This is a genomic window from Allostella sp. (assembly GCF_041913585.1).
In the GTDB taxonomy this organism is placed as follows: domain Bacteria; phylum Pseudomonadota; class Alphaproteobacteria; order ATCC43930; family Allostellaceae; genus Allostella.
The window spans coordinates 1-42,741 of record NZ_JAYSFE010000002.1 but is presented as its reverse complement, the minus strand read 5'-3'; the positions used below and the strand labels follow the sequence as shown (position 1 = coordinate 42,741).

Sequence of the window (42,741 nt, the reverse complement as noted above, 5' to 3'; positions counted from 1 at the left end):
GACATCAAGGCGACGCTGGACGATATCGCGGCCGAGGTCGACCGCGCCCCCGCGGCGTCCACGCGGGGCTTACCCCGGGACGGCCGGGGGGGGCCCCGCCCCCCCGCGGCGACCGCCGGCGAGGAACGATGACGGACAGTGTGGGACATGGCGGCCTGGCGGGGGCCGGCGCCTATCCGCGGCCGGCGCGCCGACGGTTCTGGCGGCTGCATTTCCAGCGCCGGATCACCCTCTGGGGCATCGCCTTCGTGGCGCCGACGCTGCTCTTCTTCCTCGTCTTCAAGTTCGGGCCGATGGTCTGGGCGATCGAGCTCAGCTTCACGTCCTACGACATGGTGTCGACGCCGACCTTCGTCGGCCTCGACAACTACCGCAAGCTGGCGGGCGACCCCGTGTTCCTCGCCAGCCTCGCCAACACGCTCGTCTACATCGCCGGATCGACCGCGCTCATCACGGTGGTCAGCCTCGCCCTCGCCATGGCGATCAACAGCCGGGTCCCGGGTGCGCGCTACTGCATGATGGCGATGTTCCTGACGAACCTGATGCCGATCATCGCCGTCTGCCTCGTCTGGCGTTTCCTGCTGCATCCGTTCGGCCTGATGACCCAGCTCCTGGCGCCCTTCGGCGTCGACCGCGTCGACTGGCTGACGGACAGCCGGACCGCGATGCCGGCCATCATCGCCGTCACCACCTGGCGCTTCGCGCCCTATTTCATGGTCGTCTTCCTGGCCGGGCTGCTGGCGATCCCCCGGGACTACTACGAGGCGGCCGAGATCGACGGGGCGACCGTGCGCCACCGCTTCGTCCACGTCACCCTGCCGCTGCTGATGCCGACCATCTTCTTCGTCGTCGTCATCTCGGCGCTCCTGTCGGCGCGCATCTTCCTCATGCCCTACATCATGACCGGCGGCGGCCCGGGCAACGCCACCCGCGTGCTCTCGATGCTGATCTACGAGACCGGCTTCTCCTACCTGAAGATGGGGGAGGCGGCGGCGATCTCGGTCGTGCTCTTCGCCATCATGCTGGTCTTCACCATGGGCCAGATGCGGCTCTTCATGCGCGGCGAGCGGGTCCACGGATGACGGCGGCGTCCCTTCCGGCGCTGCGGCGCCGTCCCTGGCCGGCCTGGATGCGGCGCACGAAGCCGTGGGTCGGCCTCGCGCTGCTGCTGGCCCTGACCCTGGCCTTTCTGCTGCCGATCCTGTGGATGACGACGACGTCGTTCCAGGCCGGCGAAAAGATGTTCCAGCTGACGACGGAATGGATCCCGTCGGTCTGGCATCCGGAGAACTACCCGAATGCGCTCGGCCGGGCGCCCTTCCCGACCTTCTTCCTCAACTCGACGGTGGTCTCCGTCATCGTCATGGTCGGCAACGTCGTCTTCTGCACGCTGGCCGGCTACGGCCTCGCCAAGTTCCGCTTCCCGGGCGATCGCTGGGTGCTGCTCGCGATCCTCTGCACCCTGATGCTGCCGCTCGAGGTGACGCTCGTCCCGACCTTCCTCGTCGTCTACAAGTTCGGCTGGCTCAACAGCTACCAGGGCATCGCCGGGCCGCTGGTCATCGAGGCGTTCGGAATCTTCCTGATGCGCCAGTCGATCCTGTCGATCCCGTCCGACTACATCGAGGCGGCGCGCATCGACGGGGCGGGCGAACTGCGCATCCTGTGGAAGATCATCGTGCCGCAGTGCCGGCCGGCGCTGGCCGTGCTGGCGGTCTTCGCCTTCCGCGACAGCTGGGACCAGTTCCTGTGGCCGCTGACCGTCGTCTCGGTCAACGAGTACCGCACGTTCCCGCTCGGCCTCGTCGCCTTCGGCGAGGACTACGGCACGCCGCCGACCGAGCAGATGTCGATCGCCGTGCTGGCGACGATCCCGGTCTTCCTGCTGTTCGCGGTGCTGCAGCGCTGGGTCAACCGCGGCTTCGGCCTGAGCGGCCTCAAATAGGAGCTTCCGTCCGTCATGGAGAAGGTCAGGATCGCCATCGCCCACTGGGGCGCCGGCATCGCCCCGGTGTTCGCCGGCGTCGAGGGCGGCTATTTCCGCGCCGAGGGGCTGGATGCCGAACTGGTGCCGATCCTGGGGCACCCCAGCGCCATGCGGGCGCTGATCGCGGGCGAGGTCGAGTTCACCAACTCGGTCGGGCCGGAACTGATCCTGGCCAACCGGAGGCACGGTGGCGACGGCGTCGTCATCGCCTCGGCCATCGGCCGCTCGGCGCAGCAGGTTTCGGCGCGGCCCGGCCTCCGGACGCGCGACGACCTCCGCGGCAGGCGCTGGGGGGTGGTCGCCCGCAACGACGCCGACGAGGGCTCGATCGTCATGGCGTTCGAGCGCTGGGGCTGGGACCCGGCGAAGGATGCCGAGATCGTCGTCGTCGGCACCGACGGCCCGCGCCTCGACAGGCTTCTGGATGCCGCCCGGGTCGACGTCGCGATCATGCACGCGCCGGAACCCTTCCAGGCCGCCAAGCGCGGCTGGCAGGTGGTCGAGGACCTGGGCCGGCTCGACGTCGCCTTCCAGAACAGCTGTGCGGCCACCACCCGCCGCGTCGCCGCCGCCCGGCCGGAGACGGTGCAGCGCTACGTCCGCGCCTACGCCCGCGCCGTCTACCGCTTCCGCACCGACGCCGAGTTCGGCATCGCGACGCTGGCGAAATACACGGGCGAGCCCGACCGCGGCGTGCTCGCCGACACCTGGGTGCTGTTCGCCCGGCTGATGGGCGGCATGATGTTCCCGAGCCTCGAGGGAATGCGCAACGCCAGCCACGTCCTGCACCGGCTGGGCGCCATCCCGGAACCGGTCGCGCCCGAATCCGTCGTCGACCTCGGCCCCGTCGCCGCCCTGGAGCGCGACGGCTTCTTCGCCACCTTCATGGGGAAGCCGGCGTAGGAGCGCCGGGAGCTACCGCCGCCGCACCTGGTGGGCCAGCGTGAACTCGTCGGTGCGGCCGGGGAATGCGAGGTCGGGGCGCATCGCCCAGCTGTGCAGGTTGTGGAGCAGCGGCACGAAGCCGACATCCTCCACCGCCTCACGGGTCGCCTGACGCAGCAGCGCCTCGGCCCGGGCCGGGTCGACCGTCGCCAGCGCCTCGTCGTAGAGCGCGTCGAGGCGGGGGTTGGAGTAGCGGCCGCGGTTGCCGGCGCCGCGCCCGCGCTCCTTGTCCCAGGTCAGCAGGCTGAAGGTCATGAACGACGACGGCTCGCCGGTGACGATGCCGTAGCCGGTCAGCAGGAAGCTGTATTCGAGCCGGCCCGAGGCCGGGAAGAAGGCCGCCGGCGGCACCGCCACGACGCTGGTCTGGATGCCGACGCGCGCCAGCATCTGGCCGACCGCCTGGGCGAGCTGGGCATCGTTGGGGTAGCGGTTGCGCGGGGCGTGCAGGGTGACGCCGAAACCGTCCGGATAGCCCGCCTCGGCGAGCAGCCGGCGAGCGGCGGCAGGGTCGTGGCGGTCGGTCGGCAGGTCCGGATCGAAGCCGGGGAAGCCGGCCGGCATGATCTGGCCGGTCGCGGCGGCATGGCCCTCCATCACCCGCTCGACCAGGGCGCGGCGGTCGATCGCGAGGGCGATCGCCCGGCGCACCCGGATGTCGTGAAAGGGGTTGCGGTCGAGCGGCTGGCCGTTGCGGTCGACGACGAGCGGCGCCCGGTCGCGGTGCCGGTCCATGGCGAGGAAGATGATGCGCGTCGTCACCGCGTCCTGCACGGCGACCCGCGGATTGCGCTTCAGCCCGGCCACGTCCGACAGCGGGACATAGTCGATGATGTCGACATGGCCGGACAGCAGTGCCGCCACCCGGGCGGCGTTGTTGGCGATGGGCACGACGACGACGCGCCGCCATTCCGGCCTCTCGCCCCAATAGCCGTCGAACCGCTCCAGCACCAGGTGCTCGCCGCGCTTCCACTCGACGACGCGGTAGGGCCCGGTCCCGGCCGCGCCCTGGCCGGCGTTGATCTGCTCGGAGGTGGCGAAGAGCGGCCCCTCGCGCCCCTCGCCCGCCGCGGCGGCGAGGGCCTGGTGCGACATGATCGAGATGCCGGAGAGGTAGAGGGGCAGCGCCGTGAAGAGGCCCTCGGTGTGGAGGCGCACCGTGTGGGGATCGACAATCTCGACCCTGCGGATGCGCCTGGTGTAGCCGGTCAGCGGCGAGGGGCTGTTGGGGACCGCCGCCACCCGTTCGATCGAGGCCTTGACGTCGGCGGCCGTCATCTCGCCGCCGTCATGGAAGCGGACGCCGCGGCGCAGCCGGAACTCCCACACGTCATCGGCGACGAGCGACCAGGAGGTGGCGAGGCCCGGCTTCAGACGCAGCGCCTCGTCGCGCTCCACCAGGGCCGAGTAGACGTGCATGGCCAGGGCGAGGTTGGCGCTGAGGCTGGCGAAGTGCGGGTCGAGCGACGTCGTCTCGACCTGGGTCCCGATCCGGAGGTCCTGGGCCTGCCCCGGCGGTGCGGCGAGGAGGGCAGCAATCAGCACCAGGGCGAGCCGGAGCGGACGGAATGGCATGGAGGTCTTTCCCGAAGGGTGGTTCACGGGCGGTCGCGGCACGCGTAAACGGTTCGCACCGCCCTGTCCACGAGGCCCCGCATGACGCCCGCCCATACGATCGTCCGCAACGGCCTGCTGGTCGACGCGCAGCGTCATCGCGTCGAGCCGCGGGACATCCGGATCGCCGGCGGCCGCATCGTCGAGATCGGGCCCTGGGGACTGCCGGCGCCCGGCGACGCCGCCGTCGTCGACGCGTCCGGCCGGCTGATGATGCCGGGCCTCGTCAACGCCCACACCCACAGCCACGGCAACCTGCCGCGGAGCCCCGGCGACAAGTGGACGCTCGAACTGGCGCTCCATCTCAACCCCTCGATCCGCGGCAACCAGACGCTGGAGGACAAGTACCTGTCGGCGCTCCTCGGCGCGGTCGAGATGCTGAGCAAGGGCTGTACCGCCTGCTACGATCTCTTCTACGAATTTCCCGCGCCGTCGCAGGAGGGCCTCGACGCGGTCGCCCGCGCCTACCGGGACGCCGGCATCCGCGCCGTGGTGGCGCCGCTGATGGCCTCGCAGTCCTTCTACCGGGCGATCCCCGGGCTGCTCGAGGCGCTGCCGGCCGAGGCGCGCGAGGCGCTGGCGCGCGGGCCGGGCGGCGACGACGACGGGGCCGCGGCGCTGGCGACGGCGCGGCGCACGCTGGACGGCTGGGCCTTCGACCGCGACCGGGTGCGCATGGCGCTGGCGCCGACCATCCCGCTGCACTGCTCGGACGAGTTCTGGCGGCGGGCGGCGGGGCTGGCCCGCGACCACGGCGTCGGCCTGCACACCCACCTCGCGGAGTCGAAGGTCCAGGCGGTCGCCGGCATGCGCCGCTACGGGCGGACCCTGACGGCCCATCTCGACGGCCTCGGCGTCCTCGGGCCGGACTTCACGGGTGCCCACGGCGTCTGGCTCGACGACGAGGACATGCGCCGCATGGCCGGGGCGGGGGCGACGGTGGCGCACAATCCGGCCAGCAACATGCGCTACGGCTCGGGACTCGCCGCGGTGCGACGGATGCGCGACCACGGCGTCACGGTCGGCATCGGCACCGATTCGCGCACCTGCTCGGACAATCTCAACATGTTCGAGGCGATGCGGCTCGCCTCCTTCACCTCGCGGGTGCGCGGGCCGGACTACCGGCGCTGGCTCGCGGCCGACGAGGTCTTCGCCATGGCGACCGAGGGCAGCGCCCGGGCGCTCGGCTTCGGCGACATCGGGCGCATCGCCCCGGGGGCGCTGGCCGACATCGTCTTCCTCGACCGGCGCTCGCTCAACTACGTCCCGCTCAACGATCCGACGCTGCAGATCGTCAACGCCGAGGACGGCACCGGCATCCATTCGGTGATGGTGGGCGGGCGGATGGTGGTCGAGGCCGGGCGGGTGACGACGGTCGACATCGACCGGCTGATCGACCGCTGCGAGGCGGCGATGGAGCGGCTGCGCGCGGCCAACGACGGCGCCCACCGCATGGCCAAGGCGCTGGAGCCGGTCGTCGGCTCGTTCTGCGCCGCCATGGGCGCCGAGCCCTATCACGTCCACCGGTTCGTCGACGACGGCGAGCGGCCGCGGCCCGAGGGCTGCGGCCACCGCCACGGCTGAGCTACGCCGCGCTGCGCTCGATGTGGCGGGCGAGGTCGCCCAGCGTCGCATAGGCGGCGAGGTCGTCGGGAGTCAGCGAGACCCCGGTCTCGACCTCGATGGCGATGCACAGCTCCATCCGGGCGAGGCTGTCCATCTCCAGCCGCTCCAATTGGACGTCGGCCGCGCCGGCGAGAAAGGGCCCCCGCACCGAAGGCTCGTAGATCAGGGCGACGCTGCCGATCTCCAGCCCGTCCACCAGCACCTGCCGAATTCTCGCCGCCTCGTCCATCGTCGCGATCCCTCGCCTGGATTGGCCGCGCCTAGGCCGCGGCGGGATAGAAGCCGCGGACCCGCCCCGGCCGGCAGTCGCCGAAGGTCGCGGCGCGCTCCGGGGCGAGGGGGCGGCTGCCGGCGACCGAGAGCCAGGCGCGCAGCAGTTCGCGCCGCGCGTCCGCATCGCCGCCGTCGGCATAGGCGGTGCGGGCATGGAGGACGACGTGGTTGTTGACGAGCTGGACGTCGCCCGGCTCCAGCCGCACCGAGAACGCGAACCGCTCGCTCTCTGCCAGCGCCTCGAACCGGTCGAGCGCCTCGGCCTGTTGCGGCGTCAGCGCGCCGGCGCCGGGATAGCGGTGCCCCGCCTCGATCTGGAAGCGGTTGTAGCAGCAGGACAGCCGGCCCTCGGCGAAGGTCACCACGGGCTGGCGGAAGAAGGGCGGCGCGCCCGCCACCGGCCGTTCCGGCACCCGCCAGCAGAAGTCCTGCATCAGCAGCGCCAGCAGGTCCGGCCGCTCGCGGGCGAGTTCGGCGACGATCGCGGCCGAACTCGCAATCCGGGTCACGCCCCCCGCGGCGGCGGCGCGGACGACGAGCAGCACCAGCACGTCGCAGCGGTCGGTGTGGAAGGTGAGGCGCTCGCGGCTGCCGTACCAGCGTCCGATCTGCCGTGCCGCCGTCTCCGGATCGTGGGCGACGCGGACCAGGCGGTCGCCGTCCCGGGTCTGCGGCAGCGGTGCCCCGAGGCTGCGGCAGAAGCCCCAGAAACGGCGGTCGAGTTCGTCCGGCAGGGCGTCGGCGACGGGAAAGCCGCGCAGCACGACGAAGCCCGGCCCGCGCTCCAGCCGGTCGAGGATCGCCTGCATGGCGGCGCCGGACGGCGCCGGAACCACGCTCGACGGCGGGGCGCGGTAGCTGTCCGGCGTATCGGGAGGCACGCAACCGGCCAGATCCGCCGGGTCGAGCCGCATCGACCAGAAATCCGGGTCGGCAGCCGCCGCGGCCAGCCAGCCGCGATCGCCTGCCGCCGTGATCGGGTCGCTGCCGGTCGTCGTCTCGCTCGCCATGTCGGCGGCGAACGTAGCGTCGCCGGTCCTCCCCACGCAATCGGCAACAGCGGGTATGGCGGCCGCTTGCCAAGGAGGCGGCGGGCGGGCTCATATCGCCCGCGGTCCGGGCGGCGGGATGAGGCAGGGCGGAATGTTTCTCGATCGTCTGGATCGACTCGCGGGCGAGCGCCCCGGAGCGGCCGCCCTCGTCCGCGGCACCGAGATCGTCCCCTATGGCGGGCTGATGGAACGCGTCGCCGACACGGCCCGCGCCCTCGCCCATATCGGCGTCGGTCCGGGCGATGTCGCGGGCCTGACCATCGGCGACGAGATTGAACATCTCGTCGTCTGTCTCGCCTTGATGCGCGCGGGCGCGGCGCAGATCACGCTCGGAACCCAGGACCCGCCGGGACTGCGCGAACGGCTCGCGGCGCGCGTCGGCGTCACCTGCCATGTCACGGCGGGCGGGACGGTCGCCCGGCTGGCTCGGCCCCGCACCGTCGAAGCGGCGGCGTCCGGCCCGGACGACCGGCCGGCGATCGTCCTGCCGGGGTCGGGCACCACCGGCGACGTCAAGCTGGTGTCGCTGAGCGGCGCGCAGATCGCGACCCAGGCGTCCATCGCCTATGCCGACTACGGCGCCGACCGCATCCTCCAGCTCGCGCCGGTCGAGTTCAACAACGGCAAGCGCCTGCGCCTCTACTGTCTGTGGCACGGCGGTGCCTGCGTTTTCCGGGCGGGCGGCGAGGCATCGCTGCAGCAGCTCTGTCGCGACCAGGACGTCACCTGGTTCGACATGAGCGCCTATCACGCGCGCGACCTCGTCCGCGCCAGCGCCGCCCACGGTCGCCTGCCCGAGGGGACGGCCGTCCGCATCGGCGGCTCGCGCGTCTCCAACGGCCTGCGCGCCGACTTCCGCGAGTGGGTGACGAGCCGGCTCTTCATCTCCTACGGCGCGACCGAGATCGGCGGCATGCCGGGCATCTGCATGGCGGCGCCGGAGGAGCAGTCGCCCGACGCCGAACGGGTCGGCAGGCCGCTTGCCGGCATGGAGGTGGTGATCGTCGACGCGTCCGGCCGCCCGGCCGGCCCCGACGCGGTGGGCGAGGTGCGCATCCGCGCTCCCGGCATGGTGACGGCCTATATCGGCGATCCGGTGGCGACGGCGCGCTGTTTCCGCGATGGCTGGTTCCAGCCGGGCGACCTCATGTCGATGGCGGCAGACGGCATGCTCACCTTCCACGGCCGGTCCGACGACATGATCGTCCTGAACAGCATCAACATCTTCCCCGGCGAGATCGAGCGCGCGCTGGAGGCCCATCCCGCGGTCCGCGAAGCGGCCGCCTATCCGGTGGCGTCGGGCGTCCACGGCCAGATTCCGGTCGCCGCGGTCGAACTGCGCCCGGAGGCGACGGCGAGCGAGCGCGACCTGATGGCGTTCGCGCGCGAGCGCCTCGGCCTGCGGGCGCCGCGCAAGGTGACGATCCTGGCGCAGTTGCCGCGCAGCGGTCAGGGCAAGGTCCTGAAGCGGGTGCTGCCGGGCGCGGCGGAGCGGCCCGCCCCGGCCTAGCCGGGCCTAATCGTCCCGCACCACGAACTGCTTGCCGTTGGGATTGTCGACCTGCACCCGCCGCGGGGCGGGCTCGGAAAAGCCGCGGAGCAGCGCGTCGGCACGGCCGAAGAGATGGGCTTCGGCATAGTCGTAGAGCGTCCGGTCATAGGCGTTGCGGCGCGCGATCTCGTCGCCGAACATCTCGATCAGCTGCGCCTTGCGGGGGTCGCGCTGCTGCTTGGCGGGCCTCGTCCGCACCGAGGGCCCGCCATAGAGGCTGAGGATCGCGGACAGGAACGGCGCGAGCCGCTCGGTGCGGCCGACGAGGAAGCAGGACCCGAGATGGGCGATGGCCCGGTCGACCGACCGCCAGTCGATCTCGCTCTCGCCGGCGAGCAGGCGCGTCGCGAGGTTGGAGAGCGCGAGGTTGTCGAGATAGTGGCGGAAATCGTCGGCCGAGGCGGCGCGGTTGCGGTTGGCGTTGCGCCACAGATACTCCGACACGACGCGCTCGACGGGCTCGCGCAGCACCGTGCAGGCATGGACCGGGCGGCCGACCCAGCGATGGGCGCCGAACCAGCAATGCCCGGCGTAGGCGAGCGGGCGTTCGTCCTCGAAGAACCCGGCCGGCGGGGGCCGCTCCCGCATCCCCACCGCCCTCGGGACGAGGCGCAAGGTGCGGCCGCGCTCGGTCGCGAGCGCATGCAACACCGCCTCCACCGTCGTGCCGGCGGTCTTGGGCACATGATAGAAGAAGAGCGCCGTGTCGAGCGGCGCGTCGCAGCGGAAGGCGGCAAACTCGTCGAGCGACAACCGCGGCGTCCGGAGATCTCGCGCTCAGGCCGCGGGGATGCCGAGCGCGCTGCGGTAGGACGGATGGACGACATCGTGGGCCTCGGCGTGCTTCTTCAGCCACAGCGCGAAGACCGGGCAGACCGGCATCACGGTCTCGCCGCGCTCGCGCAGCCGGGCGACGACGAAGCGGAAGATCGCCGAGGCGAAGCCGCGCCCTTCGAGCTCGGGCGGAACCTCGGTGTGGGTCAGCACGATGCCGCTGCTGAGGCGGTTGTATTCGGCGAACGCGATCCGTCCCTCGGCCGCGAGCTCGAAGCGCCGCGCCTCCGCATTGTCGCGGACGGCGGGCTCTTCGGGCTGGCTCCCGGTGCTCATGCGCGTGGCAGGTCGCCGACGGCGGCCGACGTCTCCTCCGCCTCGGCCTCCTCCTCCAGCCGCTCCATGTCCTCGTCGCTCAAGCCGAAATGATGGCCGATCTCGTGGATCAGGACATGGCGGACGATGTGCAGCAGATCGTCGCCGGTCTCGCACCACAGGTCGAGGATCGGGCGGCGGTAGAGGAAGATCATGTCCATGTGCGGCACCGGGTCGGAGACGCTCTTGTGCAGCATGGACACGCCGCGATAGAGGCCGAGGAGGTCGAAGGGGCTCTCCAGCTCCATTTCGTCCTCGGTCTCCTCGTCGGGGAAGTCCTCGACCCGGATGACCACGTCGCGCGCGTGCTGGCGCAGCTCCCAGGGGATCGACTGGAGGCCGATCCGGCCCAGGCCCTCGATGTCGGCCAAGGTGGGTGCGGTGCTCGGAAATCCGCTCATCGGGACCAGTAGGGGGCGAATTCCTCGAGGATCGCGGCGTAGATGTCGCGCTTGAACGGCACGATCAGCTGCGGCACTTCGACCGGCTCGACCCATTTCCAGGCGAGAAACTCGGGTGTCTCGGTTTCCAGGTTGATCTCCGAATCGTCGCCCGCGAACCGGAAGGCGAACCATTTCTGGGTCTGGCCGCGGAAGCGCCCGCGCCACAGCCTGCCGGCGAGTTCCGCCGGCAGGTCGTACTTGTACCAGTCCCGGCTCTCGCCGAGAAAATCGCCGTTGCAGGTGCCGATCTCCTCGCAGAGTTCCCGCCGGGCGGCTTCGATCGGGCTCTCGCCCTTGTCGATTCCGCCCTGCGGCATCTGCCAGGCCTCGCTCGGCATGTCGATGCGCTGCGCCACCAGCACCCGGCCGTCGCGGTTCAGCACCATGATGCCGACGCCGCGGCGATACGGCAGGCTCGTTCGGGCGTCCGGGGTCAGGCTGACCAATTGCGCGCGCTCCCGGCCGGTCAGTTGGCGGCGCGCGCCTGGAACAGGGCGATGCCGCGGATCATGTCGAGCGCCCGCTGGAGCTGATAGTCCTCCTCGGGGCTGACCGGCCCCTGCGGACCGGAGTCGGGCGTCGGCGTCGTCGTCGGCGCGCGGTTGGCCGGCGCCACCGGCCGGGCGCCGGGCGGCGGCTGGTCGGGGTTGGCGAGCGCGCCGCGCAGGTCGGCCTCGCGCCGCGACGGGCCCTGCGCCACCTTCTCGATACGCGCCGCCTCGACGACGATGTCCGGATCGATGCCCTTGGCCTGGATCGAGCGGCCCGACGGGGTGAAGTAGCGCGCCGTCGTCAGGCGCATCGCCCCGTGGCCGGCGAGCGGGATGATCGACTGCACCGAACCCTTGCCGAAGCTGCGGGTGCCGAGGACGACCGCGCGGCGGTGATCCTGCAGCGCGCCGGCGACGATCTCGGACGCCGAGGCCGAGCCGCCGTTGATGATGACCACCACCGGCTTGCCGTCGGCGAGGTCGCCCGGCCGCGCGTTGTAGCGCTGCCCGTCGTCGGTCTTGCGGGCGCGGGTCGAGACGATCTCCCCCTTCTCGAGGAAGGCGTCCGAGACCGCGACCGCCTGGTCGAGCAGGCCGCCCGGATTGTTGCGCAGGTCGAGGACGTAGCCCTTCAGCTTGCCGCCGGCCTGCTCCTTGATCCGCTGGACCGCGTTCTTCAGGCCGCTGTCGGTCTGCTCGGTGAAGCTGGTGATGCGCACGTAGCCGATGTCGTCCTCGACGCGCGAGCGCACCGACTGCACCTTGATGACGGCGCGGGTCAGGGTCAGCTCGAACGGCTCGCCGGTGCCGCGCCGGACCGTCAGCTTGATGTCGCTGTCGGCGGGTCCGCGCATCTTCTCGACCGCCTCGGGCAGGCTGAGGCCGAGCACCGGCTCGCCGTCGAGATGGGTGATGAGGTCGTTGGGCCGCAGGCCGGCGCGTGCCGCCGGCGTGTCGTCGATCGGCGACACCACCTTGACGACCCCGTTCTCCATCGTGACCTCGATGCCGAGCCCGCCGAACTGGCCGCGGGTCTGCACCTGCATGTCGCTGTAGTTCTTGGCGTTGAGGAAGCTCGAATGCGGGTCGAGCGAGGACAGCATGCCGTTGATCGCGGCCTCGACGAGCTGTTCGTCGCTGACCTTCTCGACATAGTCCGCCCGCACCCGCTCGAACACCTCGCCGAAGAGGTTGAGCTGCCGGTAGGTGTCGTTGCCGTTGCCGCGGTTCTGGGAACCGGCCGGCATCACGGTCCAGACGAGGGCCATGCCAGCGATGGCCCAGGGGAGGGTCTTGCGCATCATCCGCTTTCCTTGCCTTCGCCGGCCGCGAGCCAGGGCTGGGGGTCGATCGGGGTTCCGTTTCGACGCAGCTCTATATAGAGCCTCGGCCGCTCTTCGCCATCCGTCGACATGATTCCGACCGGCTCGCCGGACAGCACGGTCTGGCCGACGCTCCCGTCGGTGCGGCCCAGGCCCGCGACCAGGGAATGGAAGCCGCCGGTGTGTTCGATGATGAGGATCTCGCCATAGGCCCGGAACGGCCCGATGAAGAGGATGCGGCCGTCGAACGGCGCCACCACGCGGGCGCCCGCCCGGGTCCGGAGCGTGATGCCGCGGCTGTGCTGGCCGTAGCCGAGATCGTCGCCGAAGTTGCGCTGGACCGCGCCGGCGGCCGGCAGCAGGTACTGCCCGCGGGCGCGATCGAAGGCGCGGATCGTCGGCGCGCGCAGGGCGGCGGCGGTCGCCACCTGGCGGTCCTCGTCGCGGCGGCGGTCGGCGGCCCGCCGCTGGTCGGCGACCAGTCGCTCGGCCTCCAGGCGCAGCGTCTCCGACGAATGCAGTGTCGCCTGCTGCCGCGTCGCCTGCTGGCGCGCGATCTCGCGCTGGCGCTCCTCCTCGGCCGCCATGTCCTCGCGCCGGCGCTGCGCGTCGGCCGCCTGCCGCTGCCGCTCCTGCTCCTGGCGCAGGCGCTGCGCCTCGGCCTCGGCCTGCACGATCAGCTCCTTGAGGTCGCTCGCGCGGGCGGCCATCTGCTGGAGTTCCTGGGCCCGCTGCCGGGCCTCGGCCTCGGCCTCGCCGCGGGCCGCGGTCCGCTGCGCGATCAGGCCGTCGAGCGCCTTGCGCCGCCGCTCGACCGCCGCCCGGCCGGTCGCCGCCTGGCGCCGCTTGGCCTCGGTCTCGAGCCGGAGCTCGCGCAGGTCGGCCAGCGCCAGGCGCAGGCGGGCGGTCTCCTGGGCGATCATCGGCACGACGCGGCCGAGCAGGCTCGCCGTGCGCGCCGTCTCCACCGGGCTCGTCGGCAGGGCGAGCAGCGCCTCCGGCGGATGCCGGGTCAGCCGCGCGAGCGCGGTCACCAGCGCTTCGATGTTGTGCCGCCGCTCCGACAGGAGCCGCTCCTGGCGCTCGATCTCGTCGTCGAGGGCGGTCAGCGTCTCCTCGACGCCCGACAGGTTGCCCTCCTCGCTCTGCAGCGCCCGGGCGGCGGCGATCGACTCCGCCCGCAGGCGCTCGATCTCGCGCCGCAGCGTCTCGGCCCGCCGTTCGATCTCGGCCTGTCGCGCCCGCTCCGCCTCGATCGAGCGCTGCACGTCGCGCAGCTCCCGTCGCGGGTCCTGCGCCGCCGCCGGGACGGCGACCAGCGTCCCCAGCAGCAGGGCGGTCGCGAACCGGCGGGCGCGGATGGCGGGCACGGGGGGGGGGGGAGGGGGCGGGCCGGCGCGGCGGTCAGGCGCTGGCCCGCCGCCGCTCCGCCATCGCGGCGAGCAGCGAGCGACCGGTCATGGCGGCCGGTCGGGGCAGGCCCATCAGGGCGAGGATCGTCGGCGCGATGTCGGCGAGCCGGCCGCGGCCGCCCCCCGGCGGCGCCAGGGCCGCCACGGCCGGGCCGCCCGTCATGACGATCGGTACCGGGTTCATGGAATGCGCCGTGTGCGGTCCCCCGGTCTCCGGATCCAGCATCTGCTCGGCGTTGCCGTGGTCGGCGGTGACCAGCAGCACGCCGCCCGCCGCCCGGACGGCGGCCTCGAGCCGGCCGAGGCAGGCGTCGACCGCCTCCACCGCCTTCACCGCGGCGGCGAGGATGCCCGAGTGCCCGACCATGTCCGGATTGGCGTAGTTGACGACGACGAGGTCGAAGCGGCCGCTGGCGATCGCGTCGACCAGCCGGTCGGTGACCTCGCCCGCCGACATCTCCGGCTGCAGGTCGTAGGTCGCGACCTTGGGCGAGGGAACGAGGATCCGCTCCTCGCCCGCGAACTCGCGCTCCTCGCCGCCGTTGAGGAAGAAGGTCACGTGCGCGTACTTCTCGGTCTCGGCGATGCGGAGCTGGCGCAGTCCCGCCTTCGCCACCACCTCGCCCAGCGTGTCGCGCAGTTCCTCGGGCTCAAGCAGGGCGGCGAGAAAACGGGCGAGGTCGGACGAATACTCGACCATGCCGAGGGCGGCCGCGAACTTCGGGACGCGGGGCCGTACGAAGCCGGCGAAGGCGGGATCGAGCAGGGACGCCAGGATCTCGCGCGCGCGGTCGGCGCGGAAATTGGCCATCAGGAGGCCGTCGCCGTCCGTCATCCCGGCGTAGTCGCCGAGGACGACCGGCAGCACGAACTCGTCGGTCTTGCCGTCGGCGTAGCTGGCGCGGACGGCGTCTCCGGCATCGGCGGCGCGCGCGCCTTCGGCGAGGACCAGGGCGCGCCAAGCCCGTTCGACCCGGTCCCAGCGCCGGTCGCGATCCATGGCGTAGTAGCGGCCGGCGACGCTGGCGATGCGGATGTGGGCACAGTCCGCGACCGCGGCCCGGAAGGCCGCCAGCGCCTCGACGGCGCTCTCGGGCGGGGTGTCGCGGCCGTCGAGGAAGGCGTGGACGGCGACCGGCACGCCGGCCCGGTCGAGCAGGCGGGCGAGACCGGCGATGTGGTCCTGATGCGAATGGACGCCGCCCGGCGACAGGAGGCCGATCAGGTGCGCGGTGCCGCCCGATGCCTTCAGCCGGTCGACGAAGGCCGTGAAGCGCGGGTTGCGGGCGACCGTGCCGTCGGCGAGCGCCCGGGTGATGCGCGGCAGTTCCTGCATGACGACGCGGCCGGCGCCGATGTTCATGTGGCCGACCTCGGAATTGCCCATCTGGCCGCCGGGCAGCCCGACCTCCTCTTCCGAGGCGTCGAGCAGCCCGTGCGGGCAGGTGGCGATCAGGCGGCGCCAGTTCGGCAGCCGGGCCTGGGCGAGCGCGTTGTCGGCACCGCCGTCGCGATGGCCCCAGCCGTCCAGGATGCACAGGACGACGGGCTTCGGGCGTTTCGGAGTCATCCCCGGAATATAGGGGATGGCCGGTCCGCCCGGTAGGGCCGGCCGCTCAGGCGGCGGCGCGGCCGGCGGCGGCGGCCCAGGCGAAGCCTTCCGCCAGCGCCTCGGCGACGGCGTCGACCTCGGCCTCGGTCATCGGCGTCGACAGGGCGCCGGAGAGGTTGGGGGTCAGCAGGAAGCCCTGCTCGACCAGCCACGGGTGCAGCCGCCCCATCAGCGCCTTCTCGGCGTCGGTCGGGTAGGCGGTGCGGTAGTCGTGCACCGGCCGCCGGTGCGGATGGATGCGGAACAGCGAGCCCATGCCGGTGACCTGGGCCGGGAGACCGGTGCCGGCGATCGCCGCCGTCACCCGCTGGCGGAAATGGTCGCCGAGGCGGTTCAGGTGGTCGTAGGCCGGCTGGTCGAGCTGGCGCAGGCTGGCGAGCCCGGCCGCCATCGTCACCGGGTTGGCGGTGAAGGTGCCGCCGTGCGGCACCGCCGGCTTGCCGGGGCGCACGTCGAACATCTCCATGATGTCGCGGCGGCCGGTGACGGCGCCGATCGGCAGGCCGCCGCCGATGATCTTGCCCAGCGTCACGAGGTCGGGTTTCAGGTCCCACAGCGGATGGGCGCCGCCGTGCGAGAGGCGGAAGCAGACGATCTCGTCGACGATGAGGACGATGCCGAGGCGCTGGGTCGCCTCGCGGATGGCCGCGACGAACCCCGGCGTCGCCGGGATCAGGCCGACCCTGGAGGGCAGCGGGTCGAACAGCAGGGCCGCCAGCCGCGAGCCGTGCGCCTCGAGCAGACGCACCGCGGCGTCGGCGTCGTTGAAGGGCAGGATCACGGTGTCGCCGACGACCGCGTCGGGCGTGCCGCGGGCATACTTGGTGCCGGCGGGCGCCGCCTCTCCCCAGTTCCCGGGCTTCGAGTCGAGGCTGACCTCCACATGATCGTAGCTGCCGTGGTAGGCGCCCTCGATCTTGGCGATCGCCGGCCGGCCGGTGAAGGCGCGCGCCGCCTTGATCGCGCTCAGCACCGCCTCGCTGCCGCTGTTCGAGAAGCGGATCGTCTCGAAGACCGGCGAACGGGCGCAGATATGCTCGGCCAGGTCGACCTCGACCTCCGTCGGAAGGCCGAAGCTGATGCCCCGGGCCGCCGCCTCGGTGACCGCCGCGACGATCCTGGGGTTCGCATGCCCGTGGATTGCCGAAAAGAAATTGTTGGTGAAATCCAGGATGACGTTGCCGTCGACGTCGACGATGCGCGATCCTTGTCCATGGGCGGCGTACGGGGGATGGGGATGGAAGAAGATCGTGGCCCGGGTGCTGCCGCCCGGCATCACCTGGAGCGCGCGCTCGAACAGCGCCTGCGACCGCGCGGTCGAGTTGCGCCGGTCCGACGCGGGGTGGGTGGCATCGAACTTGCTGTTCATCGGCGTCTCCGGCAGGAGGCAATCATTCGATCAACTCTCATAGCAGATGTCGGCCGCGACCGGCCATGCGGCCGGCATCCTTCCGGAGGGATTGTTGGGCGCGATCGAGTTTGACGGCGTCGCCAAGCGCTACGGGCCGGTCCACGCGGTGCGCGACCTGTCGATCCGTGTCGCCGAAGGCGAGTTCCTGACCATCCTCGGCCCCTCGGGCTCGGGCAAGACCACGATCCTGTCCCTGGTCGCGGGCCTGGTGCCGCCGACGGCCGGCCGCATCCTGATCGCCGGCCGGGACGTCACCAATCTCGAGCCGCAGCAGCGCCGGATCGGGCTGGTCTTCCAGTCCTACGCGCTCTTCCCGCATCTCGACGTGTTCGCCAACGTCGCCTTCCCGCTCGCCGTCCGCGGCCGCCCCAAGGCGGAGATCGAGACCAAGGTGACGGCGGCACTGGCCCGGGTTCGGCTCGACGGGCTGGCGCGGCGCAAGCCGCAGCAGCTCTCGGGCGGCCAGCAGCAGCGGGTGGCGCTGGCCCGCGCCTTCGTCTTCGAGCCGGACATCCTGCTCCTCGACGAGCCGCTGGGCGCGCTCGACCGCAAGCTGCGCGAGGAGGTCCAGGTCGAGCTCAAGGCGCTGCAGCGCGATCTCGGCATCACCACGCTGCTCGTCACCCACGACCAGGAGGAGGCGCTCTCGCTCTCCGACCGGATCATCGTCCTCGACCATGGCGCGACGCAGCAGGTCGGCACCCCCGACGAGGTCTACCGCCGTCCCGCCAACCGCTTCGTCGCCGGCTTCCTCGGGCTCGCCAACCTGCTGGAGGGCAAGGTCGAGGCGGGCCGGGGCCTGCGGCTGGGCACCGGCGAACTCGTCGCCTGCGCGACCGGCGGCCGGTCCGACGGCGCCGCCGCCGTGGCGGTGGTGCGGCCGGAGCGGGTGCGGCTCCTGCCCGAGAACGGCGGCGGCGGCGACGGCATTGCGGCCAGGGTCCGGCAGGACGTCTATCTCGGCCATCTCCGCCGCTGGCATCTCGATTCCGACGCCGGGCCGGAACTGATCGCGGCGGCGGCCGACGGCGACCAGCGGGCGACGACGGGCGACCGGGTGCGCGTCACCTGGGCGCCCGAGGACGTCTGGCTCCTGCCCGAGGGCGGCCCGGGCTGAGGCAACGCGACGGATTTACCCCTGCGGCGCTCCGGAGCCCCCGGGTGCCGCCCTTCGCAGAGGAGAGATGCGATGCGCCTGACGAGACGAGAACTGCTGGCGACCGGCAGCGCCCTGGCGGCGGGCCTCGCCGCTCCTGGAATCCTCCGCGCCCAGGGCGTGAAGGAGATCCGCATGATCGAGGCCGGCGGCAAGTCCGGCGATTCGATGGAGCCCTACATCAAGCCCTTCACCGAGGCGACCGGCATCAAGGTGGTGCGCGAGAGCCCGAACACCTTCGGCAAGCTGCGCAGCCTGGTCCAGGCGGGCCAGACCAACATCTGCCTCTTCGAGCTCGGCAGCACCGGGATGGAGCAGGCCAAGGCCCTCAACCTGATCGAGCCCCTCGACTGGGATGCCATCCAGCCCGAGGCGATGTATCCCGAGGCCAAGGACCCGATGGGCTTCGGCTGGCAGTACTACTCGACCCTCATGGCCTGGCGCAGCGACGCCAAGACGCCGAAGAACTGGGCCGACTTCTTCAACACCAAGGACTTCCCCGGCAAGCGCACCATGCAGGACCGGCCGTACGGCCTCGTCTACGCGCTGCTCGCCGACGGGGTGCCGGCCGACAAGCTCTACCCGCTCGACGTCGACCGCGCCTTCAAGGCGATGGACCGGATCAAGAAGGACGTCGCGGTCTGGTGGAGTGCGGGCGCCCAGCCGCCGCAGCTCCTCCAGGACAACGAAGTGCAGTACGCGGCCTCCTATTCCGGCCGCGTCGCCGGCATCAAGGGCATCTCCTACACCTACGAGCAGGCGGTGCTCGACCTCGCCTATCTCGTCGTGCCCAAGGGCGCCAACAAGGCCGACAAGGCGGCCGCGATGCGGCTCCTGCGCGAGTTCAGCCGGCCCAAGGCCCAGCTCGAGGCGGCGAAGATCATCTCCTACACCGGTCCCAGCCCCGAACTGCCGGCCATGCTGCCGAAGGACAGGCTCGGCGAATACCCGACCGTCCACCGCGACAAGCAGGTCATCCACAACGTCAAGTGGTGGTTCGACAATGCGGACATGATCGAGAAGCGCTGGCAGCAGTTCAAGCTGAGCCTGTGACCGCGGGCTGACGGAGCAGGGGGAGGGTCGGTTGCGGATCGGACGGAACGCCGGCGGCTATGTCGTGCCGCTCCTGGTGCTGATGGTGGTCGCGTTCGACGTGCCGATCCTCCTCATGCTGGCGAGCAGCGTGCTCGCCCCGCACCCGACGGTGGCCCACTGGGCCGAACTGGTCGAATCGCCGATCTACTTCCGGGTGCTCGGCAACACCTTCCAGATCGCGCTGGTCACCGCCGCCGTCTGCGGCCTGATCGGCTATCCGCTCGCCTACTGGATGCGCGGCCTCGGCGGACGGGCGCAACTCGTCGTGGTGACGCTGGTGCTGCTGCCGTTCTGGATCAGCATCCTGGTCCGCACCTACGCCTGGATCGTCGTCCTCGGCAACAACGGCATCGTCAACCGCTCGCTGATGGGGCTGGGGCTGACCGACCGGCCCGTCTCCTTCCTCTACAACCAGCTCGGCGTCACCATCGGCACCACCAACGTGCTGCTGCCGTTCCTCGTCCTGCCGCTCTTCGCGGCGATGCTGAAGATCGACGAGCGCCTGCTGCAGGCGGCGGCGACGCTGGGCGCCCCGCGCCGCGCCATCTTCTGGCGGGTGTTCTTCCCGCTCTCGCTGCCCGCCTTCGCGGCAGGGCTGGTGCTGGTGTTCATCCTGACGCTGGGCTTCTACGTCACGCCGGCGATCCTGGGCGGCGGGCGGGTGCCGATGATCTCCAACATGCTCGACATCCTCATCAACCAGATGCCGCGCTGGGAACTGGCGGCGGCGATCTCGACGCTGCTGCTCGCCGCGACGCTGGCGCTCTATGGCGTCTATCGCGCGATCGCGGCCCGGACCGCGTGAGGAGGAGGGGCGGATGAAGGCCGGACCGTTCACGGCGCTGGTGGCGATCGCGACCCTCGTCTTCCTGGTGCTGCCGATCCTGATCGTCGTCGCCATGTCCTTCTCGAGCGCGAACTCGCTGCAGTTCCCGCCGCCCGGGCTGTCGCTGCGCTGGTACGAGTCGTTCTTCGGCGACCCGCGCTGGGTCGAGGCGCTGGTGACCTCGACCGGGCTTGCGATCGCCTCCAGCATCGTCGCCCTGGTGCTCGGCAGCGCCGCCGCCTACGGCATCGTCCGCGGCCATTTCCCGGGCCGCGGGCTGATCGATGCCAACTTCATGGCGCCGCTCATCCTGCCCACCATCGTCGTCGCGGTGGCGATGTATCTGGCGCTGGCCAAGGTCGGCCTGCTCGGCACCTGGATCGGGCTGGTGGCGAGCCACGTCGTGCTTTCGGTCCCGTTCGTGGTGCTCGTCGTCGGCGTCGCCATCCGCTCCTTCGACGAGCGGATCGAGCAGGTGGCGTTCACGCTCGGAGCCTCGCGCGCGCAGACGGTCCTGCGGGTCCTGCTGCCGAACCTGATGCCGAGCCTGGCGTCGGCCTGGATCCTCGCCCTCATCTCCAGCTTCGACGAGGTGATCGTCACGCTCTTCGTCGCCGGCGTCTACCAGACCGTGCCCAAGCGCATGTTCAACGAACTGGTGCTGCAGGTGAACCCGACCATCACCGCGATCGCCACCATCCTCATCGCCGTCAGCGTCGTCGCCATGGCGGCGATCGGCCTCCTCACCGCCCGGCGCGGCGGCCTGCTCAAGACGATGGTCGGGCGGTAGCCGCCCTGGTGCTGCTGCGGGAGTAGGCAGGGGCCTGAAGGTGGAGGTCGCCGGAGGCGACTATGCGTCGGCCAGCGAGATCGTGCGTGAGGCCCTGCGCGACTGGGAAGTGAAGAAGGAAGTGTGCCGCCGGCTGGAGGCGCTGCGCGCGGACTTCGCCGCGGGGATCGAAAGCGGACCTGCGATCCCCGGTGAGGAGGTGATCGAGCGGCTCCTGCAACGATATCCCGCCCAGCCCTAGCCGACCTGCCGGCGGCGCATGGCGGCCGGCTATGCATTCTCGCCTCTGGCGGCTGCGGACCTTCGCGACATCGGCGACCACATCGCCGCGCGATCGCTGGGCAATGCCCGCCTCTTCATCGAGGCGATCGGCAGCCGGATCCGGTCGATGGCGGCAAGCCCGCTCGCCTGCCCGGCGCGTCCGGCATCGCCGAAGCAGGAGCTCTCGACCCGCAGCGTGCAAGAGCGACCGGGTTGAGGACGGCACCGACTCCGGAAGCGACCGCGAGACCAACGCGTCCCTCGACTTCGCTTGGGATGATGTTTCCGCCAAGTATCAGTAGCTAAGACACCTCTCATCCTGAGCGAAGTCGAGGGACGCAACGACGCCGATCCCATCCGTCCACGGCCTCCTCGGGACGAGGATTGGATCAGGCTCCTTGCGCTGCCATCCCCCGCTGTCGAATGATGCCCGATCGCCCGATCGAGAGAGGTTCCACGCCCGTGACCCAGGCCCGCGCCGCCATTCCCGCGATGCGCATCACCGCGCTCACCGTCTACGTCACCGCCATTCCCGTCCTCATCAAGCGCCGGCATGGCTCGGGCGACGTCGAGGGTTCGGTGCGCAACGCCATCGTCCGGATCGAGACCGACGCCGGGATCACCGGCTGGGGCGACGCCGCCCCGTGGTCGGTCTTCACCGGCACGGTCGAGGCCTGCGCGGCGGCGCTGCACGTCTACCTGCGGCCGATCCTGATCGGGGCCGATCCCAGCCGCATCGCGCAGCTCCTGGAGGCGGCCGACCATGCCGTGGTCGGCCATCCGGAGGCGAAGGCGGCGATGGAGATGGCGCTCTTCGACATCGTCGGCCAGGCGGCCGGCCTGCCGGTGGCCGAACTGCTCGGCGGGCGCTGCCGCGACTGGCTGCCGCTGTCCTTCTCGGTCGCCGATCCCGACTTCGACCGCGACATGGACATGGTGCAGCGGCTCTACGGCGAGGGTCTGCGGCTCTTCAAGATGAAGACCGGCTTCGCCGGCCATGCCGTCGACCTGAAGCGCATGGAGCGCTTCCGCAAGGAGGTGCCGGCCGACGCCGAGCTGCGCATCGACTACAACCAGGGCATGGCGGCCCATGACGCCATCCGCCAGCTCCGCGACGTCGAGGCGTTCCGGCCGACCTTCATCGAGCAGCCGGTGCCGGGCCACCAGCGGGCGGCGCTGGCGGAGATCACCCGGGCGCTCGACACGCCGGTGCTGGCCGACGAGAGCGTCTTCACGCCGACCGACGCGCTGCAGGTCGCGGCCGGCCGCATGGCCGACCTCGTCAGCGTCAAGATCATGAAGCATGGCGGCATGATGGCCGGGCGGCGGGTGTCGGCGATCTGCGAGGCGGCCGGCATCGCCTGCTACGGCGGCGACATGTTCGAGACCGGGATCGCCCACCTCGCCGGCACCCACATGATCGCGGCGACGCCCAACATCTCGCTCGGCTGCGAGTTCTACCAGGCGACCTACTTCCTCGAGCGCGACCTGCTGGCGGAACCCTTCCCGGTCGAGAACGGCCGGGTGATCGTGCCGCGCACGCCGGGGCTCGGCATCCGCGTCGACGAGGACCGCGTACGCCACTACGCGGTCGAGACGCTGGCCTGACCGAAGCGCGGTCCGCTCCGGTCACTCCCGGTGGTAGGGGTGGCCGGAGAGGATCGTGTGGGCGCGGAAGAGCTGCTCGGCCAGCATGACGCGCGCCAGCAGGTGCGGCCAGATCATCGGCCCGAAGGAGAGCATCAGGTCCGCCCGCGCCCGCAGGGTCTCGTCGAGCCCGTCGGCGCCGCCGATGAGGAAGGCGAGGTCGGCCGCGCCGTCGTCGCGCCAGCGCCCGATCCGTTCGGCCAGCGCCTCGCTCGACAGCATCCGCCCGCGCGGGTCGAGCGCGACGAGGGTGGCGCGGGCGGGGATGTGCCGGGCCAGCAGTACGGCCTCGCGCTGGCTGCGTCCGGCGGGCGCAGCCGCCTTCGCCTCGACCTCGTGCAGAGCGACGGGCCAGGGCAGCCGCCCGGCATAGTCGGTGAAGAGGGCGGCCGTCGGCCCGCCGCGGGCGCGGCCGACGGCGATCACATGGATGCGCACCGGCCGGCCCTGTCCGGGGAATCCGTCAGGCGGTCGCGGCCTCGGCCGGCGGCTGGCCGGGCAGGTCGGCGCCCCACATCTTCTCCAGATTGTAGAAGGCGCGGACTTCCGGGCGGAACAGGTGGACGATCACGTCGCCGGCGTCGAGCAGCACCCAGTCGCCCTGGGTCAGCCCTTCCACCGCCACCCGCTTGACGCCGGCGGCGATCAGCTTCTGGCGGAGATTCTCGGCCATGGCGCCGACCTGGCGGCTGGAGCGGCCGGTGGCGATGACCATGAAGTCGGCGATGGTCGACTTGCCGGCCAGATCGACGACGACGATGTCCTCGGCCTTGTCGTCCTCGAGGGATGCCCGGGTGAGTTCCAGCATGGGCCGGTTGGGTTCGCTGGAAGCGGGCTTGCGGCGTCTTATGGGGTGGGCCTCCGGTTGGGCGAATTCGCCGATGATGCCAGTTCCGCGCGGATCCGGGAGGCCGAGGCCGGGTGCAGCGGCATTCGCACGAAGATCCAGGCCGGTGCCGGCCGGTCCGCGAGCGATCGTGCCGCCGCCGCCGGCAGCCGCCGCCGGGCGTACCGGCGCGCCGCCATGCCGGAAAGCGCCGACAGAGCATAGGTAGGCCGGTCGAACACCGCAACCGGCAGCCCTTGGAAGATCGCGCGCCAGCGCTTCCAGTGCCGGATCTGCCGCAGGTTGTCCGCGCCCATCAGCCACACGAAGCGCGTCCGCGGGAAGCGCCGGCGCAGTGCCGCCAGCGTGTCGGCGGTGTAGCGCGTGCCGAGCGCCCGCTCGATGTCGGTCGGCCGGATCGCCGGATGGCGGGCGGCGCGGCGGGCCTGGGCGAGGCGCGCGTCCAGGGGCGCCATGCCGGCCGCCGGCTTCAGCGGGTTCTGCGGCGAGACCAGCCACCACACCTGGTCGAGGCCGAGGCGCCGCAGCGCCCACAGCGACAGGTGCCGGTGACCGTCATGGGCGGGGTTGAACGAGCCGCCGAGGAGCCCGATGCGCCGCCGGCCGGGCGCCAGCGCCGCCGGCCGGTCGCCGTCACGGGCGGAGCTGGCCGGACCCGCGCACGACATACTTGTAGGAGGTGAGTTGCTCGGTCCCGACCGGTCCGCGGGCATGCAGCTTGTCGGTCGAGATGCCGATCTCGGCGCCCATGCCGAACTCGGCCCCGTCGGTGAACTGGGTCGAGGCGTTGTGCAGCACGACGGCGCTGTCGACGGCGGCGAGGAAGCGCGCGGCGGCGTCGGCATCGCCGGTGACGATGGCGTCGGTGTGGTGCGAGCCGTAGCGGTTGACGTGCCGGATCGCGCCCTCGACGCCGTCGACGACGGCAGCCGAAATGACCGCGTCGAGATACTCGGTCGACCAGTCCGCCTCGCCCGCCGGCACCACGCGCGGGTCGACGGCGCGGACCTCGGCGTCGCCGCGGACCTCGCAGCCGGCCTCGAGCAGGTCGCGGACGATGGGGGCGAGGTGGGTCGCCGCCGCCCGGCGGTCGACGAGCAGCGATTCGGCGGCCCCGCAGATCCCGGTTCGCCGCAGCTTGGCGTTCATGACGATGCGGCGGGCCATGTCGAGGTCGGCCGCACCGTCGACATAGACATGGCAGTTGCCGTCGAGGTGGCGGATCACCGGCACCCGGCTTTCGGCGATCACCCGCTCGATCAGCCCGCGCCCGCCGCGCGGGACGATGACGTCGACGAGGCCCGACATGCCGAGCAGGATGCCGACGGCGGCGCGGTCGGCGGTCGGCACCATCTGGATGGCGGCCGCCGGCAGCCCGGCCGCGGCGAGGCCGGCCTGGAGTGCCGCCAGGATCGCCCGCGACGAGCGGAAGCTTTCCGAGCCCGGCCGCAGAATGGCGGCATTGCCGGACTTGAGGCAGAGCCCGGCGGCGTCGGCGGTCACGTTCGGGCGGCTCTCGAAGATGATGCCGATGACGCCGAGCGGCACCCGGACGCGGGAGATGACGAGGCCGTTGGGCCGCGTCCATTCCGCCAGCGTGGTGCCGACCGGATCGGGCAGGGCTGCCACCTCCTCCAGCCCGCGCGCCATCGCTGCGATGCGCTTCGGATCGAGCAGCAGCCGGTCGATCATCGCGCCGGACAGGCCGGCCGCTCGCGCGTCCGCCAGGTCGGCGGCGTTCGCGGCGAGGATGCCGCCTTCGGCGGCCCGGATGGCGGCCGCGGCGGCGGCCAGCGCCCGGTCCTTGGCGGCCGTCGGCGTGGTCGCGAGCCGCAGCGCGGCGTCGCGCGCGGCCCGGCCCAGTTCGGCCATGCGGCCGGCGAGGTCGTCCGTCCGGTCGTGGCCGGTCGCGAGCGCCGTCATTGCGCCTCCTCGACCAGCGCCAGGTCGTCGCGGTGGATCATCTCCTCGCGGCCCTGGTAGCCGAGGATGCCGGCGATCTCGTCGCTGTGGTGGCCGCGGATGCGGATGGCGTCGCCGCTGCCATAGGCGGCGAGTCCCCGCCCGAGGTCGCGTCCGTCGGCCGTGCGCACGACCACCGGGTCGCCGCGCTCGAAACGGCCCTCGACCGCGACGATGCCGGCCGGCAGCAGGCTGCGGCCGGCGAGGAGCGCCCGGGCCGCGCCGGCATCGACCACCAGCACGCCCTTGGGCTTGACCGAGCCGGCGATCCAGCGCTTGCGCGCCGCCCTCGGCCCGCCGCCGGCGAGGAACCAGGTGCAGGGGGCGCCGGCCTCGACGGCGGCGATCGGGTTCGCGCGGCCGCCCTGGGCGATCACCATGCGGCAGCCGGCGCCGACCGCGATGCGCGCGGCCGCCAGCTTCGTCACCATCCCGCCCGAGCTGTAGCCGGGCAGGGCGTCGCCGGCCATCGCCTCGATCTCGGCCGTCAGCGCCGGCACCACCGGGATGTGGCGGGCCGAAGGGTCGCGCTTGGGATCGGCGGTATAGAGCCCGTCGATGTCGGACAGCAGGATCAGCGTGTCGGCCGAGATCATCTGGGCGACCCGTGCCGCCAGCCGGTCGTTGTCGCCGAAGCGGATCTCGGCCGTCGCCACCGTGTCGTTCTCGTTGACGACCGGGATGGCGCCGAGGCCGAGCAGCGTTTCCAGCGTCGCCCGGGCGTTGAGGTGCCGGCGGCGGGATTCGGTGTCCTCGGGCGTCAGCAGGATCTGGGCGACGGTGATGCCGTGGCGGGCGAAGGTCTCGGCATAGGCGTGGGCGAGGCGGATCTGGCCGGTGGCCGCCGCCGCCTGCTTCTGCTCCAGCCGGATGCGCCGCCCGGTCAGCCCGAGATGGCGGCGGCCGACGCTGATGGCGCCCGAGGTGACGATGACGACGTCCTGCCCGCGGGCCCTGAGCGCCGCGACGTCGTCGGCCAGGCGGTCGAGCCATTCGCGGCGGACCGCCCCGGTCGCGTCGTCGACGAGCAGCGCCGAGCCGATCTTGACGATGATCCGGCGGGCATCGGCGAGACGGGGGCCGGGATCGGGCCGGGTCACAGCCGGGGGCCCGCCCAGGGCGCGTCGGCCGCGTCCGGGTCGTCCGTCCCGGCCGCCGCCTCGGCCTCGGCGCGGGCGCCGCGGATGGTCGCCAGCAGCGCGCGCAGCACGTCGGTCGTGCCGGCGCCGGTGGCGCCCGACAGCAGCATCGGCTGGCGCTTCGCCGCCCGCGCCAGCGCCTGCTTCTTCTTCTTCCGCTCTTCGGGCGTCAGGGCGTCGACCTTGTTGAGGGCGACGATCTCGGGCTTCTCCTCGAGCCCGTGGCCGTACTCCTTCAGCTCGCGGCGGATGGTGCGGTAGGCGGCGGCGACGTTCTCCTCGGTGCCGTCGACGAGGTGCAGCAGGACGCTGCAGCGCTCGACATGGCCGAGGAAGCGGTCGCCGAGGCCGACGCCCTCGTGGGCGCCCTCGATCAGGCCGGGCAGGTCGGCCAGCACGAACTCCCGCTCGTCGATGCGGGCGACGCCGAGCTGCGGCTTCAGCGTCGTGAAGGGGTAGTCGGCGATGCGCGGCCGGGCCGAGGTGACGGCCGACAGAAAGGTCGACTTGCCGGCGTTGGGGAGACCGACCAGGCCGACATCGGCGATCAGCTTGAGGCGCAGCCAGATCCAGCGCTCCTCGCCCGGCCAGCCGGTGCCGGCGCGGCGCGGCGCCTGGTTGGTCGAGGACTTGTAGTGGGTGTTGCCGAAGCCGCCGTCGCCGCCGCGGAGCAGCACCAGTCGCTGGCCGGGCTCGACGAGGTCGTGGAGGACCGTCTCCCGGTCCTCGTCGATGACCTGGGTTCCGACCGGCACCTTCAGCACGATGTCGGCGCCGTCCGCCCCCGTCTTGTTCTGGCCGGCGCCGGGGCGCCCGTTCTGGGCGCGGAAATGCTGCTGGTAGCGATAGTCGATGAGCGTGTTCAGGTTGGCGACGGCCTCGATCACGATGTCGCCGCCGCGGCCGCCGTCGCCGCCGTCCGGGCCGCCGAACTCGATGAACTTCTCGCGCCGGAAGCTGGCGGCACCGCGGCCGCCGTCCCCGCTCTTGAGGTAGATCTTGCACTCGTCGAGGAACTTCATCGGGCTGCCTCCGGCAGCGGCGGCTGCAAAGAAAAAGGGGGGAACGGCTGGCCGTTCCCCCCTTGTTTCGGGCCGGGTGGTCGGCCGCTACTCGGCCGGCGCCGCCTCGATCGCGACCGGAACCACCGAAACCAGCGTCTTGCCGTGGTGGATGCCGAACGCGACATGGCCGTCGGCCAGCGCGAAGAGGGTGTGGTCGCGGCCCATCCCGACGAGGTCGCCGGCGTGGAACTTGGTCCCGCGCTGCCGCACCAGGATGTTGCCGGCGAGGACGTGCTGGCCGCCGAAGCGCTTCACGCCGAGGCGCCGGCCGGCGGAATCGCGGCCGTTGCGCGAGCTGCCGCCTGCTTTCTTGTGTGCCATCGCGAATACTCCGTCAGGCGGCGATGCCGGTGATCTTCAGCACCGTCTGCAACTGCCGGTGCCCGCGCTTCCGGCGATAGTTCTGCCGCCGCTTCTTCTTGAAGATGATGACCTTGTCGCCCTTGCCCTGGCTCACGACTTCCGCCGTGACCGAGGCGCCTGCGACCAGGGGGCTGCCGATGGTGATGCCAGCCTCGCCGCCCACCATCAGCACGTCGCCGATCGTGACCGCCGAGCCCGGTTCGGCCTCGAGCTTCTCGACGACGATGACGTCGTCCTTGGCGACCTTATATTGCTTGCCGCCGGTGCGGATGACTGCGTACATGGCCAGTTCGGCTCGTCCAGACAAGGATTGCGGGCGACCGCTGGGACCGCCCGGAAGCGCGGCACTATAGTCAGCGAGCCGCCGGAGTCAACCGCGAGGCTGCGCGGCCGCGCGGCGCTTCATCGCCAGCAGATCTTCGAGGTCGGTCCAGGCGGGCTCCAGGCCCTGCCGGTGCAGCGCCTCGCGGGCGTCGAGCAGCCGGTCGATCGCCTGATCCCAGGCGCTCTCGGACAGGCGGCGGATCTCCGCCACGCGCTCGGCCGGGACGGTGCCCTGCGCGGCGACATGGGCGAGATCGCGCCGCAGGGCCCGCAGCACCGCCAGCCGGTGCAGGTGCGACGCGAAGGCGGTGCTCTCGGGCCGGCGGGTGTCCCACAGCCGGTTCGACCATTGCCCCTCGTGCCAGTGGACCGCGAGCAGCGGCCGGGCGCCGATCCAGACGCCGCCGAGGAGCAGGGCGCGCCAGGATTTCAGGATGTCGTGGCCGATCGAGAGATAGGCGGAGTCGAGCGGCGGGAACGCGTCGTAGAGGCGCCGGTCGAGGGCGAGCCGGCTGCCGGACAGCATGTGGACCGGTGTTCCGGCGGCGATCGTCGCCGGCGGCAGCAGGCCCTCCGACACGCCGGGTGGCAGGACTTCCCGCCGCATGGTCGCGCCGCGGATCTGGATCGCGACCGTCGACACGAGGCTGGCACCGGTCCGCCGATGAATCTCGTGCTGGGTCGCCGCGCGGCCCGGCAGCTGCTCGTCGTCGCCGTGCATCTGCACGAGGAAGTCCTGGCCCGAGGCGCCGACCAGCGTCGGCAGGTGGTCGATCGCCAGGCGTCGCGCCGTGCGGAAGAGGCGGACGCGATGCGGGCCGCGCCAGCCTTCGATGGCGTGGCGGGCGCCGGCCAGCGTGCGGTCCGTCGACTGGTCGTCCGAGATCAGGATGTCGGCGACGCAGTCGCTCTGTTCCAGGACCGAGCGGACCGCCACGGCGATCCGCGATTCGGAGTTCCGGATCGGCATCACGATGCCGACGTCCGGCGCCCGCTCGCCCGGACGCTCGAGGATCGGCTCCAGCAGTCCGCTCAACGCGCGCCCTCCTTCGCCTGCGGCTGCCGGTAGGCGGGGAAGTAGCCGGTGTCGCCGCCGCCGGCGGCCAGCGCCGCATAGGTTTCCGGGTGCAGGATGGCGGTCGCCAGCAGCAGCGGGCTCGTCCGGTTGGCCCAGCGCGCCTTGAAGCGGCCGACGCCCGGCCCGTCCGGCCCGTCCGGCATGCCACCGAGATAGACCGGCCCCGCGCGCGCCCAGTCGCGGGCGACATGGCCGAGGACGGCATATCCGGGACAGGTCGCGAGGTGCGCCTGGTCGATGAGGAGATGCAGCAGGTCGGCGCGTCCCCCGTCGCGCGCGGCGATCACCATCGCGCCGACGACGGAACCCCTGCGTGCGGTGACGAAGACCGTGCCCGGCAGGCGGGCGAGGCCGGTGAAGTGCGACGGCGGCACCTGCGTGATGTCGCTGAGGATCCGGCGGCCGGCGAGTCCGGCATAGAGCCCGGCCGCCGTCGCCGCCAGCTGGACCGGCGGCGGCGACTCCTCGACGACCTCCCAGTGCCGGGCGGCGATCGCGAGATTGCGCCGGGTGCGCGGACCGAGCACGGGCGGCGGCTGCCGCGGGTCGACGACGAAATGGTCCTTCAGCGGTCGCAGCGCGACGCCGAGTTCCGCGTAGGCAAGGGCGTCGGCGGGCCCGGTGTCGGGGGCGATCATCAGGGTCAGGCTGACGAGGCCGAGGCTCCGCAACTCGTCGATCGCGGCCGCGAGCGCGGACGGCTGCGGTGCCGGTACGTAGGGCCAGGGCCCGATCGCGTCACGGTGCGTGGTGCCGGGAATGTTGCGCACGGCCACCGGGAACGGCAACCCGGCAGTCCGGAGCGGACGGCCCAGATGCGGCAGCGTTTCGAGATAGGCGTCCGCGGCGAAGAGCATCGACCGGTTCTACAGGTCGAGCCCGCGCACCGAAACCTCGAGCCAGTCGCCGAGCCAGCGGCCGGCGGCGCGGTCGACATGGAGATGGAAGAGCGGCGCGCCGAGCAGCGGCGCCGCGTCGACGAGGTGGAGCGTCGCCGTCAGTCGCCCGAAGAGGGTGCGGACGACCCGGCCCTGCGGGAAGGCTTCGGGGTCGAGGTCGATCCCGGTGCCGACTGCCAGCAGGTCGCGGGCCCGGCGACCCTCGACCGCCAGCACCAGTCGGGCGTCGCCGGCCTCGATGGCGCCGAGGCGGGCGAGCGCGAGGTCGGCTTCGCGGTCGTCCGCTTCGGCGAGCCAGGTCGTCGGGCCGAGCCACAGGCAGCGGGCGCCGTCGCCTTCGCTCGAAGTGCAGGGCGCGACGGGCAGCCGGACGCCGAAGACCCAGCGCACCTCGTCGGCGAAGACCGCGTCCTCGCTGCGGCCCCGCAGCAGCAGGCGGCGGCGCTCCGGCGCTTCGGCGATGCGGAGGTCCGGGGCCTCGATGCGCAGCGTCATGCCAGTCGTGCCCCTTCGGGATCGAGGAAGACCGGCGGCACGATGCGCGCCCGCGTCCGCCGGCCGAGATCCTCCACCGTCACCACCTCGTCCATCCGGCCGCGGCCGTCGCGGATCATGGCGAGCGCGATCCGGCCGCCGAGCGCCGGGCTCCAGCAGGCCGACGAGACATGGCCGTCGCTGCCTTCGTCGGCGGCGACGACATGGGCGCCCGCCACCAGGGCGGCGTCCTCGCCCTCGGGGAGAAGGCCGACCAGCTGCCGCCGTCCGGCGCGGACGGCGTCCTCGCGCCGCATCGACCGGCGGCCGACGAAATCGTCGGTGCGCCGCGCCACCACCTCGGCGAAGCCGCAGTCGGCCGGATAGGTGGTGCCGTCGGTGTCGGCGCCGACATGGAGGTAGCCCTTCTCGATGCGCAGCACCATCAGCGCCTCGACGCCGAACGGCGTCGGCGGCGCGATGCCGGCGGTGGCCGCGGCGGCGACCAGCCTGTCCCAAAGTTCGGCCGTGCGGCGCGCCGGCACTGCGATCTCGAAGGAGCATTCGCCGGTGAAGCTGACCCGGGCGACCCGCGCCGGGATGCCCGCCACCTGCCCCTCGCGGATGCTCATGTGCGGAAAGGCGACGCCGTCGAAGGCGATGTCGCTGCCGGCGGCCGCCAGCAGGTCGCGGGCGCGCGGCCCCGCCAGGTTGACGACGCCCCATTGCTGGGTCACCGGCGTCACGAAGACGTCGAGGTCGACCCATTCGCACTGCAGCCATTCCTCGAAGGTCTCGGCCATGCGCTGGGCGCCGCCCGAGGTCGTGCCGACGAGGAATCGGTCCGCTCCGAGCCGGGCGACGACGCCGTCGTCGACGACGATGCCGTTCTCGCCCGTCGCCAGCGTGTAGCGCAGGCGGCCCGGCTTCAGCGTCGACAGGCGGTGGATGTACATGCGGTCGAGGAAGCGGCCGGCATCGGGGCCGCGGACGTCGATCTTGCCGAGCGGCGAGGCGTCGAAGATGCCGGCATGGGCGCGCACCGCCGCCGCCTCGCGCCGGATCGCCGCCGCGCGCGTCTCGCTGGCCTGCAGGTAGCAGGCGGGCCGCATCCAGCCGCCATACTCCTCGAAATCGGCGCCCGCCGCGCGGTGGCGGTCGTCGGCCGGGAGATGCAGCACCGGGCGCAGCAGCATGCCGCGGTCGGCACCGGCGAGGGCGGCGATCGGCACCGGGTCCCAGGGCGGGCGGAAGCGGGTGGTGCCGACCTCGGCCTGGCTGCGCTTCGTCTCGCGGCCGAGCAGCGACAGGGCGACGACGGCGCTCGACTTGCCCTGGTCGGGCGACATGCCGCTCGTCGTGTAGCGCTTGTAGTGCTCGACCGAGACGTAGTTCTCGCGTGCCGCCAGCGCGACGTCGGCGACGGTCACGTCGCTCGCGCGGTCGACCCAGCTCCGCGCCGGGTCGCCGCCGGCGTGCCACATGGCGAGGATCGTGCCCTCGGCCGCGTCGGCCGCGACCGGCGCGGGGCTCGGTCCGGCGACGGCGGCGCCCGCGGCGTGGCCATGGGCGAGCGCGCTGCCGAGCCCGAACAGGCCGGCCGCCGCCCCCACGGGCGCGGCATAGCCCCCGTCCGCCGGCACGAAGGCGGCGAGCGCGTCGCTCCAGGCGAGCCGGCCGCCGGCCTGGACGAAGAGCGCCACCGCCGGGTCGCGACCGCCGGAGACGGCCAGCGTGTCGCAGGCGATGCGGCTCAGGCGCCCGGTGCCGTCGCGCACGGTGACGCCGGCGACCCGCGACCGGCCGTGCGTGCGCTCGACGACGGCGTTGGTGGTGACGGCGATGCCGGCTGCCCGCGCCGCCGCCGGCAGCTCGCCTTCGGCGCTGCGCCGGGCGTCGACCACGCCCGCCACCGCCAGCCCCGCCTCTGCCCAGGCGAGCGCGGTGCGATAGGCGTCGTCGTTGTTGGTGAAGAGCACCAGCCGCCGGCCGGCGGCGGCGGCCCAGCGGCCGGCATAGGCGCGCACCGCCCCCGCCAGCATCACGCCCGGCCGGTCGTCGTCCTCGAAGGCGATGGGGCGCTCGACGGCGCCGGTCGCCAGGATGACGCGGGCCGCCCGGATCTTCCAGACGATGCGCTCCCGCTCGACCGCGGCGATCAGGCCATGGTCGTAGCAGCCGAAGGCGACGGTGCGGCGCAGGAGGCGCGTCCGCGGCCGCGACGCCAGCGTCGCCTCGGCCTGGCGGAGCCAGAGGTCGGACGGCATGCCGTCGATCTCGCCCGGATCGACCAGCAGCGCGCCGCCGAGCATCGCGTCCTGCTCGACCAGCACGACACGGCGGCCGTCGGCGCCGGCCGCCAGCGCCGCGGCGATGCCGGCGGGCCCGGCGCCGACCACCAGCACGTCGCAATGCAAGCTGCGCCGCTGGCCCGCGGGCGCGCTCGCCGCGGGATCGACGTGGCCGAGGCCGGCGGCGCGGCGGACCAGCGGCTCCCACCAGTTCCAGTCCGGCCACTTGAAGGTCTTGTAGTAGAAGCCGGCCGGCAGGAAGCGCTTGGCGAGGCCGATGGCGGCGCCGACGTCGCGCCGGGCACTCGGCCAGCAATTGACCGGCATCGCCTCCAGCCGCTCCTCCAGCGGCACCTGCGTCGCCTTGAGGTCCGGCCGCGGGCCGACCTGGACGATGGCGTTGGGCTCCTCGGGCCCGGCCGCGAAGATCCCGCGCGGGCGGTGGTACTTGAAGCTGCGGCCGACGCAGGAGACGCCGGCGGCGACGAGCGCCGAGGCCAGCGTGTCGCCGGCGAAGCCCTGGTGCCAGCGGCCGTCGTAGCGGAAGGCGATCGGCCGCGTGCGGTCGATGCGGCCGCCCTGGGCGAGGCGGAAGCCGGTCATGGCGCGGCCTCGGGTGCGATCCCGCGGCTGGGCGCGGGCCTGGGCTCGAACTCGGGCTTGGCCTCGGTCATGCCGTAGACCGCCCGGATCTCATGGGTGACGGTGTCGCGGGCGAGGTTGAACCAGCGGCCGCAGCCGTGGCGGTGCAGCCAGCGCTCGAAACCGACGCCCCGCGCATTGTCGCGATCGAAGAGATAGGCGGCCCAGGTCGCGTCGTCGGCCGTCGCCGGGTCGGGGCGGGCGATGTGGCTCTCGCCGCCGCAGCGGAACTCCGCCTCGTCGCGCAGGCCGCACCAGGGGCAGGGAATGAGCAGCATCAGTGGGGAATCCCGGAGGCGGCGGCCTCGTCGACGAGCGCGCCGGTGCGGAACCGCTCCAGCCCGAAGGGCCGGGCGATGGGGTGCTGCTCGCCGGTCGCCATCAGGTGGGCGAGGAGCGTGCCGCCGGCCGGGATCGCCTTGAACCCGCCGGTGCCCCAGCCGCAGTTGAGATAGAGGCCCGGGGTCGGGGCCGGGCCGATGATCGGGCTCGAATCGGCGACGACGTCGACGATGCCGCCCCAGTTCCGCATCAGCCGCAGGTTGGCGAAGCAGGGGAACATGCCGACCAGGCCCGACAGCACGTTCTCCGCCGTCGGCAGGCCGCCGCGCTGGGAATAGGAGGGGTGCAGGTCGAGGCCGCCGCCCAGCACCAGTTCGCCCTTGTCGGACTGGCTGACATAGACGCCGGTCGCGGGCGACAGCACCACCTCGTCGAGGATCGGCTTCACCGGCTCGGAGACGAAGGCCTGGAGCGCATAGCTGGTGATCGGCAGGCGGAAGCCGGCCTTGGCGGCCAGCACGCCGGAATGGCCGGCGACCGCGAGCCCGACGCGGTCGGCGCGGATCGTGCCGCGCGTCGTCTCGACGCCGGTGATGCGGCCGGCCTCGGTCAGGAACCCCAGCACCTCGCAGTTCTGGACGATGTCGACGCCGAGCCGGTCGGCGGCGCGCGCATAGCCCCAGGCGACCGCGTCGTGCCGGGCGACGCCGCCACGGGCCTGGCGATAGCCGCCCAGCACCGGGAAGCGCGCCTCGGCCGAGAGGTCGAGGATCGGCAGGCGCCTTGCGACGGCGTCGCGGTCGAGCAGTTCGCAGTCGATGCCGTTGCGCCGGATGGCGTTGGCGGTGCGGCGGGCAAACTCCAGGTCATGGGGACTGTGCGCCAGCATCAGCATGCCGCGCTGCGACAGCATGACGTTGAAGCCGAGCTCGCGCGACAGGCCTTCGTAGAGCTTGAGCGCGAGGTCGTAGAGCCGGCCGCTTTCCGGGAAATAGTAGTTCGAGCGCACGACCGTGGTGTTGCGCCCGGTGTTGCCGCCGCCGATCCAGCCCTTCTCCAGCACCGCGACGTCGGTGATGCCGTGGGTCTTCGCCAGATAGTAGGCGGTGGCCAGCCCGTGGCCGCCGCCGCCGACCACGATCGCGGCATAGTGCGGCCTGGGGTCGGGCCGCCGCCAGGCAGGCCGCCAGCCGCGATGGCGGACGAGTCCCTGGCGGATCAGGGACAGGACGGAGTATGCGGAGCGAGGCACTAGGAATTTCCGTTTCCGTACAAGACTGTAAGGCAGTCGTCGGGGGAAAGGAACGCACCATGGTCGAGAGGCGGGCGACGGACCCGCGGCAGGCCGCGGACGAGACGGGCGAGCGCCCCTCGGCTCCGCTCGGCCGCGCCGACTGGATCGAGGCGGCCCGCCGGGCGCTGGTCGCGGGCGGCGTCGCCTCGGTCAAGATCGACCGGCTGGCGGCCGATCTCGGGGTGACGCGCGGCAGCTTCTACTGGCACTTCGCCGACCGCGCCGAACTGCTGGCGACGCTCCTCGACCATTGGGAGGCGACCAACACGGCGCCGATGGAGCAGGCGGTCGCCCGGGCGGGAAGCGACGGCCACGCCAAGCTGACGGCGCTCATCCGGCTGTGGATCGACGAGGTCGCGTTCAGCCCCGCCTACGACGCGGCGGTCCGCGACTGGGCCCGCCACGACGCCGCCGCGGCGGCGGCGGTGCGCCGCACCGACGATCGCCGCATCGATCTCCTCGCCGGCATCTTCGCCGACCTCGGCTATGTCGGCACGGATGCCTTCGTGCGGGCGCGCGTCGCCTATTTCCACCAGGTCGGCTACTACGCGCTGGCGATCCGCGAGCCGCGCCAGCTGCGCCTCGACCTGCTGCCGCACTACTACCGCGTGCTCACCGGGTTTCCGATGCCCGATCACCTCCGTGCCACGATCGGCAGGGTCAGCGAGGAGGCACGGTCGCCGCCGCGCAGGATCGTGAGGAGGGGCGAGCGCCCGAAGGGCACCCGCGCCAGGTGATCGCGGTCGGCCGCGGCCAGCGCCAGCCGGATGCGGTGGCCGGCCCGGAACAGCCAGGACGTCGGCATCAGCTGGATTTCCAGCAGCGCCGGCTCGCCCGGGACCAGCGGCTCGGCGTCCGCCTCGCCGCACGGGTGCCAGGGCCCGAAGTGGGGATAGTCCGCCGGCGGCTCGGCCGTCCGGCGGAAGATCGCCCGCAGCATCCCCTCGGTGACGTAGCGGGTGGTGCCGTCGGGCGCCACGTCCTCGAGATAGAGGATGACGCCGGCGTCCTTCGCCTCCGACGCCAGCCAGATGCGGGCGGCGGCATGGCCGGTGACCTCGGTGTCGCGGTCGAGCGCGGCCCCGGTCCACACCGCCATCCGCCGGTCGCGGCCGTGCCAGTCGGGATAATATTCCTCGACCGGCTGCCCGGCGATCCGCTCGTAGCGGGTGTTGCTGCCGGTGCCGATGCCCTGGTCGGTGCGGTACCGGTCGCTGCCGGCGGCCGACGGCGCGGCGTCGGCCAGCGCCGCGTCGGCGGCGAGCCACAGCGTGCGCGGCTCGGCCGGCGGCGGCCAGGTGTCGGCCGCCTTCCACGCCTCCTCGATCATCGTGAAGTAGTGGACGGGCTTCTCCGCCGCGATGCCGGTGTCGCGGCCGGCGACGTGCTGGTCGAAGAAGCGCAGCATCTCGGCATGCATCTCGAAGCGCGGCCGGGCGCCGTCGCGGGCGGGGCTGACGTTGGTCCGCGCGCCGTGGTCCCACGGCCCGAAGAGCAGCCGCTTGTCGCGGCAGGGCAGGGCGCGGAAGCGGCCGGCGGCGCCGTTGGTGTAGGCGGCGCCGTCCATCCAGCCGGAGACGCCGTAGTGCGGCATGTCGGCCCGGATGCCGCCGAGATAGGTGCGCGGCGCCACCGTGGTCGCCCGGAACTCGCGGTCGTGGGCGAAGCCGGCGTCGCGCGCCGGCAGCTGGGTGACGAAGGCGGTGGTGTCGAAGTTGGCGGCGTGCTCGGCAACCGCCGCCGCGACCTCGGTGCCGTCGGGATCGTCGTCGACCGGGGCGGGGCCGGCGAAGTGCGGCCCGGCGAAATACGGAAACTCCTGCAGCACGTCCCGCCGGTCCTGGTCGAGCGCCTCGATCATGCGGCCGTAGCCGCCGATCATGCCGATATAGGCGAGACCGCCCGGATAGAACATGTCGCCCCAGGTGTCCCAGACCGAGAAGGTCGGCATCACCGCCTTGATCGCCGGGTGGCCGGTCGAGGCCGCGAAGTCCGCCGCCGCGCCGACATAGGAGATGCCGGTGACGCCGACGCGCCCGTCGCTCCAGGGCTGGCGGGCGATCCAGTCGACGACGTCGTGGTAGTCGAGCCGCTCGGCCGGCGACCGGAAGCCCTCGCGGGCGCCGAACGACGCGCCGGTGCCGCGGACGTCGACGATGACGACGGCATAGCCGTAGGGCACGAAGAAGTCGCGATAGACGGCGTAGCTCGGGCTCGCCTCGACATGGGCGGGCGCGCCGTCCTTCAGCCGGAAGCGGCGGTAGTAGGGGGTGAAGAGCACGATCGCCGGGCGCGGCCGGTCGGCCGCGTCCGCCGGCAGGTGGACGTCGACCGCGAGCCGCACCCCGTCGCGGACGGGGACGTAGAGCGAGCGGCGGGCGATCCCGCCGGCCGCCGTCCGCGGCCGCGCCGCGAGATAGTCGGCCGGGCTCGTGTTCCAGGCGGGTGAGCCCTTGCTGCTGTCCGACATGCCGATCTCCTCCGCCCTGGTCCTTGCCGAGGTTCCATACAGTACTGTACGGTTCCAGCATAACGAGGAGCGGACATGAGCGCCATCGCCTCCGGGTCTCCCGGTCCCGTCCAGTCTCGGCTCCATCGCGGGGCGGTCGTCGTCGACATGACCATGCCCTGGGGCGACTACGCCCAGCGGGCCGAGCTCAAGCCGGGCACCCTCGATCGCCTGATCGGGAGCGGCTACACGATGGTGTCGCTGACCGTCGCCCAGGACCGCACGCCCTTCGCCGAGGCGATGGCCTCGCTCGCCAAGGAGCGGCGCTTCTTCCTGGAGCGTCCGGACCGTTTCGTCCTGGTCGACACCGTGGCCGACGTCGAGCGTGCCAAGGCCGAGGGCAAGCTCGCGGTCGCCTTCCATTTCCAGGGCTGCAACCCGCTCGAAGGCAAGCTCGAGAACGTGGCGCTCTTCTACGACCTCGGCATCCGCCACATGCTGCTCGCCTACAACATGCGCAACCTCGCCGCCGACGGCTGCCACGAGCGCACCGACGCCGGCCTCAGCCGCTTCGGCATGGCGCTGGTGGCGGAGATGAACCGCGTCGGCATGATCGTCGACGTCACCCATGTCGGCTACCGCAGTTCGCTCGATGCGATCGAGGCGTCGACGGCGCCGGTGATCTTCTCCCACTCCAATCCGCGGACGGTCTTCGACCACGAGCGCAACATCCGCGACGACCAGATCCGCGCCTGCGCCGCCTCGGGCGGGGTGGTCGGCATCAACGGCCTCGACCTCTTCCTCGGCGGGCCGCCGACGGTCGATCTCTTCCTGCGCCACCTGCGCTACTGTCTCGACCTCGTCGGCCCGGATCATGTCGGGCTCGGGCTCGACTTCGTCTACGATCCGGAGACGCTGACCAACGTGCTGATCCGCGGCACCGCCCAGCGCTATCCCGCGGGCAGCGGCTACGACCGGGCGCGGGTGCCGCAGTTCTTCCAGCCCGAGCAGGTGCCGGCGGTGACCGACGGCCTTTCGGCCGCGGGCTGGAGCGACGCCGACGTGGTCAAGATCCTGGGGGGCAACTGGATGCGGGTGGCACGCCAGGTGTGGCGGCCCGCCAACGGGGGGAGGAGCGCGGCATGAGGAAGTTCCTGGCGACGGCGGCCGTTGCGGCCGCACTGGCGACACCGGCGGCGGCGGCCGACCTCACGGTCGGGGCGCGCTTCGATCCCTCGATCGACCCGCACTTCCTCTACCTGTCGACCAACATGGCCTACGCCCAGCACATGTTCGAGCCGCTGGTGGCGCGCGACATCAACTCGCAGCCGATCCCCGGCCTGGCCGAGAGCTGGCGCCCGGTCGACGACCGGACGTGGGAGTTCAAGCTGCGCCGCGGCGTCAAGTTCCACGACGGGCAGGAGTTCACGGCCGAGGACGTGCTCTTCACCGTCAAGCGGGTGCCGTCGATCCCGAACAATCCCAGCGCCTATGTCGGCGCCCTGCGCTCGGTCGTCGCGACCGAGGCGCCGGATCCCTACACGGTGATCTTCCGCACCGACCGGCCGAACCCGATCCTGCCGAGCCAGTTCACGATCATGTCGATCGTGTCGCACAAGGCGGCCGCGGGGGCGACGCCCGCCGACTTCGCGTCCGGCAAGGCGGCGATCGGCACCGGCCCCTACCGGTTCGTGCACTACACCCGCGGCGACCGCCTGGAGCTCGAGCGCTTCGACGGCCATCGCGGACCGAAGCCGGCGTGGGACAAGGTCACCTTCCGCTTCATGTCGAACCCCGCCGCCCGGGTGGCGGCGCTCCTGGCCGGCGACGTCGACATGATCGACTTCGTGCCGACCGCCGACCTGCCGCGGCTGAAGTCGGACGCGCGCACCAACCTCGCCACCCGCGCCTCCGACCGCGTCATCTACCTCGTCCCCAACGTCGGCGCCGACACGGTGCCGGGATTGACGACCAAGGCGGGCGAGCCGCTCGACCGCAACCCGCTGAAGGACGTGCGGGTGCGCCGCGCCCTGTCGCTCGCGATCAACCGCCCGGCCCTGGTCGAGCGGGTGATGGAGGGCTTCGCGGCCCCGTCGGGCCAGCTCGTGCCCGAGGGCTTCTTCGGCTACGACCCGGGCATCCCGGTGCCGGCCTTCGACCTCGCCCGCGCCCGGCAGCTGCTGGCCGAGGCCGGCTGGGCCGACGGCTTCGGCATGACCGTCGCCTGCACCACCGACCGCTACGTCAACGACGCCGCCATCTGCCAGGCCCTGGCGCAGATGTGGGCACGGGCCGGCCTCGCCATGAAGGTCGAGACCTATCCGTCGAACGTCTTCTTCACCAAGGTCCGCAAGGGCCAGTCGGAGCTGCCGATGATGCTGCTCGGCTGGGGCAGCTCGTCCACCGGCGATTCCTCGGGCGCGCTGACCGGGCTCCTGCACTCGATCGACGCCGCCCGCGGCTACGGCGCCTACAATTTCGGTGCCTACGCGTCCAAGGAGGTCGACCAGCGCATCGAGGAGGCGACGACCACCATGGACGCCAAGGCACGGCTGGCGCTGATGCAGGGCGCGATGCGGGCGGCCGTCGAGGACGGGGCGATCATCGCGCTCCACACCCAGATGACCGCGGTCGCGACGCGCAAGGGCATCGCCTACGCGCCCCGCGCCGACGAATGGACGATGGCGATGCAGGCGACGCCGGCGGCGAAGTAGCCGCCGGCGGGATTCCCCGGATTCAGCGCCGCCCGGTCGCGAGCCAGGCGGCGCATTCCGGGCCGAGCTCGGCCACCGCGCGCGCCTCGTAGCGGCGGATGTCGTCCTCAGTCAGCGTGTCGCGCCAACGGCCGTTGGTGCCCTTGTGGATGAAGGTCTCGGCGCCGCCGTCCCAGAAGACGCCGCCCAGCGGCGCCGCCTTGCCGGCGTTCGCCTTCATCCACTCGAAGGTGCAGTGCTCGACCTGGGTCGGGAAGCGCGCCTCGTCGATCGGGATGTCGAGGAAGGCGGCGATGCGGCGCATCATCCCCGGCAGGTCGCGCTTCAGCTCCTCGTAATGGACGAGCATCAGGTTCGGCAGGTGGCGGATCTGCCACCAGCTCCGGACATTCTCCCAGTAGGGCCAGAACGGATGGCCGTCCCGCTCCAGCCAGTCGAGGAAATACTGCCGGACCGAATCCGGCGGTGGCTCGATCGGCGGGCCGACGCGGCCGGGGGTATCGTTCAGCGCCTCGTACCAGAGCGCGTTGGCGTTGGCGTGGTGGTTGTACATGCTCCACACCACGTCGCGGCCGTCGCGCACGATGTAGATGTAGCGGACGGCGGGCGAATAGCGCAGGGCGTCGACCGGCAGGTGGGTCTTGATGAAGCGCCGGTGCGTCTGGGCCTCGAGCGCGGCGTACTTCGCCTCGGCCGGCGGCACCCGGAGGTCGAGCCACGGCGACAGCTCGGCGACGTTGACGGCGGGATCGCCGTCGAAGACGAGCTGGCCGACGATCTGCTGCGTCCAGGTGGTGCCGGACTTGGCGTAGGTCGCGATGACGATGTCGTCGTCGCGGAACCGGAAGCGGTCCCAGACCGTGCTGTCGAAATGGTGGTTGTGCAGGTCGCGGCTCTTCACCGGCCAGACGGCTGCGTCCGTGTTCATGCCCCATGCCTCCCCGCCGAGAGGCCTGATCCTATAGCAGGGATCGCCCGGTGACGGCACGGATGATGCAGATCGGGCGCTGCAATTTCCGGTAGGGTCGATGACGGTCCCGCATCATACTTCGACGCCATGACGATCCGCGCCGCCATCCGCCACGTCACCCGCTACCGCTACGACCGCCGGGTGGGGCTGGGGCCCCAGGTCGTCCGGCTGCGACCGGCGCCGCACTGCCGGACGCCGATCCTGGCCTATTCGCTGAAGGTCGACCCGGCCGAGCATTTTCTCAACTGGCAGCAGGATCCGCAGTCGAACTGGCTGGCGCGCGTCGTCGTGCCGGAGACGACGGACCATTTCACGGTCGCGGTCGACCTCGTGGCCGAACTCGCGGTCATCAACCCGTTCGACTTCTTCCTGGAGCCGGAGGCCGAGCAGTTCCCCTTCGCCTATGCGCCCGATCTCGCCGCCGATCTCGCGCCCTACCTCGTCCACGAGCCGTGCGGGGACCGGTTCGCCGACTACCTGGCCTCGATCCCGCGCGCGCCGAAGCCGACGGTGGGGTTCCTCTTCGACCTCAATGCCAAGGTCGCGCGCGACATCACCTACCTCATCCGCATGGAACCGGGCATCCAGGCTCCGGACGAGACGCTGGAGCGGGCGGCCGGGTCCTGTCGCGATTCCGCCTGGCTGCTGGTCCAGTTGCTGCGGCGCCTCGGGCTGGCGGCGCGCTTTGCCTCGGGCTACCTCATCCAGCTGAAGCCCGACGTCGAGGCGCTCGACGGGCCGAGCGGCACCGACCACGACTTCACCGACCTCCATGCCTGGTGCGAGGTCTACCTCCCCGGCGCCGGCTGGGTCGGGCTCGACGCGACCTCGGGCCTGTTCGCCGGCGAAGGCCATATCCCGCTCGCCTGCGCCGCCCACCCGACGGCGGCCGCGCCGATCAGCGGCGGCGTCGAGCCCTGCGAGGTCGCCTTCGACTTCGAGATGTCGGTCGCCCGCGTCGACGAGGCGCCGCGCTCGACCCGTCCCTACACGCCCGAGCAGTGGGCGGCGATCGACCGCGTCGGCGACGAGGTCGACCGCGTGCTCGCCGAGGGCGACGTGCGCCTGACGATGGGGGGCGAGCCGACCTTCGTCTCGATCGACGACATGGAGGGGGCGGAGTGGACGACGGCCGCGGTCGGTCCGACCAAGCGCGCCTTCGCCGATACGCTCGTGCGCCGGCTGATGGAGCGCTTCGCGCCCGGCGGCCTGCTGCACTATGGCCAGGGCAAGTGGTATCCGGGCGAGAGCCTGCCGCGCTGGGCCTTCGCCCTCTACTGGCGCG

The 42,741-nt window shown here is 72.2% G+C and carries 43 protein-coding genes; 16 read left to right on the top strand and 27 right to left on the bottom strand.

Annotation, left to right across the window (positions count from 1 at the left end):
- The first annotated feature begins 128 nt into the window (after window positions 1-128).
- The 3 genes from ACE3Q3_RS00905 to ACE3Q3_RS00895 are packed head-to-tail and all read left to right on the top strand — an operon-like array spanning window position 129 to window position 2,890.
- A complete protein-coding gene (locus ACE3Q3_RS00905; protein WP_374440403.1) occupies window positions 129-1,082 on the top strand; it encodes a carbohydrate ABC transporter permease in 954 nt (317 codons plus the stop codon).
- Window positions 1,079-1,945: a carbohydrate ABC transporter permease gene (locus ACE3Q3_RS00900; RefSeq protein WP_374440400.1), complete on the top strand. Its 867-nt coding sequence runs from the start codon at window positions 1,079-1,081 to the stop codon at window positions 1,943-1,945. Before ACE3Q3_RS00905 ends, ACE3Q3_RS00900 begins: the two co-directional genes overlap by 4 nt.
- A gap of 15 nt (window positions 1,946-1,960) precedes the next feature.
- Window positions 1,961-2,890: an ABC transporter substrate-binding protein gene (locus ACE3Q3_RS00895; RefSeq protein ID WP_374440396.1), complete on the top strand. Its 930-nt coding sequence runs from the start codon at window positions 1,961-1,963 to the stop codon at window positions 2,888-2,890.
- 12 nt (window positions 2,891-2,902) lie between these two features.
- On the opposite strand, the gene ACE3Q3_RS00890 is transcribed toward ACE3Q3_RS00895, so the two are convergent.
- Window positions 2,903-4,507, bottom strand: coding sequence for an ABC transporter substrate-binding protein (locus ACE3Q3_RS00890; protein WP_374440393.1), 1,605 nt, complete (start codon window positions 4,505-4,507; stop codon window positions 2,903-2,905).
- 81 nt (window positions 4,508-4,588) lie between these two features.
- Here ACE3Q3_RS00890 and ACE3Q3_RS00885 point away from each other — a divergent pair, with 81 nt between their 5' ends.
- A complete protein-coding gene (locus ACE3Q3_RS00885) occupies window positions 4,589-6,130 on the top strand; it encodes an amidohydrolase family protein (protein ID WP_374440390.1) in 1,542 nt (513 codons plus the stop codon).
- A 1-nt stretch (window position 6,131) separates the two neighbouring features.
- On the opposite strand, the gene ACE3Q3_RS00880 is transcribed toward ACE3Q3_RS00885, so the two are convergent.
- Both ACE3Q3_RS00880 and ACE3Q3_RS00875 read right to left on the bottom strand, forming a co-directional pair.
- A complete protein-coding gene (locus ACE3Q3_RS00880; protein WP_374440387.1) occupies window positions 6,132-6,401 on the bottom strand; it encodes an acyl carrier protein in 270 nt (89 codons plus the stop codon).
- Window positions 6,402-6,432: 31 nt separating this feature from the next.
- Complete coding sequence (locus ACE3Q3_RS00875; protein WP_374440385.1) at window positions 6,433-7,455, bottom strand: TauD/TfdA family dioxygenase; 1,023 nt, start codon at window positions 7,453-7,455, stop codon at window positions 6,433-6,435.
- 133 nt (window positions 7,456-7,588) lie between these two features.
- Here ACE3Q3_RS00875 and ACE3Q3_RS00870 point away from each other — a divergent pair, with 133 nt between their 5' ends.
- Window positions 7,589-9,007, top strand: a complete 1,419-nt coding sequence (locus ACE3Q3_RS00870; protein ID WP_374440383.1) for a class I adenylate-forming enzyme family protein — start codon at window positions 7,589-7,591, stop codon at window positions 9,005-9,007.
- A 6-nt stretch (window positions 9,008-9,013) separates the two neighbouring features.
- Here ACE3Q3_RS00870 and ACE3Q3_RS00865 read toward each other — a convergent pair whose 3' ends face one another.
- From ACE3Q3_RS00865 to ACE3Q3_RS00830, 8 genes are read right to left on the bottom strand one after another with little or no spacing between them, the layout of a single operon-like run.
- Window positions 9,014-9,802 (bottom strand): hypothetical protein, encoded by a 789-nt coding sequence (locus ACE3Q3_RS00865; RefSeq protein ID WP_374440380.1) that lies wholly within the window; start codon window positions 9,800-9,802, stop codon window positions 9,014-9,016.
- A 24-nt stretch (window positions 9,803-9,826) separates the two neighbouring features.
- Window positions 9,827-10,159 (bottom strand): GNAT family N-acetyltransferase, encoded by a 333-nt coding sequence (locus tag ACE3Q3_RS00860; protein WP_374440377.1) that lies wholly within the window; start codon window positions 10,157-10,159, stop codon window positions 9,827-9,829.
- A complete protein-coding gene (locus ACE3Q3_RS00855) occupies window positions 10,156-10,599 on the bottom strand; it encodes a metallopeptidase family protein (protein WP_374440374.1) in 444 nt (147 codons plus the stop codon). The genes ACE3Q3_RS00860 and ACE3Q3_RS00855 overlap by 4 nt, the downstream gene beginning before the upstream one ends.
- Window positions 10,596-11,078, bottom strand: a complete 483-nt coding sequence (locus tag ACE3Q3_RS00850; RefSeq protein ID WP_374440509.1) for an RNA pyrophosphohydrolase — start codon at window positions 11,076-11,078, stop codon at window positions 10,596-10,598. The genes ACE3Q3_RS00855 and ACE3Q3_RS00850 overlap by 4 nt, the downstream gene beginning before the upstream one ends.
- A gap of 29 nt (window positions 11,079-11,107) precedes the next feature.
- Entirely contained in the window at window positions 11,108-12,436 is a 1,329-nt protein-coding gene (locus tag ACE3Q3_RS00845) for a S41 family peptidase (protein WP_374440371.1), read from the bottom strand.
- On the bottom strand, window positions 12,433-13,824 hold the full coding sequence (locus ACE3Q3_RS00840; RefSeq protein ID WP_374440369.1) for a peptidoglycan DD-metalloendopeptidase family protein: 1,392 nt from the start codon (window positions 13,822-13,824) through the stop codon (window positions 12,433-12,435). The genes ACE3Q3_RS00845 and ACE3Q3_RS00840 overlap by 4 nt, the downstream gene beginning before the upstream one ends.
- A gap of 34 nt (window positions 13,825-13,858) precedes the next feature.
- A complete protein-coding gene (gpmI, locus tag ACE3Q3_RS00835) occupies window positions 13,859-15,436 on the bottom strand; it encodes a 2,3-bisphosphoglycerate-independent phosphoglycerate mutase (RefSeq protein WP_374440366.1) in 1,578 nt (525 codons plus the stop codon).
- Window positions 15,437-15,482: 46 nt separating this feature from the next.
- Window positions 15,483-16,847 carry an aspartate aminotransferase family protein gene (locus ACE3Q3_RS00830; protein WP_374440363.1) on the bottom strand — a complete coding sequence of 455 codons (1,365 nt, stop codon included), beginning with the start codon at window positions 16,845-16,847 and terminating at the stop codon, window positions 15,483-15,485.
- A 46-nt stretch (window positions 16,848-16,893) separates the two neighbouring features.
- Between ACE3Q3_RS00830 and ACE3Q3_RS00825 the strand changes: the two genes are divergently transcribed.
- The 7 genes from ACE3Q3_RS00825 (at window position 16,894) to ACE3Q3_RS00795 (ending at window position 22,625) form a co-directional block, all read left to right on the top strand.
- Window positions 16,894-18,006 (top strand): ABC transporter ATP-binding protein, encoded by a 1,113-nt coding sequence (locus ACE3Q3_RS00825; RefSeq protein WP_374440361.1) that lies wholly within the window; start codon window positions 16,894-16,896, stop codon window positions 18,004-18,006.
- Window positions 18,007-18,078: 72 nt separating this feature from the next.
- Window positions 18,079-19,098, top strand: a complete 1,020-nt coding sequence (locus ACE3Q3_RS00820) for an extracellular solute-binding protein (RefSeq protein ID WP_374440358.1) — start codon at window positions 18,079-18,081, stop codon at window positions 19,096-19,098.
- A gap of 31 nt (window positions 19,099-19,129) precedes the next feature.
- Window positions 19,130-19,945, top strand: coding sequence for an ABC transporter permease (locus tag ACE3Q3_RS00815; protein WP_374440354.1), 816 nt, complete (start codon window positions 19,130-19,132; stop codon window positions 19,943-19,945).
- A gap of 13 nt (window positions 19,946-19,958) precedes the next feature.
- Window positions 19,959-20,756: an ABC transporter permease gene (locus ACE3Q3_RS00810; protein ID WP_374440351.1), complete on the top strand. Its 798-nt coding sequence runs from the start codon at window positions 19,959-19,961 to the stop codon at window positions 20,754-20,756.
- A 40-nt stretch (window positions 20,757-20,796) separates the two neighbouring features.
- A complete protein-coding gene (locus ACE3Q3_RS00805; RefSeq protein ID WP_374440348.1) occupies window positions 20,797-20,997 on the top strand; it encodes a type II toxin-antitoxin system ParD family antitoxin in 201 nt (66 codons plus the stop codon).
- A gap of 18 nt (window positions 20,998-21,015) precedes the next feature.
- Complete coding sequence (locus ACE3Q3_RS00800; protein WP_374440346.1) at window positions 21,016-21,234, top strand: type II toxin-antitoxin system RelE/ParE family toxin; 219 nt, start codon at window positions 21,016-21,018, stop codon at window positions 21,232-21,234.
- 245 nt (window positions 21,235-21,479) lie between these two features.
- On the top strand, window positions 21,480-22,625 hold the full coding sequence (locus ACE3Q3_RS00795) for an enolase C-terminal domain-like protein (RefSeq protein ID WP_374440343.1): 1,146 nt from the start codon (window positions 21,480-21,482) through the stop codon (window positions 22,623-22,625).
- Between the two features lie 21 nt (window positions 22,626-22,646).
- On the opposite strand, the gene rlmH is transcribed toward ACE3Q3_RS00795, so the two are convergent.
- From rlmH to ACE3Q3_RS00725, 14 genes are all read right to left on the bottom strand, one after another.
- Window positions 22,647-23,102 (bottom strand): 23S rRNA (pseudouridine(1915)-N(3))-methyltransferase RlmH, encoded by a 456-nt coding sequence (gene rlmH, locus ACE3Q3_RS00790; protein ID WP_374440340.1) that lies wholly within the window; start codon window positions 23,100-23,102, stop codon window positions 22,647-22,649.
- 25 nt (window positions 23,103-23,127) lie between these two features.
- Window positions 23,128-23,472, bottom strand: a complete 345-nt coding sequence (gene rsfS / locus ACE3Q3_RS00785) for a ribosome silencing factor (RefSeq protein ID WP_374440337.1) — start codon at window positions 23,470-23,472, stop codon at window positions 23,128-23,130.
- A gap of 38 nt (window positions 23,473-23,510) precedes the next feature.
- Window positions 23,511-24,179, bottom strand: coding sequence for a nicotinate-nucleotide adenylyltransferase (locus tag ACE3Q3_RS00780; protein WP_374440334.1), 669 nt, complete (start codon window positions 24,177-24,179; stop codon window positions 23,511-23,513).
- Window positions 24,145-25,434, bottom strand: a complete 1,290-nt coding sequence (locus ACE3Q3_RS00775) for a glutamate-5-semialdehyde dehydrogenase (RefSeq protein WP_374440331.1) — start codon at window positions 25,432-25,434, stop codon at window positions 24,145-24,147. The genes ACE3Q3_RS00780 and ACE3Q3_RS00775 overlap by 35 nt, the downstream gene beginning before the upstream one ends.
- Complete coding sequence (gene proB / locus ACE3Q3_RS00770) at window positions 25,431-26,573, bottom strand: glutamate 5-kinase (RefSeq protein WP_374440328.1); 1,143 nt, start codon at window positions 26,571-26,573, stop codon at window positions 25,431-25,433. The genes ACE3Q3_RS00775 and proB overlap by 4 nt, the downstream gene beginning before the upstream one ends.
- Complete coding sequence (gene obgE, locus ACE3Q3_RS00765) at window positions 26,570-27,634, bottom strand: GTPase ObgE (protein ID WP_374440325.1); 1,065 nt, start codon at window positions 27,632-27,634, stop codon at window positions 26,570-26,572. Before obgE ends, proB begins: the two co-directional genes overlap by 4 nt.
- Before the next feature lie 87 nt (window positions 27,635-27,721).
- The gene (gene rpmA / locus ACE3Q3_RS00760) at window positions 27,722-27,997 is read right to left on the bottom strand and encodes a 50S ribosomal protein L27 (RefSeq protein WP_142210646.1); all 276 of its coding nucleotides are present in this window, start codon (window positions 27,995-27,997) and stop codon (window positions 27,722-27,724) included.
- 13 nt (window positions 27,998-28,010) lie between these two features.
- Window positions 28,011-28,322 (bottom strand): 50S ribosomal protein L21, encoded by a 312-nt coding sequence (gene rplU / locus ACE3Q3_RS00755; protein WP_374440323.1) that lies wholly within the window; start codon window positions 28,320-28,322, stop codon window positions 28,011-28,013.
- Window positions 28,323-28,409: 87 nt separating this feature from the next.
- Window positions 28,410-29,399: a glycosyltransferase gene (locus ACE3Q3_RS00750; RefSeq protein ID WP_374440320.1), complete on the bottom strand. Its 990-nt coding sequence runs from the start codon at window positions 29,397-29,399 to the stop codon at window positions 28,410-28,412.
- Window positions 29,396-30,298 (bottom strand): hypothetical protein, encoded by a 903-nt coding sequence (locus ACE3Q3_RS00745; RefSeq protein ID WP_374440317.1) that lies wholly within the window; start codon window positions 30,296-30,298, stop codon window positions 29,396-29,398. The genes ACE3Q3_RS00750 and ACE3Q3_RS00745 overlap by 4 nt, the downstream gene beginning before the upstream one ends.
- Window positions 30,299-30,307: 9 nt before the next feature.
- A complete protein-coding gene (locus ACE3Q3_RS00740; RefSeq protein ID WP_374440314.1) occupies window positions 30,308-30,835 on the bottom strand; it encodes a sarcosine oxidase subunit gamma family protein in 528 nt (175 codons plus the stop codon).
- Entirely contained in the window at window positions 30,832-33,708 is a 2,877-nt protein-coding gene (locus tag ACE3Q3_RS00735; protein ID WP_374440311.1) for a 2Fe-2S iron-sulfur cluster-binding protein, read from the bottom strand. Before ACE3Q3_RS00735 ends, ACE3Q3_RS00740 begins: the two co-directional genes overlap by 4 nt.
- Window positions 33,705-34,025, bottom strand: coding sequence for a sarcosine oxidase subunit delta (locus ACE3Q3_RS00730; RefSeq protein WP_374440308.1), 321 nt, complete (start codon window positions 34,023-34,025; stop codon window positions 33,705-33,707). The genes ACE3Q3_RS00735 and ACE3Q3_RS00730 overlap by 4 nt, the downstream gene beginning before the upstream one ends.
- Complete coding sequence (locus ACE3Q3_RS00725) at window positions 34,025-35,281, bottom strand: sarcosine oxidase subunit beta family protein (protein WP_374440305.1); 1,257 nt, start codon at window positions 35,279-35,281, stop codon at window positions 34,025-34,027. Before ACE3Q3_RS00725 ends, ACE3Q3_RS00730 begins: the two co-directional genes overlap by 1 nt.
- A gap of 59 nt (window positions 35,282-35,340) precedes the next feature.
- Between ACE3Q3_RS00725 and ACE3Q3_RS00720 the strand changes: the two genes are divergently transcribed.
- Window positions 35,341-36,060, top strand: coding sequence for a TetR/AcrR family transcriptional regulator (locus ACE3Q3_RS00720; protein WP_374440302.1), 720 nt, complete (start codon window positions 35,341-35,343; stop codon window positions 36,058-36,060).
- Here ACE3Q3_RS00720 and ACE3Q3_RS00715 read toward each other — a convergent pair.
- Window positions 35,958-37,793 (bottom strand): CocE/NonD family hydrolase, encoded by a 1,836-nt coding sequence (locus tag ACE3Q3_RS00715; RefSeq protein ID WP_374440299.1) that lies wholly within the window; start codon window positions 37,791-37,793, stop codon window positions 35,958-35,960. The genes ACE3Q3_RS00720 and ACE3Q3_RS00715 overlap by 103 nt on opposite strands.
- Before the next feature lie 75 nt (window positions 37,794-37,868).
- On the opposite strand from ACE3Q3_RS00715, the gene ACE3Q3_RS00710 reads away from it, so the two are divergent.
- Together ACE3Q3_RS00710 and ACE3Q3_RS00705 are read left to right on the top strand one after the other, a co-directional pair.
- On the top strand, window positions 37,869-38,918 hold the full coding sequence (locus ACE3Q3_RS00710) for a dipeptidase (RefSeq protein ID WP_374440296.1): 1,050 nt from the start codon (window positions 37,869-37,871) through the stop codon (window positions 38,916-38,918).
- The gene (locus tag ACE3Q3_RS00705; protein WP_374440293.1) at window positions 38,915-40,486 is read left to right on the top strand and encodes an ABC transporter substrate-binding protein; all 1,572 of its coding nucleotides are present in this window, start codon (window positions 38,915-38,917) and stop codon (window positions 40,484-40,486) included. Before ACE3Q3_RS00710 ends, ACE3Q3_RS00705 begins: the two co-directional genes overlap by 4 nt.
- Before the next feature lie 22 nt (window positions 40,487-40,508).
- On the opposite strand, the gene ACE3Q3_RS00700 is transcribed toward ACE3Q3_RS00705, so the two are convergent.
- The gene (locus ACE3Q3_RS00700) at window positions 40,509-41,414 is read right to left on the bottom strand and encodes a sulfotransferase domain-containing protein (protein WP_374440290.1); all 906 of its coding nucleotides are present in this window, start codon (window positions 41,412-41,414) and stop codon (window positions 40,509-40,511) included.
- A 129-nt stretch (window positions 41,415-41,543) separates the two neighbouring features.
- Here ACE3Q3_RS00700 and ACE3Q3_RS00695 point away from each other — a divergent pair.
- On the top strand, window positions 41,544-42,741 hold a 1,198-nt coding region (locus ACE3Q3_RS00695), incomplete at its 3' end, for a transglutaminase family protein (protein ID WP_374440287.1).

What these genes read in the sequence shown, in the direction of transcription:
- ACE3Q3_RS00905 (WP_374440403.1), top strand. Translation starts at nt 129, where the DNA reads ATGACGGACAGTGTGGGACATGGCGGCCTGGCGGGGGCCGGCGCCTAT.
- ACE3Q3_RS00900 (WP_374440400.1), top strand. Translation starts at nt 1,079, where the DNA reads ATGACGGCGGCGTCCCTTCCGGCGCTGCGGCGCCGTCCCTGGCCGGCC.
- ACE3Q3_RS00895 (WP_374440396.1), top strand. Translation starts at nt 1,961, where the DNA reads ATGGAGAAGGTCAGGATCGCCATCGCCCACTGGGGCGCCGGCATCGCC.
- ACE3Q3_RS00890 (WP_374440393.1), bottom strand. Translation starts at nt 4,507, where the DNA reads ATGCCATTCCGTCCGCTCCGGCTCGCCCTGGTGCTGATTGCTGCCCTC.
- ACE3Q3_RS00885 (WP_374440390.1), top strand. Translation starts at nt 4,589, where the DNA reads ATGACGCCCGCCCATACGATCGTCCGCAACGGCCTGCTGGTCGACGCG.
- ACE3Q3_RS00880 (WP_374440387.1), bottom strand. Translation starts at nt 6,401, where the DNA reads ATGGACGAGGCGGCGAGAATTCGGCAGGTGCTGGTGGACGGGCTGGAG.
- ACE3Q3_RS00875 (WP_374440385.1), bottom strand. Translation starts at nt 7,455, where the DNA reads ATGGCGAGCGAGACGACGACCGGCAGCGACCCGATCACGGCGGCAGGC.
- ACE3Q3_RS00870 (WP_374440383.1), top strand. Translation starts at nt 7,589, where the DNA reads ATGTTTCTCGATCGTCTGGATCGACTCGCGGGCGAGCGCCCCGGAGCG.
- ACE3Q3_RS00860 (WP_374440377.1), bottom strand. Translation starts at nt 10,159, where the DNA reads ATGAGCACCGGGAGCCAGCCCGAAGAGCCCGCCGTCCGCGACAATGCG.
- ACE3Q3_RS00855 (WP_374440374.1), bottom strand. Translation starts at nt 10,599, where the DNA reads ATGAGCGGATTTCCGAGCACCGCACCCACCTTGGCCGACATCGAGGGC.
- ACE3Q3_RS00845 (WP_374440371.1), bottom strand. Translation starts at nt 12,436, where the DNA reads ATGATGCGCAAGACCCTCCCCTGGGCCATCGCTGGCATGGCCCTCGTC.
- gpmI (WP_374440366.1), bottom strand. Translation starts at nt 15,436, where the DNA reads ATGACTCCGAAACGCCCGAAGCCCGTCGTCCTGTGCATCCTGGACGGC.
- ACE3Q3_RS00830 (WP_374440363.1), bottom strand. Translation starts at nt 16,847, where the DNA reads ATGAACAGCAAGTTCGATGCCACCCACCCCGCGTCGGACCGGCGCAAC.
- ACE3Q3_RS00825 (WP_374440361.1), top strand. Translation starts at nt 16,894, where the DNA reads ATGTCGGCCGCGACCGGCCATGCGGCCGGCATCCTTCCGGAGGGATTG.
- ACE3Q3_RS00820 (WP_374440358.1), top strand. Translation starts at nt 18,079, where the DNA reads ATGCGCCTGACGAGACGAGAACTGCTGGCGACCGGCAGCGCCCTGGCG.
- ACE3Q3_RS00810 (WP_374440351.1), top strand. Translation starts at nt 19,959, where the DNA reads ATGAAGGCCGGACCGTTCACGGCGCTGGTGGCGATCGCGACCCTCGTC.
- ACE3Q3_RS00800 (WP_374440346.1), top strand. Translation starts at nt 21,016, where the DNA reads ATGGCGGCCGGCTATGCATTCTCGCCTCTGGCGGCTGCGGACCTTCGC.
- rsfS (WP_374440337.1), bottom strand. Translation starts at nt 23,472, where the DNA reads ATGCTGGAACTCACCCGGGCATCCCTCGAGGACGACAAGGCCGAGGAC.
- ACE3Q3_RS00780 (WP_374440334.1), bottom strand. Translation starts at nt 24,179, where the DNA reads ATGTCGTGCGCGGGTCCGGCCAGCTCCGCCCGTGACGGCGACCGGCCG.
- ACE3Q3_RS00775 (WP_374440331.1), bottom strand. Translation starts at nt 25,434, where the DNA reads ATGACGGCGCTCGCGACCGGCCACGACCGGACGGACGACCTCGCCGGC.
- obgE (WP_374440325.1), bottom strand. Translation starts at nt 27,634, where the DNA reads ATGAAGTTCCTCGACGAGTGCAAGATCTACCTCAAGAGCGGGGACGGC.
- rpmA (WP_142210646.1), bottom strand. Translation starts at nt 27,997, where the DNA reads ATGGCACACAAGAAAGCAGGCGGCAGCTCGCGCAACGGCCGCGATTCC.
- rplU (WP_374440323.1), bottom strand. Translation starts at nt 28,322, where the DNA reads ATGTACGCAGTCATCCGCACCGGCGGCAAGCAATATAAGGTCGCCAAG.
- ACE3Q3_RS00745 (WP_374440317.1), bottom strand. Translation starts at nt 30,298, where the DNA reads ATGCTCTTCGCCGCGGACGCCTATCTCGAAACGCTGCCGCATCTGGGC.
- ACE3Q3_RS00740 (WP_374440314.1), bottom strand. Translation starts at nt 30,835, where the DNA reads ATGACGCTGCGCATCGAGGCCCCGGACCTCCGCATCGCCGAAGCGCCG.
- ACE3Q3_RS00735 (WP_374440311.1), bottom strand. Translation starts at nt 33,708, where the DNA reads ATGACCGGCTTCCGCCTCGCCCAGGGCGGCCGCATCGACCGCACGCGG.
- ACE3Q3_RS00730 (WP_374440308.1), bottom strand. Translation starts at nt 34,025, where the DNA reads ATGCTGCTCATTCCCTGCCCCTGGTGCGGCCTGCGCGACGAGGCGGAG.
- ACE3Q3_RS00720 (WP_374440302.1), top strand. Translation starts at nt 35,341, where the DNA reads ATGGTCGAGAGGCGGGCGACGGACCCGCGGCAGGCCGCGGACGAGACG.
- ACE3Q3_RS00715 (WP_374440299.1), bottom strand. Translation starts at nt 37,793, where the DNA reads ATGTCGGACAGCAGCAAGGGCTCACCCGCCTGGAACACGAGCCCGGCC.
- ACE3Q3_RS00710 (WP_374440296.1), top strand. Translation starts at nt 37,869, where the DNA reads ATGAGCGCCATCGCCTCCGGGTCTCCCGGTCCCGTCCAGTCTCGGCTC.
- ACE3Q3_RS00705 (WP_374440293.1), top strand. Translation starts at nt 38,915, where the DNA reads ATGAGGAAGTTCCTGGCGACGGCGGCCGTTGCGGCCGCACTGGCGACA.
- ACE3Q3_RS00700 (WP_374440290.1), bottom strand. Translation starts at nt 41,414, where the DNA reads ATGAACACGGACGCAGCCGTCTGGCCGGTGAAGAGCCGCGACCTGCAC.